We start from the raw sequence: 57671 nt of genomic DNA, 5'->3' as shown, positions 1-57671 counted from the left end.
CGATAAGATAGAGAGAGCTGCTCTTTAGTTGGGTTAGAAATAAATTTCTTCCAAGCACGTTCGACGAGTTCTCTATCATCTGGGTGAATGGCGTTATAGTGCTCTTGCAGCGTCATCGTATCGCTCTCAAAGCCAAGCGCTTCGGCCCGTTGTTGTGTGATCTGGCGTGCAGCGAGATCCGCCGACCAAACACCGCTTTTGGTTGATTTCAACGCCAGTTTTGTCTGTCTTCCTGCATGAGTTACGGCTCTAAGTGCCGTTTCAAGCTGACGTTGTTTTTGTTTGTGCTTAATAACGATGAGCAATATCAGCGCGAATGCACTTAGACTGTATAAGCTTAATGCAAAAGGCGAGCGCCAAGGAGAGTGGGCAACATTAAAGCGCAAGTTGAGTGCGTTGCTCAGGTCTTTACTGTCAAGTGAACGCGGTGCAATGATTAACTGATAATCACCAGGGAGTAATTGATTTAGAAAAACTTTATTTCGTTTTAAGCTTGAAAACGTCAGTGCACTTGGGCCATGTAAAGAAGCTTGGTATTGAATGTGATGATCGGCATTGAAGTCAAAGTCAGAAAACTGTAGCTCTATGCCCATGTCGTCAAACTTAAAATCAAGTGCTTGCAAAATTGCGTTAGGGGCTAAGTAGGTTTGATCTCTGCTTAAGATATCCATTTGGGTGATCAGAAGTGGGCGGCGCTTAACGGCACTATCTGAAAACTGTTCCGGATCGAAAGTGATAGAGCCGTTTACTGTGCCGAACATCAGCTTACCAGATTCAAGTGCTGCTGCAGCGCCGCCGTTAAACTCGAGCGTCGGCAGACCTTGATTCGTTCCGAAGGTTTCCAAGACTTTATTTATTGGGTCAAATCTAAACATGCCGCGTTGACTGCTGGCCCAAATCATTCCATTTCTATCCAACAGGAGGTTGTAGATAGCATTACTCATCAAACCTTGTTCAGTCGTTAGCTTGTATTCTTCGGCGTAAGTATCTTTATTGATCCCGACAAGACCTTCGGTTGAGGTTGCCAACCATAGCGTTCCAGCTCTATCTACTACCCAACTATTAACGGCTGAGACCAAGTGTTTATCCGATTTGTTGTAAATCGTTGTTAGGGTATCTGTTGACTCATTATATTTGACCAAACTGATATCCGTACTTATCCAATATTCATCATCGGTCGCATCCAAAGGCGGTAGGACCAAAAAGCTTTGTGCCGCTGCGAGCTGTTTTGATAATCCCTCTAATGCGCGTACCGTATTGGTAGCTGCATCATATTCGTAAAATCCATTGCTATTGATAAATGGAAACTTACTTTCTGAATACTTAGCGATACCCCAACTATATGGCTCAAGTTTGTCACCACTTTCAAGTGTAATTGGGCTTAGCTGTTTGGTGTCGATGTTAAATAGCGCGGTCTCTTGAGTTGTTTGGATTAGAAAGGTATTTTCGTCGAAATGTGAAGAATTAAAAATAGAAAATACGGCATCCGCTCCGTATAGTGCTTTTTCATCTCTATTTTGCAGGTAGCTAGATTTCAATTGCCGGGTGATTAAATCAAACTCGTTAATGCCGTTATCTGTACCAAGGAGCACCGTATTTTGGCTGGTAGGATGAATTGACCAGATATTGTTATTGGCAAATCTGTCTTGAGTACTGATGAATGTGGTAAAACGTAGCGAGCTGGAAGGCCATAAATATGCGCCATCATTATATGTACCCATCCATAGGTTGTTGTTTCTATCTGCGTAAAGCTTAGTGATACTGGGATTAGTGAGGCGATATTGTCCCTCGGTTAAGGATAGAACTTTTGAGCTGGTTTTTTTTCTTCTATCAATAAGAAACAGTCCATGCTCCGTAGCAATAAACTCGCCATAGGGAGTGATTTGGTGTCCCCAAATATTTTTCTCAGGAACAAGCTCATAGCTTTTTGAAGCAACCAGTGTTTGGTTACTGACTGGAATGACATATAAACCTTCTACAGTACCAACAAGCAGTCCCAACGATGGGTCGCGTTTGAGTAATTTAACATCATGACTGAATTCTGATTTTGAATCAGTGTAATTTATTTGCTCTACATTTCCGGTTGCAAGAGAATAAGTGAACAGGCCTTCTGTTGTACCAATAATCACAAAGTTACCAATAACGTTTATGGCGCGAATGTAACTACTTGGTTTGAAGTGAGTGAGTAATTCAGATTTTAACGTATTGCTGTCTAATGTGTAGAGGTCGCTTTCAATGGAGAAAATGATATTTTCTCGATGACCAATAGCTGTGGCGATGGGTTTTAGAACTGCGTTACTGTCTTGGCGTTTACCGTCGTAGATTTGTTGAATTGTATAGTCATCAACATTCAGTAAAAACGCGCCGCTGGCACCTGTAGAGATCAAAAGCTCATCATTCGATATATTGAATAACCCAACTATTTCTTGTTCATCAAGACCCTTAGAAGCGGCAATATTAATGAGCTGATTGCCATCATAACGGTTTAGCCCTTGCAGAGTACCTATCCAAATGAAACCATGTTTGTCTTGTGTTATAGCAGTGATTGCAGACTGGCTTAACCCTTCCTCCACAGAGAAACGAGAAGTATATTGGCCGAAGTTATGGGCGTGGCTAGGCGCGACTATGCAACACAAAGAAAATAATATAAAAAAACACAATAGCGCTTGCTTCATTAAAAGACCTTTCTCTATCCAATCTTATTTAGTCCTTTAACAACATGTTACCAAATCAAACTAAGCTGATCCGCGCTAATAAAACTGTTAGCGGTGACGCGCAGTCTAGCGGAAATACTAGATTGAAATCAACTTAAACCTTGGTTTTTATGCAATATATTTAACAATTTATACATGTTTAAGGTTTGTCATTTGTAGCAAATAAAACAATCTATTTGGATGCAAGAGCACCCTCACTCTTATGTGTAAAGTAACGCTTATCAAGTTAATTTAAGCGTAGCAGTTTTATTGGATTTTTCTTAATTTTATAGAAATAAACGTCGGCTTGAGTACGACGTTTTACGAAGCGTGAATAACTAAGTCTTTATAGCAGCTTACAAAGGAAAATAATTCGCATTTATAGCTAAGATATTTGTTGATAATTGTTATCGTTTAGATTAGACTTGTTTGCAGTTAATGAGTTTGAGATTGGTTTTCATTTATGTACGTATGCATTTGTCATGGTGTTACAGATAAAAAGATTGCAGAGACTATAGACAATGGTGCTCGTTCAATGCGTGATCTTAGCCAGACATTATCTGTTGGTAAACAGTGCGGAAAGTGCTGTAACTGTGCGAAGAAAATTTTAAATGAAAAGCTGATTGCTATTGTTGATGTCACTGATCAGGTTGCGTAACAATACATTATCACGCAACCTCAATTAAATACTTATAGTTGAGACTGTAAGTAGTTTTCTATTCCCATCACCTTAATTAGGTGCTGCTGAGTTTCAAGCCAGTCAATTTGCTCTTCTTGCTCATTTTGAATTTTGTCTAGCGCTTCACGGCTAATGTAATCTTGCTTTTCTTCACACAACTTAATTGCTGCTTGCAGGTCAACCAAAGACGCTTGCTCAAATGCCATATTGCAATCAATCATCTCAGCGCTGTTTTCACCAATCTTTAAACGACCTAAATCTTGTAAATTAGGTAGGCCTTCTAAGAACAAAATTCGCTCGATAAGGCGGTCAGCGTTTTTCATTTTTTGGATTGAAACTTTATAATCCGCTTTATCTAACTGGCTAAAACCGAAGTCTTTAAACATACGTGCGTGCAAAAAGTACTGATTGATTCCCACTAACTCATTGGCCAATACTTTATTAAGCGCTACGATTACTTCTCTATCACCTTTCATTTGTAGAGTCCTTAATTAAAGCTGAGATTGGATATAATTCGGAGCACCGATAAGATCAATCAGGCGAATTTGCTGCTCTAGCCAGTAAACATGATCTTCTTCTGTATCAAACAACAGCTTTTCAAGCGTTTCTCGAGATTGGTAATCTTGCTCTTCTTCACAGATTTTGATTGCTTCTTTAACGCATTCGACAACTTCAAGCTCTAGTTTTAAGTCGTTTTCCATCATAGACTTAACATCTTGGCCGATGAGTAAATCACGACGTTTTGTCATGTTAGGTACCCCTTCCAAGAAAAGAATGCGTTTGATCAACCAATCCGCATGCGTCGTTTCTTCTTCACGTTCATGCTCAAGGCGTTGGTAAAGTTTGCTCAAACCCCAATCTTCGTACATACGTGAATGGATGAAATATTGATCGATAGCTGCAAGCTCATTGGCTAATAGCTTATTGAATGCGTCGATGACTTTTTGTTTACCTTGCATGCTGTTACCTCAAACTGTGAATATGCGGCTAGTCTAACGGATTTATATGATGTGTCAATGAAAAATCTTTATAAAACATAGTGTTATATATTGATTATAATTCGCATTTAAGTTGATATTTTGGCCTAACAATGCAAATTATTGTTATTTCATTTTGAGTGAGATCAGTAATGACAGCAAAAAATAAGACTTAAAGCTTAGCACTGCTATTGACAGGACAAGTGCAGGTGGTAAATTGACAACGATCTTTTGTGTTAAAGAGAAATGTAGATTTGAATAAGCTAATCCTGATTTTTGTGATGCTTCTACTTGCGGTGCAATCCGTAAGTGTATTTGCGTCTGAATCTAGCTTCCATCAAATTGAAGTGTCTCACCTCCAACATACTCACGACCATGCTGAAGATGTGCAAGCAGACCCCAGCGGACATCATACAAAAGATTGCCACCACTGTGGTCATTGCAGTGGGACGCATTTGAATTTAGTGATTTTAAAATCTTTTATCCCCTTTGAAATGCGACCAAATAGCGAAATTTATCCTCAATCAGATCCCAAAGTGCGCGCTTTTGTAGAGCAAGCACATCGTCCACCGATCGCTTAAGTATCGGTTATCATTGAAGGCGCGATCTCTTTTTGACTTAACTAACCTGAGTTTAGGTTAATGAGTAAATTGATAAATCTAACTTAGCGCAAATTCGTGCTTGTGAGTAAACAACTAGGCCTGTGTTCTATGCTTATGTGTTTTGCTTTCAGTGATACTGCCCACTCCGTTTATACCAATTGTATTTAGTAAATAAGCTACTTTAACACTGATTGGTATTACTCCTTCTTAGCTGATGACGTTGATTACAGATAACCCACGTCTGCTTGAGAAGCGCATTCTTGTTCGCAAATTGGCACTGTAAAAGCAATGCTTGGTGCAATTCGCTAAACAAGCTAACGGTTTTGAACGTCAACTTACGTTCTTGAGTAAAAGAGTATCGAATGACAAACTTTAAAATTTTCTCCATCTATTTCGCGGTGAACGCGCTTTTTAGCTCGCTGGCATATGCCGGCGACGGTCATGAAGAACATGAAGAGGAAGAAAATGCTATCGTACTAACACAGCAGCAAATGCGTTTTGCTGGAATTCAGACCAAAGAAGTCAAGCTTGGAAGCCATGCGCGCTTTTATTTTGCACCAGGAGAAGTAAAAGCCAATGGCTATACCAGCTATTTAGTATCGCCAAGAGCCGATTCAATCGTGTTAAAGCGCCATACTACGCTTGGCTCTATGGTAAATATTAACGACCCACTTATCACCTTGTTCTCAGAAGCAATGGCGCAGGCCCAAGCGCAGTATTTGGTGGCTTCAACAGAGTGGGATAGAGTGAAACGCTTGAGCAAAGAAACCATTAGTGAGCGCGAGCGTGTTCAGGCAAGTGCCGATTTTAGTTCGGCTTATTCAAAGTTGTTGGCACTTGGCGTAACAGAAAAAGAGATTAAAGAAATAGCCACTAAGCCCGCCAGTGAACTTGGCCAATATACGCTCGTTGCTGAGCGCGAGGGGGTGGTGACTCAAGATGCCTTTACTCAGGGCCAGCATGTTGCTTCTGGCACAACTTTAATGGCAATCACTGATGAAAGCGAGCTATGGGTGGAAGCCCGTTTACAACCGAACTCTCAACTTTCGTTAGCGGTTAACTCTAAAGCATTGATTGGCATAGAAGATCAGCAATATGCGGCTCGAGTTATCCAAGAAGCGCATACAATCGACCCCATCACTCGAACCAGACAGATCCGCCTATTGGTTGAAAATAGTGACGACAAGCTACACGCAGGGATGTTTGTTAACGTCAATTTTATCATACCTTCAAAGGAATCAATCATTGCGCTACCTGCAGACGCGCTAAGTCGTGGGCCTGACGGTGATTGGGTGGTGTACATCGAAGAAGCACCCGGCGAGTTCCATCCCAAAGAAGTGACTTTAGGTGAAGAATTTGGCGCTCAGGTTGAAGTTATCGGTTTGGCTGTGGGTGAGCGTGTGGCCGTAACCGGAGCGTTCTTTATTGCGTCAGAGCAAGCCAAAGCAGGCTTCGATCCACATAATCATTAAAAGGAGCCTCATCATGTTTAATCGAACTATCGATTGGTCTGTAAACAATCGGCTTCTAATTATTCTTTTTTTACTCGTTATCACGGCAACTGCTAGCGTGACTATTCCAAAACTCAACTTAGATGCGTTTCCCGATGTAACGAATGTGCAGGTTGCGGTGAATACTGAAGCGCCGGGACTGGCAGCGGAAGAGGTTGAGCAGTTAATCACCTATCCAATTGAGGCTGTGATGTATGCCTTGCCTGATGTGCAGCAAGTGCGTTCAATTTCTAAAACAGGTCTATCTGGCGTTACGGTGGTATTTAAGGAAGGCACCGATATCTATTTTGCCAGACAGTTGGTATTTGAGCGCCTCCAAGCTGCAAAGGAGTTGATCCCAAGCGGTGTGGGTACGCCAGAAATGGGGCCAAATACGTCAGGGCTTGGGCAAGTATTTCAATATATGCTGATGAGCGAGACGAACTCTGAATATGATGCAATGGCCTTACGTAGTCTCAATGACTGGGTGGTCAAGCTGTTAATTATGCCAATTGACGGGGTAACCGATGTATTGGCCTTTGGCGGCGATGTGCGTCAGTATCAAGTCAATATCGACCCAAATAAGCTATTGGCTTATGCACTCACTCAGCAAGATGTGGTGAGTGCCATCGAGCGTAATAACCAAAATGTCGGCGGCTGGTATCTCGAGCGCGGTCAAGAGCAGTTGGTGATCCGCGGAACCGGTTGGTTTCAAAGTGGGGAGAAGGGGATCGAGGAGATTGCCAACGTGCCCGTCAAAACCATTGATGGCACGGTCGTGACTGTGGCTCAGGTTGCTACGGTATCGATTGGTGGAGAAATCCGCCAAGGCGCGGTGACGATGTCTAGAAAAAGCGCCTCTGATGAAGTGGAACAGCTCGGTGAAGTCGTGACAGGTATTGTGCTCAAGCGAATGGGAGCAAACACCAAAGCAACCATTGATAGCATTAACAATCGCGTGGAACTTATTAACAAAGCACTACCTGAAGGGGTAAGGTTTGAGCCTTTTTACGATCAGTCTGATTTAATCAGCAAAGCAGTTCAAACCGTCGTTGAAGCCTTGGCACTGGCATTTATTTTTATTGTTGTGGTGCTTGCGCTGTTTTTAATGAATCTGAGAGCAACTTTTCTGGTGCTCATTTCAATTCCTATTTCAATTGCTATTGCACTTGTGGTCATGGCGTGGCTGGGTGTATCTGCCAACTTGATGTCGCTAGGCGGTATCGCTGTAGCGATAGGGATGTTAGTTGACGGCTCAGTAGTGATGGTAGAAAACATCTTTAAACACCTAACAAAGCAAAAGGAAAGTGATGACTTCTCAGTGGGACTTATTGTTGAGCTTGCAGGAAAGGAAGTGGCAAGACCAATCTTTTTTGCTGCCAGTATTATCTTAGTAGTGTTCACTCCGTTATTTAGTTTTGAAGGGGTTGAAGCCAAACTATTTCAACCTATGGCAATCAGTATTATTTTGGCTGTTGTTGCAGCGATATTTGTAGCCCTTATCATTGTCCCAGCACTTGCGACCTACTTATTTAAACACGGTGTTAAAGCGCGAGAGAGCATCATTCTCGTCGCACTGGAAAAAGGCTACCGTTGGACGTTAAGTCGAGTATTGCATAGGCAAAAGCTGTTGATGGCAATGGTCATTTTACTGATTGCGGCAGCCGGTTTTACGTTCACCAAAATTGGCACCGAGTTTGTCCCAGAGCTTGAAGAAGGCACCATCAATCTTAGGGTAACACTTGCTCCCTCAGCAAGTCTCGAAACCGCGCTTAATGTTGCGCCTGAGCTGGAAAAAATGCTACTTACATTTCCGGAGGTAAACTACGCTCTCAGCAGAATTGGTCGAGCGGAGATCGGTGGTGATCCTGAACCGGTAAATAACATTGAAATCTATATTGGCCTTGCACCAGTAGCACAGTGGCAAAGTGCGAGTAACCGGTACGAACTACAAGCCTTGATGGAACAAAAGCTATCGACTTATCCAGGCTTACTGTTTAATTTTTCACAGCCTATTGCGACGCGTGTCGATGAATTACTCTCAGGCGTTAAGGCGCAATTGGCGATTAAGTTATTTGGCCCAGAATTAGCTGTGCTTGCAAAAAAAGGCAAGGAAATTGAAGTGGCCGTAACGCAGGTTGAGGGGACGGAAGGCGTACAACTTGAGCAAATAGCAGGTGAGTCACAGCTGATCATCACCCCAAAACGTCAAGCGTTATCTCGCTACGGTTTGGCAGTTGGAGATGTTATGGCACTAGTACAAGATGGGATTGGTGGCAGTAAAGCAGGGCAGGTTATCAACGGTAACGAACGCTATGATATTTATGTCCGCTTGGCACCTCAATACCGTCAAAGCAAACAGGCCATTGAAGAAATACGTTTACAATCGAGTTCAGGAGCGTGGATCCGGTTGGCTGATGTTGCGAATGTTGAATATCAATCTGGTCCACCGCAAGTAAGACGAGATGACGTTCAACGTCGAGTGGTGATCCAAGCTAATGTGCAAGGTCGGGATATGGGAAGTGTAGTGAGTGATATTCGCGCGGCTATTGATAGTAAAGTTGACTTACCAACAGGTTATGGTGTCGAAATAGGTGGTCAATTTGAAAACCAGCAACGAGCACAAAAACGCTTAGCAATCGTGGTGCCGCTATCTTTGGCGCTAATAGCACTCTTGCTTTACTTTGCATTTGGTTCAATGGCTCAGGCTGCGCTTATTTTAGTGAATGTGCCGCTTGCGGTCATTGGCGGGGTATTTTCTTTATATATCTCAGGACAATATCTATCGGTCCCAAGCTCGGTTGGGTTTATCACCCTATTCGGTGTAGCGGTACTCAATGGTGTGGTCATGGTTGAGAGCATAAACCAGCGATTAGCTGCGGGAGAATCGCTTCATTCAGGTGTCTTTGAGGGAGCAATTTCAAGGCTTAGACCCGTGCTCATGACTGCGATCACCTCTGCACTGGGACTTATTCCCATGCTGTTATCGACAGGAGTGGGTGCTGAAATTCAAAGGCCGCTTGCCAGCGTAATTGTTGGTGGATTATTAACGTCAACCTTGCTGACTTTGTTTGTATTGCCAGCACTTTATCCACTATTCTCAAAGCAAATTAAAAATTCGTAATGCCCGTGGGGGCCATTGAAAGTGGCCCCTTCTTCGGATCAATAAATAGGATTGAGTATGTCTCACGCACATCATCACCACCATGGAAACAAGCTCGGTTGGGCTGTATTTGTTAATATTCTACTGAGTGTCGCGCAGGTCGTTGGTGGCATTCTCTCTGGCAGTCTCTCTTTGGTTGCTGATGCGCTGCATAATCTAAGTGACGCCGGTGCGCTTATTATCGCGTTAGTCGCGCAAAAAGTTGCAAGAAAGCCGGCCTCACTTGAACTCACTTATGGCTATCAACGCGCTGAAATAATTGGGGCGTTAATTAATAGCGCGACACTCATTGTTGTTGGCGTTTATCTGTTATTTGAGGCGATTTCTCGATTTTTAAATCCAGAGCCAATTGATGGCTGGATAGTGGTGTGGCTCGCGGCCTTGGCGTTAGTTATCGACGTTATTACTGCGCTTATTACTTATTCTGCAGGTGCAAAAACCAGCCTAAATATTCGTGCGGCATTTATTCACAATGTTTCTGATGCTGCGGCTTCCGTTGCGGTGATCGTGGCTGGAACATTAATCATCTTATATCAATGGTACGTGGTGGATCTTATCGCCACCGTGTTGATCTCCGCATACGTGATTTACCATGGCGTTGAACTGAGTAAAAGTAGTATTAGAATTCTCATGCAGGCGACGCCAGATAATATGAATATTCAAGAGGTTAAGGAATATCTTGAGACTCAAGAGAATGTTAAGACAGTAAGCCATATTCATGTTTGGCAGCTCAATGAGCATGAATATATTTTAGAGGCGCAAGTTGTCATTACATCCTTGAGCGACCAAAGCACGCTAGCTCGGTTAAAAGAGGGGTTACAGTCGCGGTTTGGATTGTCGCATACCACACTTGAATTAACCGAAGACTCTTTGATAACACATCAGTGTGTAGAAATTAAATAAACACAAATGAAAATGGTTTGCATTAATGTTTATGTGATCGTATAGTGCCCCAATAGCTCATACTGGTTTGCTTGCACAAGTAAGCTAGTTCGGTAATAGGGTAGAATATGAAAAATCGCATGGACCTTAGTGCAAATCGCTTAGCCAGCGGAGCTTGCGCGTTATCTTCAGTGCTGTCACCTTGGCAAGCTAAAATACTCTCAGGTAATCAAGCATATCAAGCGCAAATATTTCTGCGTGCCCGTGACGAATATCAGGTTGCATTGACACTCGCGACAGGTATTTTAGATGAGTTTTTATTATGTCAAAAAGACAATGTCGTGATGAATGCCATAGCGCATAGTTTGCCAGCTGTCGTCGTATCCGCGCATAATCTAGCTGACACCTTTATTGCGCTTGATCAACCAAATGGAGCGTGCCAGCAACTTATCTCAATCCATCTGAAGATACATGCAACCTACCTTGAATATAACCACGAACTTGCACCTATCGTCTTGCATCATTTGCATAAAACTCGACAAGAGTTGATCCATTTTGCAAAACGCTATCCTCACTTACCTGAGCTTATTCATCAAATTAACGAAGCGATGCTGGTAACGCACCTGCATTCTCGCGTTTTACATTAACATTTGGAGGTCGAATGGCTTATACCTTACCTGAGTTACCGTACGCATATGATGCACTGGAACCACACATCGACGCGAAAACGATGGAGATCCATCATACTTTGCATCATCAGACATATATAAATAAAGCAAACGCCGCGTTAGAGGGGACAGAGTTCGCAGGTAAAGACACTGAAACGTTGCTGAGAAATATTAAAACGTTACCTGAAAACTTACAAAAAGCAGTGCAAGAACATGTTGGCGGGCACAATAACCATAGTTTGTTCTGGCAAATTATGACTCCAAATTATGCGCCTCTATGTGACGGGCCGTTAAAACAGGCGATAGAAAGTGAGCTCGGTGGTTTTGATAGCTTTAAAACTGAATTTACAAACGCTGCTGTCAGTCGGTTTGGCAGTGGCTGGGCATGGTTAGTTGTAGATGAAAATGACAAGTTAGCGGTGACGAGTAGTCTCAACCAAGACAGTCCCTACATGGAGCAGCACACCCCAATATTGGGTTTAGATGTGTGGGAACATGCTTATTACCTCAAATATCAGAATCGTCGACCAGAATACATCGCGGCTTTTTACAACGTCATTAATTGGTCAGAAGTCGAGCGCAGATATAATCAAGCAATAGGTTAGTACTTTTCTTATTTCCTCAGTTAGTTAAGCCCCTAGCGGGCTTTTTTCATGAATACTCCAAACATGGTTGAGTACCAAAAATGGCTAGTTTGCTATAGTGATAGCTATTAGACTGAGTGAAAACGAAGTACGAGCGAAAGTCATGTATACACCAGAGGTTTGTTCTCAAGCTAGGAATAGTCGAGATGCTAGATTTGATGGATTGTTTTTTGTTGCGGTTAAAAGCACCGGCATTTATTGTCGGCCAATATGTCCAGCACCTGCTGCAAAAGAAAAAAATGTAGAGTATTTTCAGTTTGCCCACAATGCTGCGCAAGCAGGCTTTAGACCTTGTATTCGCTGCCGTCCCGATAGTGCACCTGGTAGTTATGCATGGCTTGGCACGGAAACAACCGCAGTCAGAGCCAAAAAGTTAATCGATGAGGGAGCTTTAATACGTCATTCGACAGAAGATTTAGCCGATAGGTTAGGCATTTCGGTCCGTTACTTAAATAAAGTATTCAATCAATATTTTGGTACCAGCCCCAAACAATATGCACTTTATAAGCAATGTGACTTAGCTAAGCAGCTATTACAGCAAAGTGACCTTCCTGTCACGCAAGTCGCGTTTGCCGCCGGGTTTAACTCATTGCGACGCTTTAATGATGCATTTCAAAAGCTGTATCAGTTATCACCCAGTCAACTCAGAAAAGACGCAGGTAGTGGCTCTGCCATTGCGATTTACTTGTCCTATCGACCGCCGTACAACTGGGACAAAATGCAGCAGTTTTTGGCGATGAGAATTGTGCCAGGTATCGAGTGGTTAACAGAATATAGTTATGGGCGAACCGTGATGATACAAGGTGAAACAGGGCGTTTCACCGCGACTATCGAACCTGAAAAACATCGCTTTAAAGTGGCTATCGCGCTATCCGATTTATCCTTGTTAGTTCCGATGATTGCTCAGATCAGACGTGTGTTAGATCTAGATGCGGACACCTGTTTTATTGAGTCTCATCTTCATGAAGCCGCGCCTGATTTGCCGTTACAAGAGGGGCTTAGATTACCCGGGATCTGGAATGAGTTTGAAGCAGGAATGAGAGCTATTTTGGGTCAACAAATCAGTGTTCAAGCGGCGAAAAACTTACTTGCTTTATTAGTTGAAACACTTGGTGAGGTGGCTGAAGATAGCATGCGTTATTTCCCTAAGCCTAAGGCTGTATTTGATAGTGATCTTGCCTTTTTCAAAATGCCTGAGCGACGAAAAGCGGCTATTAAAGCTTTTGCTGAGCAATATGTTGATTTGGAACATGTTGAACTTGATAACTGGTTAAATATTAAAGGCATAGGCCCTTGGACCGTCGACTATGCAAAAATGCGCGGATTGAGTCACCCAGACATTTACTTGGGTGGTGATTTGGGTGTCAAAAAGGCAATGGAAAAATCCTTAAAAACAATAGATATCGAAAAGTGTGCTCCTTTTCGTTCTTATTTAACTTTTCAACTATGGCAACAATTATGATTGAAACTACATTAGCCTCGCCCACTGGAGAGTGGATAATACAAGCATCCAATGATGGCTTACGGTATGTCGGATTTTTTCCAAAAACGCGCTACGAGCAAGGGGAAAATCGGCATACAGAAATGGCAAAAGAACAGTTAACTGAATACTTTGCTGGCAAACGTCGGCGCTTTGATGTGGTACTTGATGTGGATGGTACGCACTTTCAAAAGCAAGTCTGGCAGGTGCTGGCACAAGTACCATTTGGTGAAACGCATAGCTATGGTTGGATAGCACAGCGCTTAGGTAACAAAAATGCTGTCCGTGCCGTTGGCGCTGCTAACGGCAAAAATCCAATTAGTATCATCGTGCCTTGTCATCGCATTATTGGTGCAAATGGCAAACTAACAGGATATGCTGGCGGACTTGAAGCGAAAGAGTGGTTGTTGCAACACGAGGGAGTGAGCTTCAAAAAATAGAGTATACTAGTGGTTAATCGTTGTTATTTCGATTGACTACATGTTTGGAGTGAATGTTGAGACTTTTATTTATCGCCTTTTGCGTTTTTACTTCGTGGGTCAGTATGGCAACAGAGGTACGCTTTTGTTATGAAGATAAACATGCTCCACCTTTTATCCATGGCGCAGGACAAACTGTTCCATCGGCAAATCCAGGTGTCACGATCCAGATAGTGCAACAGCTTGACGAGCACGTAAAAGAGGTGAGCTTCACTTACACTCGAAAGCCATGGAGCCGTTGCTTGCATGAGCTGGAAAATGGCAAAGTTGATGCTGTAGTGGCGAGCCACCGAGCGTCTAGAGAAGCGCAAATGGCGTATCCAAAGAATCCCGATGGCACTATTGCTCAACAATATGCAATTAATCGGATCAGCACTTGTTTACTCAAAAGCAAAACGAATAAAGCAACATTAAACCTGAGCAAAGAAATAGAACTCGCTGTCCCTCGTGGCTATGCTATTCGAGAAAGTATGCCGAAGCACTTTTCTATATTCGAAACCGACTCGTTGGAGCATGCTATTGCACTGGTTGAAAATGAATTACTTGATGCGACCATTGGCCTTTGCCAAATCGGTAATATGCCAATCACCTTATCACCACCTTTTAACCACTTAGAAGCCGTTTTTCCACCTTTAGAAACGTCGTTTGGTTTTATGGCATTTTCTGAACTATTTTATCAGCAGCACCCAGAGTTAAGTTGGAAAGTGTGGCGTGCAAGTCAGCTTATTAACCTCGATACCTTATATAGTGAGTACTTGCACTCACAACCTACCCAAATGGATAAGCAATAGATCTTTTAGTCGTTAGCCAGTAAACTAGCGCGAATTTTTATTTTGAAATATCTATTATGGCCCAGCTTTATTTTTACTATTCGGCAATGAATGCCGGTAAATCTACGACTTTATTGCAGTCGGCATTTAACTACCGAGAGCGGGGCATGCGTCCGTTTATTATCACCGCTGCAATTGATAACCGTGCTGGTGTAGGCAAAGTAGCCTCGCGTATCGGTTTAGAAGCTGAAGCGCAGGTTTTTGAAAGCCAAACAGATGTGAAAGCATTACTGATGTCTGCCCATACCGAGAGTAAAATTGACTGTGTATTGGTGGATGAGTGTCAGTTTCTAACAAAATCTCAAGTCGCAGAACTGACGGATATCGTCGATGAGCTGCGGATCCCGGTATTATGCTATGGTCTAAGAACCGATTTTCGTGGTGAGCTGTTCGAAGGCTCGCAATATTTGCTGGCGTGGGCAGATAAATTGATTGAGCTAAAAACCATCTGTCACTGCGGTCGCAAAGCAAACCGAGTGCTTCGCACCGATGAGCACGGCAAAGCTATTGCGGATGGCGATCAAGTTGTGATTGGTGGTAACGATAGGTACGTTTCTCTTTGCAGAAAACACTATAAAGATGCGTTAAACACATAAGCAAATTCAAATTTAGTGTACTGCAAAGAGCAGCTTCTTAGCAGTACACATTCTGTTCAATCGTTACTCAGTATTTTTTCCTACCATAGTCCCATATTAATACGATTTTTTGATTCGAATAACTTGGTAAACCTGCGGATTTGTACCATCCTTAAGAAATAGGAGTAAGGGTGTCATTTTAATGAGTCAGCAGCAGCCATTATCATTCTTAAACGTTTCAGAGTCTGATGAACAAAGCCTAGACGAGTGTGCATCTCCTTGGGTCGTGTTGATTGTCGATGATGAACCTGAAGTGCATGATGTGACTAAACTTGTGTTAACGGCTTATCGGTTTGAATTAAAACCGCTCGAGTTACTTCATGCCTATAGCAAAAAAGAAGCGATTGATATCCTTAGCAATCGAGATGATGTGGCATTAGTGTTGCTCGATGTCATCATGGAAAGCGAAGAAGCAGGTTTAGAATGTGCGCAATACATACGTGAAGAGCTTGGCTATCATAACGTAAGAATAGTACTTCGTACTGGTCAGCCCGGCAGTGTGCCGGAGCATGAAGTCATGCTGCGCTATGATATCAATGACTATAAAAATAAAACTGACCTCACCAAATCTCGTTTATTCACTATGTTAACCAGCTCACTGCGCTCTTATCGAGATTTAAATCGACTTGAGTTGTTGACCGATGAACTAACTAAGCTTAACGAAGGGTTAGAAGAAAAGGTCAAGCATCGCACCCAAGAACTTGAATCATCAAATGATGCCTTAAGAGAGGCGTATAACCGCATTGCCGAACAGCAGCAAGCCTTGATCCAATCAGAAAAGCTCGCGTCGGTAGGGCAGTTTGCTGCGGGTGTAGCCCATGAAATTAATAATCCGCTTGCGTACTTGAAAAGTAACTTAGAGTTTGTACAAAGTTCGTTGGTTAAGTTGTATCGAGCTTGGCAATTTTTGGCAAATAATTCGCAACTCTCGCCTGAATGTGCAAAATCGCTGAGTGAATTGGAAAAAGAATATCAGCTAAACTGGGCTTTGAGTGAAAGTGATGATGTGATGGCTGAAATGCACTCGGGACTCGACAGAATTCAACTGATTGTTAAAGAGCTGAGTGTGTTTTTTGAGAGCAATCAAACTCAGTTTCAGCAAGTAGAATTCTATTCTCAAATTATGGATTCTGTGATGATTAATTTGGAATTGGATGGTACAAACTTGAGCCTGATTGAATTTGAAAAAGGAGAATGGTTTGAATTGCACTGTGCCCCAGCACTCCTAGAACACAGTATTTACTGCCTCATAAAGAACGCCTTGGAAAGTACGGGTAGAATGCGCAAGGCTATTAAAATCAACACGAAAGTTGAGGAGCAAACGCTCTCTATCGATATTTTCGATTGTGGTGAAGGGATTGCTGATAAGCTGGTACATAAAGTATTTGATCCGTTTTATACCACTAAAGCATCAGAAAAACATGTAGGGCTTGGGTTAACTATCGCATCTAATATCATTAAATCTCACGGTGGTGAACTGATCATAAAATCTACTATCGGTAAAGGCACCAGAGCGACTATAAATTTGCCACTTATTTGAGTTCCATTCTGGTTAATACACTCTCCAGTTATTAAATCTGAGCTTAAACAAATCAGTTAGCTCGTTGTCTATCCAATCCTCAAGTTATCTATATTTAGATGCAAAAAGGTGACGACTAACACCTATAGCGCACTATAACTTTAAGTACAGAGTGTCCGCTGCGGACACTTTTTCTGTCCGCGGACACATCTTCCCTTCTTTTAAAATATAATAAATCAATATAATCAACGCCTTAAGTTTTGGCACAGAGTTAGCCTCTATTACTGTATACAAACTAATAAAGAAGATACGTTATGTGGTTAAGTACTGCTTTTTTAATTTCACCCTTGATGATGTTGGCTGTAGCAACGGTAGTGGCGGTATTTGACTCGTTAATTCGAGGAGAATCATTATGATCAAAGACACAAGCGGCCAAGATGAAATGATCCAGACAGGTAAATCTAAAAAGAAGCTTGGTCTTGTATTTTCGGGTGTTGTAATTATTGCAGCGCTTAGCGCACAAGTTGTGTTTAGTGGACCCAGTGCGAGTAGCTCCGTGGCCAAAGATAGAGTACAAATTGCAGCCGTGACTTTCGGTGAGTTTACCCGCGATATTGCCGCCACAGGTTTTGTCGTTGCTGCAAATGCACCACAAATTTACAGTCCGGAGCAAGGTTATGTCTCTTTACAGGTTAAAGCGGGTGATAGCGTGACTCAAGGTGAAGTACTAGCCACGGTCAAAAGCCCAACCTTAACTAACCGACTCCAACAAGAAGAAGCTGAGCTGCAAAGACTGAGTGGTGAACTTGAAGGGAAGAAGTTGGATGTCAGACGCCAAAACTTGGCGTTAAATCGCTCCTTAGATCTCGCTCGTGTCGAACTATTAGCGGCAGATAGAGAAGACCGACGTGCTCAGTTGTCAATCCAAAAAAATCTCATCAGCCAAATTGATTTAGAAGAAGCGCAAGACGACCTAGCGCGGGCAAAATTAAACTTCAATCATGCAGAGCAAGAAGTTGCGCTAGGCAAAGATACCTTGGCTTTTGAACTTAAATCTGTTGAGAATCAGCTAGAGCGGCAACGTTTAATTGTTGAAGAATTAAAACGTCAAGTTGCAAGTTTAGATGTGATTGCGCCGGTTTCAGGCATAGTCGGTAATTTATTAGTCGATCAAAATGCGCTTGTTAATGCCAATCAGGGGTTGATGAAACTCGTTGACTTAAGTGCTTATGAAGCAGAGCTGCAGGTCCCTGAAAGTTATGCGGCAGAGCTTGGACTCGGGATGGCTGTCGAGCTCAGGATTGGCAACCAAAATATTTCTGGCGTGTTATCTGCGATTTCCCCAGAAGTTAATAACCGTGAAGTCACCACTCGAGTACGCTTTTCGGACGAAAACATTGATGGCATTAGACAAAATCAACGTTTGTCTGCTCGGATTTTACTAGAGCACAAAGAAAACACCTTAATGGTTAAACGTGGTGCTTTTATGAGTGAAGGTGGGCACATCGCTTACAAGCTAAGTGGTGATATCGCTGAGCGAATTGAGATCACCACCGGTACCTCAAGCATCAGTGAAGTTGAAGTGCTTAACGGCTTAAAGCAAGGCGATCAAATCATCATCAGTAGTTACGACGCATTCGAACGTGCGCCCAGCATCTTATTAAGATAAGAAGGAAAATAATAATGTTAGTTATGAATAATATCGGCAAAGTATACCAAACTGATATGGTACAAACACACGCACTCAGAGATTTTAACCTGCAAGTAAATGAAGGAGAGTTTATCGCGGTAACTGGCCCTTCAGGCTCAGGTAAAACGACCTTCTTAAATATTGCTGGGATGCTAGAGGGGTACTCTAGTGGCCAATATATGCTAGATGGAATTGATGTTGGTAAGCTTAACGACAATCAAAGAGCTGATCTGCGAAACCAAAAAATCGGTTTTATTTTTCAAGGCTTTAACCTTATCCCAGATTTAAACTTGTACGAAAATGTTGAAGTGCCACTACGCTATCGTGGTGTCAAGGCAGCTGAGCGCAAGCGCAGAATTGAAAACTGTCTAGAGCAAGTTGGCCTTGCTGGCCGCGCAAAACATTTGCCACAACAGTTGTCCGGTGGTCAGCAACAGCGTGTAGCTATCGCAAGAGCACTTGCTGGTGAGCCTCGCTTTTTACTCGCCGATGAGCCAACGGGGAATCTAGATAGTTTAATGGCGCGTCAGGTGATGGAATTACTAGAACAAATTAACCGTGACGGCGCAACGATAGTAATGGTTACCCACGACCCGGAACTCGCAAGGCGTACACCAAGAAACATCCAAATTGTAGACGGACAGGTTGCCGATTTTACTTTATATCAAGGTAAAGATGCTGCTTCACAAGCGTTGAAATCTCAGGTAGGAGCGTAAGTTATGTTTGCCCATTACCTTGATTTGGCATGGCGTAGCCTCAAAGCCACGCCACTTGCAACTAGCCTAATGGCGCTGGCCATTGCTATTGGCATTGGCGTTACTATGGTGAGTTTGTCTGTGTATCACATGATGTCTGCCGATCCAATTCCAAGTAAAAGCAGCAAACTCTATGCTGTACAACTACAAGTGATGGACGAGGGAGAAACCTATCATTCAGCGGATGATATACCCTTTCAGCTGACATTTTTAGATGCGAAAAACCTCTATCAAACGCTAAATATCGACAAAAAAGTTGCGATGTTTAAATCCGGTTTTGCGGTTCATGTAAACAACCCCGAAGTGAGCCCTATGCTGCAAACGACACGGCTAATAACCCGAGAGTTTTTTGCCATGTTTGAGTTGAATTTTTTGTATGGTGGAGTGTGGAGCCAAAGCCAAGCCGACAACGCTGCACCTGTGGTGGTAATTGACGAAACTATCGCACAAAAGTTATTTGGCCGCAGTGATGTGGTTGGAGAAAGTATTTATTTAGCGCAGCGCAGATATCAAGTAGTTGGGGTAACTAAGGAGTGGCAGCCAAACGTCAAAATGTATGACTTAAACAATGGCGCATTTGCTGATGCCGAACGTATCTTCATTCCCTTCAGTCACGCGGCAGCTTATGAGATTGATACTTGGGGAAATACGAATGGCTGGAAGAGAGAAGAGATTAACAACTTCACGGACAAAATGAATTCAGAAATGCTTTGGACTCAGTTTTGGGTTGAATTAGAGAATGAAAAAGAACAACAAGCGTTGGAAACACAACTTGATAATTACATCCAAAGCCAACAAGATTTGGGGAGATTTAACCGTAAAACACGAGAGTTTTCACTTCGAAATGTCACTGAATGGCTTGAGTACAATAATGTGGTTAGTGAAGATAACAAAGTCATGATTGGTTTAAGTTTTATGTTCCTTGCTGTTTGCTTAGCCAATATTCTTGGATTGTTACTGGCGAAATTTCTTAAACGTGCCCCTGATGTTGGCGTAAGAAGAGCACTTGGCGCAAGTAAAAACCAGGTGTTTTACCAACACTTGGTTGAAGTGGCGTTGCTTGGTTTTATGGGGGGAGTGATAGGGATAGTTTTTGCTCAGCTTGGCTTATGGGGGATCCGTAAAACTAGCCATGTCTACGAAAGTCTTGCAACGATGGATGTCTCTATGCTGTTAGCAGCGCCGAGCATCGCTATTGTGACTTGTATTCTTGCTGGGCTTTACCCAGCTTGGATAGTGTGTAAAACATCACCTGCTACTTATTTAAAAGTGCAATAAGGCAATAAGGAGAGTCCCATGTTGGAATTAAAACCTATTATCAATGCGTTATTGCGCTCTAAAGTCGGTGCCGTACTTGCGATCCTACAACTTGCCTTGACGTTGGCAATTGTCAGCAATTCACTGTCGATTATTAGTGAGCGCGTCACCTATCTCAATAAGCCAACTGGCTATCCAGAAGAGTCGATAATCACCTTCAGTGTCATGTCGTTTGACGACAAGATAGATGCAAACCAACAGCTTATCGTTGATGAGAGAATACTAAAAAGTATCCCTGGAGTTATAGAAGCCGTGGGAGTGAGCTCGGTTCCGCTTTCAGGAGGAGGTAGCAATTCAGGATTCAGCTTAACCCCTGAAGACGATGGTAAACATACAAACTCGGGGCATTTATACGCCAATGAACAAGTGATCCGTACCTTGGGCGTTAAATTGTTAGAAGGCCGTGATTTCACATCTGGTGATGTCTTGATCTCAAGTGAATACGCTAAGCAACCTGATGTTGTTATTGCCAGTAAGGCTTTTACGGACGAGATATTTGGTGAGGGTAAAGGATTGGGCCAAACGATTTATTATGGTGGTGGCCCGTTAAAAGTCGTAGGGATTGTTGAGCGTATGACTAATGCTTGGCCGCGCTTTAAAAATGCTGATCGCTTAATTATTTTCCCCATGGTGAATGCGAACGGATTTCAAGATTTCTTAGTTCGCACTGATCCGAGTTTGCGCGACGAAGTAATGAAAAAAATAGAGTCGGCGCTGCTTCAAGAAAATCCTAGTCGTGTGATCACAGGCATTAAAGGACTTGATGAGGTGAAAGGAAAGTACAATTCGAAAGACTTATTGATGCTAAGAATGTTGCTAGTGCTAATCACAGCATTAGTCGTCGTGACGGCGCTGGGAATATTTGGTCTTACTCAGTTTAATATCAGTAAACGTACTAAACAGATTGGTACTCGCAGAGCTTTGGGTGCGCGTAAGTCTGCAATTGTTCGTTACTTTGTGGTAGAAAACCTCATTGTTTGTGCAATTGGCTTAGTGCTTGGCACTGTGGCTACGATTTTTCTAGGACAAAAGCTAATGTCTTTGTATTCAGTGCCACCGCTAGAGGTAAGCTATATTTTGATAACAGCGCTTGGGCTTATCGTGCTCTGTATCGCGTCAGTTATTTTTCCTGCTAAGAAGGCGGCGAACATTTCACCGAGTATCGCGACAAGAAGTGTATAACCTTTATACCAACTAGGTTGTGTAAGCAGCCTAGTTGGTATTACTTAACTTGCCTTGTATTAGTTGTGCTAGTATAGGTAACACGTAATAACAAGAATAAAGTCATATGGATAAAATCTTAATTGTGGATGATAATCCTGCAGTGCTTGATGCACTGTCATTGTTACTAGAGCTGCATGATTATCAAGTGGTTACCGCGTGCTCACCGTTAGAAGCAATTAAAGTGGTGTCGTTTCAGCAAATTGCACTAGTTATCCAAGATATGAACTTTAGTGCAGACACCACCTCAGGAGAGGAGGGGGCTGCGCTATTTCACCAATTGAAAGCATTAAATGCAACACTGCCTATTATCTTATTAACGGCTTGGACTGAGCTCACCACTGCGGTTGAGCTGGTAAAAGCAGGAGCGGCAGACTATTTAGCTAAGCCGTGGGACGATCAAAAGTTACTCACCACAATTGCAAATCTCGTTGCGCTTGGTGAGGCACATAAGCAAGTTGCAAACTTTGAACGTGCTGAACAAGAACGCCAACAGTTTAATCAAGGTGCGGATTTATGCGGGTTTGTGTATAAATCGGTGGCCATGCAGCGAGTCATAGATATGGCGCTGCAAGTCGCTAAATCTGATGTGTCAGTGTTAATAACCGGTCCAAATGGTAGCGGTAAAGAAAAAATCGCGGAGATCATTCAAGCGAACTCACCACTAAAAAACCAACCGTTTGTCAAAGTGAATGCAGGCGCGCTCCCAAGTGACTTAATCGAAGCTGAGTTATTTGGTGCTGAGAGTGGTGCATATACCGGTGCGAATAAGCAGCGTATTGGTCGCTTTGAAGCCGCAGATAAAGGCACGTTATTTTTGGATGAGATTGGTAATTTACCTCTCCCAGGACAAACAAAATTACTACGTGTTTTGCAAAGTGGCGAGTTTGAGAGGCTAGGGTCAGTCGAGACAAAAAAAGTTTCGGTTCGTGTCATCTCAGCAACGAACGCGGATCTGCTAGCGGATATTCGAGGGGGGAAATTCCGTGAGGATCTATATTATCGCTTAAATGTCATCGAGCTAAACTTACCCGCGTTGTCACAGCGGGTGGATGATATTTTACCTTTGGTCGCGCATTTTTTACCTGCAAGAGGACTTACTTCGGATGCCCAGCAAGCATTATGTGAACACCCTTGGCCTGGAAACGTACGGGAGCTTGAAAATGCCTGTAAACGTGCGGCGGTATTGAATCCTGATGGCGAGCTCAGTGCTAAGGATTTTGGTCTTGATGTGCAGGCAAATACACTACAAGTTAGCGCCTCGCAAACCATAAGAGAACCCAGTAAAGAAGAATTGGAGCAGGCGCTCAAGACTCACCTTGGTGTGATTGCGAAAGTAGCGCGACATTTTAACATGAGTAGACAAGCGCTTTATCGTCGCTTGCAAAAGTTTGGCATTGAATATTAAGGACAATAATGACGACCTCGCAACAACATGCATTGATCATTGCCATCAGTATTATTATTGGCCTTATTCCTTTATGGTTCTTACTCGATGACCACAGTGGCTTCATTGTAATAGTACTGGGCTCCGTCAGTGTTGCACTACTGTTGTATAAACTATTAATGCGTGAAAATAAAGCGGGGTGGGAGGCGTTAGAAGTCGGCTTGATGAACTTTAAGGATGGCGAATTTTCTACGTCCATTACCTATAACGCTAACAATGAGCTCGGTAGACTGTGTCAGTTATTCAATGAAACAGCAAAGCAGCTGAGAGATGAAAAACAATGGATTTATCAGCGTGAGCTGATGCTTGATAAAGTGCTAGAGTCGTCACCTCAGATACTTGTCCTCGTCGACTCACAGGATGTGGTGGTATTTGCTAACAATAGTGCAAAAACGTTTTTTAACTCTGAGCATCGCCTTGAAGGTGAGCGTTTTAGTAAGTTGTTATCTGAAGTTCCCGATGAACTTCAGCAAGCTGCAAACAACCAACTTGATGGCTTGTTCTCAATACAAAACAGCAGTGGTGAGTCGCAAATGTGGCATCTCGCCAACGGTGAGTTATTACTCAACAACCACTTTCACAAATTATATATTTTTAAGCAATTCACTCGAGAGTTGAGCCGCCAAGAAGTGCAAGTTTGGAAGAAAGTGATCCGCATCATTAGCCATGAGTTAAACAACTCATTAGGGCCAATTTCATCTATGTTGCACAGCGGGCAGATCTTGGCTGAACGCGTGGATGAACCTAGACTAAGCCGAGTCTTTGCGACGATAGAAGAGCGCATTGTGCACCTTAGCGAGTTTGTTCAGGGCTATGGTAAGTTCGCCAAACTTCCTTTGCCAAACACTGAATCTGTGGATTTGCAGGTTTTGTGTGAGCGGCTGCAAAGCCATTGGTCATTCCAATATCAGCTTAGTCAAACGCAATTACAGGCAGACACGACACAGTTAGAACAGTTACTTATTAATTTGATAAAGAATGCGACCGAGTCTGGCTCAGAGATAGAGGAAATCTGTGTTCAATCTGAGCAGCGCAGCGACGAGGTTTATATTTGGGTGCTTGATAGAGGTGAAGGCATGAGTGACACCGTGATGGCGAATGCCTTAATTCCATTTTACTCTACCAAAGCGTCGGGAACAGGGCTTGGTTTAGCGCTGTGCAGAGAAATTGTGGAAGCACACAACGGTAAGATCAGCCTCTATAATCGCGAAGGTAAAGGCTTGTGCGTCGAAATTCGGTTACCGAACAAATTATCCTGAGTTTAACTCAGGATAATAAACTTAAGACTGAGCTCATCAATTATTTTGGTGGATCAATCGAATGGTTAATGCTGGTGTTAACCCTAAACCACCCTGCAATTGAATAGCGCTTTTCGTTGGCAACCAGTACTTCATGAGGAAATTCATCACTTAAAAAGGTAACTAGTGTGCCGTAACTTGGCAGCACCGTAGTGAGTATTTCGTCGTGATTATCGGGATTGTAAACCACTAGTTCGCCACCATTGTCTGACGCCCAAGACTGGTTTAAGTACAATACTGTGGTCAAAATTCGGTTGGTCTTTCCCTTAAAGGCGTCCATATGCTTTTTGTAAAACGCCCCAGGAGGATAAATGGCAAAGTGGCTTTCATAGCTAAATAGTCCCATAAACAGCCGTCTGTTCAAATAGGCCTTTAGCTCGCTCATGTAGTTGAGCCAAACAGACTCCAACTCATTGCTGGTGTCTAACCAGTGAATTTTATCTCTGCGAATTTTCTTATTTTGCTCGTGAGAGGCTAAACGACCAATTCCAGCTTGCTTAAAGTCGTCACTGCTGAGCTCTGCTATTCTCAATTCTAACTTGGATAAAAAGTCGGGACTGACGAAATTTGGCAAAATACTAATGCCTGTGGTTTGTAAGTCCTGAGCTAATTTCTCGAACGGAAATTCTAAGTCTAAATCTAACAATAGCGGCGCCTCTGAAAAAGGTCTTTTTACCGCTTTGTTTGGTACCGATCCAGCGAGTTAATTTCACCTTGTCGATAAGCGAATTTTGTTAATGATGATTTCACAGGCTACTTCGATTAAATCAAGCACATGTTCAAAGCCACGTTCACCGCCATAATATGGATCAGGCACTTCATGCTCACTCATGTCACCAAACGCTAAAAACAGCTGAACTTTATGCACTAAGTCGTTAGGACAAATGGAGAGTAGGTCGCGGTAATTAGCGTTGTCTGCACACAAAACTAAGTCGTAATCTTCAAAATCACTGGGTTTTACTTGCTGCGCTGATATGCCTGAAAGGTCATACCCTCTTGCGCTGCCTGCTGCGACACTTCGTGGATCTGGAGGGTTACCTTGATGATAGCCAATGGTGCCAGCGGAATCGATACGGGTTGTTAACTCTGTTGCTGCGAGTTTATGCTTTAATACCGCCTCCATAGTTGGAGAGCGGCAGATATTACCCATGCAGACGACTAAGATACTAGAAATTGCGCTCATATTGTTGTCCTTCAAGTACGCTTTTATACCAATAGTATTCATTCTCCAAGTCTACCGATTTTTTAATTCAGAGCAAAATATAAGGCGCCGCTAATACCAATCGTATTAGGACGCCAAATTTAACTCGTTAGTTTGGAAGATTTTCGTGAGGACCAAATACCTCATAGAATATTTGCTCGGCTTGTACACCGGCATTCATCAATTGGGTTTTGATAAAGCGCATAAAGGCAACTGGGCCGCATAGGTAAAACTCTCCGTCTGTGAGCGGCAAAGTATCTTTGATTGCGTTGATATCCATCAGTCCGGAATGCGCACTGTCGGCTTCTGACTCCAACCAAGTAACCACATTAAAATCTCGGATATTGCTACCAAGTTCATTGATTTCTTGGTTGAAACCTAAGTCATGGTCGGTTTTATTCGCGTGTAAAAAGTGCGCTTCGACTTCAGGTGAATGTTGGCTATGAACGCCCAGCATGCAAAGCATCGGGGTTATTCCAACCCCAGCGCTAATGTATACCTTTGGACTGGCTGTATGTTGTCTGACAAAGTCTCCAGCGGGGGGAGTGAGCTTGAGGATGTCACCCGCCTTAAGCGAATGAAGGTATTGCGATACAGCACCGTCGTGTTTAGTCGAAATTCTAAGGTACGAACCATTAGGGGCAACAGACAAAGAGTATTGGCGGATCTGCTGAAACCCTGCCACTTCTTTTGGTACAAAGACAGAAACAAATTGCCCAGCTTGGTAATGAGGTAGGGCTTTACCGTCGACTGGTTTGAGATAAAAGCTTTTAATATTTGCAGTATTGCTTATCACCTTTTCAATCGTAAATTCACGAGTTCCTTGCCATCCACCTTGTTGCTTAAGCGCGGTTTGATAAAGGCCATGCTCTGCGGTGATAAATAAATCTGCTAAAAACTGGTAGGCACTAAGCCAAGCTTGCTCTATTTCGTCTGTGAATTGCTCGCTGAACTCGGCTTTGAGTGTTGCAATTAAATGCTGGCCAACAATAGCGTATTGCTCCGGTAAAATCCCAAGGCTAACGTGTTTATGGTTAATACGTAAAATGGCGTCACTGAGCACTTCTGGTTGATCAATGTAATTGGCATAGGCCGCTAATGCTGAAAATAGTGCCAATGGCTGTTTTCCCGAAGCCTGATGGGATTGGTTGAATACCCCTTTTAGCTCTGGGTGTTGATTGAACATCCGATGATAAAACTTGGCGGTGATTTCAGGACCGACCTGAGCCAATAGCGGTGCACTTTGTTTTACCAACTCAATCGTATTGTGTGTAAGCATTAATATCTCCAATTTGAGAGTAGAGTTAACCTATTCGCCCATCGACGCGTTTTTGTATCAGCATGGGCGCGAAGGTAATGAAAAAAAGCAAAAAACCAAAAACCCAAGCCACTGCACTTATTAGCCATGCATTGTGTGGGTTTATAAAATGAATAAGGAAGGCGCGGATAAGACCTGATATCGCGATACAGATAAATGCCAGCGTAGTTGTCGTGCCTACTTGTAATAGTCGACCTGTGTGTCCCAAGGTAACGCGAGTCATCATGGCTAAGATCATTAATCCCATGCCATTAATTGCCACTAAGTGAAGATGGCTGCGCAAATGCTCTGGTGCAAAGGTATTGTTGTATGCGCTAAGTATTAAACCCACTGCGATTGCACAATATGACAGGTACAGTGACCAAAGCAGTGGTACGTTAAATAATTTACTTTTAAACCAATAAATTGCTCTTACCGAGTGCAGTAGACCAAGGAGCAGTAGTGCAGCACTTAAATAGTGAGTATTTTGTATCGTAAACTGCAGGATATAGGTGAAAACGCAGATGATGGCGAGGTAAAAGATCGTTCTATCTAACCTTGGAGTATGTGGTTTTTGTGCTTGCTGTAGTCCTCGGGCAATAAAAAATGGAATAACGCGGCCACCCACTACACCAATCAACAGCATGTAAGCAATAAGCGTTGCTTGGCTTATAGCGCTTAGCAATAAAAAGTGCTGGTTGTGAAGTAAAATCAAAAATACGATGTTGCAGCCACACAACATGCTTACAGCAAAAATAAAAACACGATTGTTTTTGGATTTTGCATCAACAATTACGGTCGTTAAATTGACTAGTACAATGAGCCAAAAACCCAGTTGTAGTAGCAAGGTGATGATGACTGATGAATTTGCCACAAAAAAGCTCAGTCTAGCGGCACACCAAATAATACAGAGTGACAGCAGTGCGCCACCATGTAATGTCTGTCTTTGCGTCCAATTTTTTGCTGCGGTTAGCAAAAATCCGGCGACGACTGCACCGCCAAAGCCAAACAGCATCTCGTGGGCGTGCCAATAGGTCGCTGGGTAATCATTACGCCAAACAACATTACCATTGAGTAATAAAGCCCATACAGAAATACTCACGACAGCGAATAAGCCTGCGAGTAAAAATAGCGCTCTAAAGCCGAGCATCAACACGGGCCAAGTAGATGGTGTATACCAACACACGGCTTTTGGACTGGGCTCTTCTAGCTGGATTAAGCTCATTTATTTAACCTCCAAACCTAGGTGGTATAGACAAACAAGGCGGATGACGTAGGCAAGCTTAATCAAGGCGGCCAATACGATAGTACTAATATGTGCTGCAATTTGTGAGAAGAGGCTGAAGCTTTCAACGCTAAAAAAACTCACTTGCAGTGACAGCATAAACGCTGCGAGTGAAGTGAAAATGGCGATGTTGCTATATCTTAAAAGTTGGTATGCGCGGCTCATCGTTAACTCTGCGAATGTTGATATATAGACTGCACATTGCAGGTGTCACGCCAACTTTAAAATGCTTTATAAATCATTGGATTAGTATTCTCTTATTGATGTTTGAGTCAAATTGACCTATCTTAAATGGTGTTTATTTGAATAAATTGAGTCTTTTTGACATGAATTCGTTAGCGCTCTCCAAATTGCTTGAGCTTAGTATGTCGTTGTCACGACTTTCGTTGGCGCAAGAGGGTCGCGAGGTTAAGCAATACGCTAAGTCCTTGCTATCAGCATTGAGTCAATCTGTTACCGCTGATGCCATCGCCATTCTCTATGGCGATCAGCATGCATTAACTATCCTAGCTTGCAATGGGTTGAGTGCGGACGCTGTTGGGCGGCAATTTTTGCTTACAGAGCAACCTAGATTGATGTCCATTTTCGAGTCTGACGAACTAGTTAGTTTTCCTGCCAATAGCGACTTACCCGACCCTTACGATGGTCTGTTGCTCGCCGAAGAAAGTCGCTTACCAGTGCATGCCTGCATGGGATTTAAGGTCGCGCTGCAAAGTAGCACCTTATTGATGACGTTCGATTGTCTTAAACCTGATAGCTTTGAGCACTTGTCTGAGGTTTATATGAAAACCCTACAAGCAATTGTCTCAAGTAGTGCATTACGTATGTTTGAAGCTGAGTGCCTCTATGAGCAAGCACGTGCATCTACCCTTACTCAATCCCAAAAGTCCGTTAAAAAGCAAATCTTGGTAGGAGAGAGTGCGGTGATGCACTCGCTTAAATCAGAAATTGAACTGGTTGCTGGTTCTGAATTTAATGTGCTTATTCAAGGTGATACAGGAACGGGTAAAGAGTTAGTAGCAAAACACGTACACTTTAACTCCCAACGAAATGACAAACCGTTCGTACAAATTAACTGTGCGGCACTTCCTGACTCGATAGCAGAAAGTGAACTCTTTGGTCACAAAAAAGGCGCGTTTACCGGGGCCGATAAAGACCGATTAGGCAAATTTGCAGCCGCGGACGGCGGCACGCTGTTTTTGGATGAAGTTGGCGAGCTGAGTCTGACTTTACAGAGCAAACTATTACGTGTGCTGCAAAGCGGTGAGGTGCAAGCGGTAGGTGCTGATCGTATTCATATTGTCGATGTTAGAGTGGTTGCTGCGACTAATCGTGATTTAAAAGAAGAGGTGAGACGCGGAAAATTTAGGGCTGATCTTTATCATCGCTTGAGTGTGTATCCTTTATTTGTTCCTCCACTACTCGAAAGGCTAGATGACATCCCGCTGCTGGTTGGATTCTTTTTAGAGCAGCTAAGAGGCACGCTCAACGCAAAACAAGTGGTGATGGATAGGCAAGCACTCAGCCGATTAATGCATTACGACTGGCCGGGCAATGTCAGAGAGCTTGAACATTGTGTCAGTCGTGCAGCGTTAAAAGCTAAGCATCAACAGTGGCATGCTAATATCATTGAGATCCATGACATAGATATCGCGCCAAAACACCATCAACAAATTCAGCAGGCTGAGTGCCTTACCACGCAAGAGAAAACACCTCCTGTCGCCATGAAATTCGCCGTCGAGCTACTACAAAAAGACATGATCGTTAACGCGATGGAACGTCATGGGTTTAATTGGTCGGCAGCTGCGAGAGAGCTGGAAATGGATAGAGCAAATTTAGTTCGACTGGCAAAGCGTTTAGGGTTGGATGTTAAAAAGCAGATGAGTTGAGTAACCGAAGCTGCTTTTATGAGTTTCAATAACTTAGAAAATTTTTTATTCTGAGTTTTGATTGAATACAAGCGGTTCAAAAAATGAAATCCTAAATGTAATGAAAATTGTTATTAATACTCTTATAAGTTGTTTATTTTAAAAGGGTATATTAAGAAAACTGTTATTTTTATTTAATCTTGCGAAGAATAAATATTGAACTAGGGTTATAGGGCGTCACTCGACATTATTAGGGGGCCCTATGCAGGGTAATAAGCAAGTCATAACAGCGCTAAACCAAGTGCTTACGCTAGAGTTAACATCGATAAACCAGTTTTTTCTACACGCAAGAATGTACAAAAATTGGGGGCTTGAAGAGCTAAACGAGAAAGCATATAAAAAATCTATCAAGGACATGAAGCAAGCAGATGATCTTATCGAGCGCATATTATTCCTTGAAGGGTTACCAAACCTCCAGCATTTAGAAAAGTTACGAATAGGTGAGCATACCGAAGAGATGATGGCGTGCGACTTGGCGTTTCAACTCGATCAGCTTCCGACTTTGCGCGATGCAATTGCGCTGTGTGAACACGAACAGGATTATGTTAGTCGAGAGCTACTAGAAGACATTCTTGAATATGAAGAGGGCTATGTGGATTGGCTCGAAACGCAGCACTTCTTAATCAAAAATACCGGCATTGAAAACTATCTGCAATCGCAGATTGAGGGGTAAGTTATGCAAGGCAATTCTACCGTTATCGACTTACTCAACAAGCAACTTACGCTTGAGCTTTCTTCTATGGATCAATATTTGGCTCATGCCAAAATGTATGAAGATTGGGGACTGGAAAAGCTACACCATAAGTTATCTCACGAATACGAAGAAGAGCTTGATCACGCTAAGCGGATCACGGAGCGCATTTTGTTTTTGGAAGGCACGCCAGATACTGCTTCTCGTGCGCCAATTCACGTCGGTGCTGACGTGAAAGAAATGCTAGAAAATGACTTGGCTGCGGAAATTCTGGTAAAAGATCATTTGAAAAAGGTGATAGCAGTGTGTGAGCAAGCGCAAGATTATGTTACCCGTGAAATGCTCGAAACCCTGCTAGATGACACCGAAATGGATCACATTTATTGGCTTGAACAACATATCAATTTAATCAAATTAATTGGTTTACCAAACTACATTCAGAGCCAACTTGCTAATAGCCCTGAATGATCCCAACCACCGCGCCTACCTTTGGTGCGGTTTCTTTGTGCACCATGAATTGTCTTGGTGATTTATAACGAGCAAGGTATTCGCTATAAAATTAAGCAATCACAATGATTTGAACTAAAGTTTAGTTATGTGTTGAGTTATTAGTAATACGATGAAAATATTATTACTGTTTTTCTGCCTCCTGAGCTCAGTTTGTCTCGCAGCAAACTCCAAGCAAGTGTTTCGTATTTATCATGACGCTGATTATTCTAATTTAAATGAGTCAGCCGAAGCGATAAAAATGGGATTTTTAACCGCATTAGATGAAGTAGATAATCAAATCCAAGGTTATAAGATTGAATTAGTGGCCAAAGACCATCGTGGTAATAGTAATCGTAGCTTGCTTCACTTTAAGCAATTTTTAAAAGACCCGAATGCCTTACTTGTGCTTGGTGGTGTTCATTCTCCTCCTTATATTAAATTTCGTAAATTTATCAATGAGGGTGAAGCGCTGCTGTTGGTTCCTTGGGCCGCTGGTGGACCAATTACAAGATACCCGAGTAAGGGTAATTGGATTTTTAGGCTTTCTGTGGATGACACCAAAGCGGGTAAAGTACTCATCAATTATGCAAAGCAACAAGGTTGTGTTGCACCTCATTTACTCCTTGAGGATACCGCATGGGGGCGCTCTAATTACGACACATTGCTAGCAGAATATAAAACGGCCAAGCCTAACAGCGCGCTGCCCGTATCTTGGTTTAACTGGGCAACACAAGAGAATGAAGCACGGATCATGGTCCATAATATTATTGAAAGTGAGCCGCAATGTATCATTTTTGTTGGCAATGCGATTGAGGGCGCTGAGTTTGTAAAAGCCATGGCAAGTATTGACGAGGCGCAGCGTCTGCCCATTGTTAGTCATTGGGGGGTAACTGCGGGTAACTTTTTTAAAGTGGTTGGGGATAAGCTATCTGCAGATGTCTCATTGGCGGTCCTACAAAGCTGTTTTTCTTTTGAGAATAAACCATTAAGTGCGTTTTCGGCACGGGTATTTAATCGTGCAAAACAGCTTTTCCCGACCGAGTTTGCCAAGCATGGATTTGTTCAAGCAGCTCCCGGATTTATCCATGGCTATGACATTGCTAAGCTTCTTATTGCGGCAACAGAGCAAATAAAACTGACAGATTCGGTCGCGACCAACAGAGCCTTGTTAAAAAGCGCATTTGAGGATTTGCAATCGCCGGTTAACGGTCTAGTAAAAACGTATCAACGGCCTTTTAGTGTCTGGAGTGAAAAAAAAGATTCAGCCCATGAAGCGCTAACCGTGCAAGACTTGTGTATGGGACAGTACCAGTCTAATGGCAGTATTAAACTAGTTTATAGTTACCCGGGGTCGCATTGAAAACTAAATTCACCTTAACGAGTAATCGCGCTTTTTACACCTTTTTAGGGTTAACGGCTATCGTTTCACTTCTGCTCAGTGCACTTTTTGTTGGGCTGAGATCAAATGTCATAGTCGAAGATTTAGTAAGAGAAACGAATGAAACCCAAGCTCAACTCGCAGTTAACAACTTAACTCAGTATCTTGAAAGTCGTAAGCAGATCCTCTCTGACCTTTCTCTACATCCTATTATCGTAAATGGTGCGATGGGCACGGGGCTCTCCGCGGCTAAGTTACGAGACTTTATGCGCAGTTTTCAAATTATAGGTAGAGAAGAAAAGTTAATGGTGATCAATGTATTGGGCGATGTGGTTTACGCAAACTTTGATTCTCATGAAGTGTTAGGCCAAAAACCAAAGTGGCTCGATAAAGTGATCAATGCAGAGCTGGTCAGTGCGATAGATCTCACTCAGATTGGCAACTTGCACTATTTCACAATAGCAGTACCGATTTACTATAACGGCTTTGCTGAGGGAGCACTTATTGGCGAGTTTTCTACAAGTTTAGAGAGTCTGCTGAGCTCCTCATCATCCACATCTTTTCATAGCATTGGTCTAAAAGGCAGGTGGATTAACTTTTCTAACACCCAAAAAGTTGAAACTTACTTTAGTGTAAGCAGTCTCGATGTTGGCTCCACCGATTTAGTATTGGACTATCGTGTAGAGAAAAGTCAGGTCACTGACGAAGTGAAAATATTTGTGTGGGATCTTATTGGTGCTATTGCTTTTGGGCTATTCCTATCATTTGGCTTGCTCTATTTGTTTGGTAAGCAACTTTTGTTAAACCCGTTCAAAAAGCTAGAGGAATCAAGGACAACACTCAAACGCAGTGAAGAGCGATTTAAACTTGCAATATTTGGTAGCGATGATGGTCTTTGGGACTGGGATCTTGAACGGAATGCTGTGTTTTATTCAGACAGATTCAAATCTTTACTAGGCTTTTCGCAAGAGACACAAGCCTTATTCTCTGCGCATATTTCTAGTTTATTTGACCGAGTCCACCCAGAAGACCTCCCCAATTTAGAAAACTCAATTAAGTTTCATATGACAGAAGAAGAGCCTTTTGGTGTCGAGTGCCGAATAAAAACGAGGCAAAACAGCTATCGCTATTTTTGGCTAAAAGGTGCTGCGGCACTTAAAGATGGACAAGCGAAGCGGATAGTTGGTTCACTTTCGGATATTACCGATCAAAAGCTTCACCAAGAAGCGCTGAAAAAGGCCAAGGAACAAAATGACTTACTCGCTCAAGCAATAGAGTGCGCAAATGTCGGCATAACGATAGTTGACGCGACTAAGCCTGAATTACCAATCGTATTCGCGAATAAAACATTTCAACAAATCACCGAATATGGTGATGAAGTACTGGGTAAAAACTGTCGCTTTTTGCAAGGTGAAAATACCCAACAGCAAGCGTTAGTTGAAATCAGGGAAGCAATAATAGCTCACGAATTCGTCAAAGTTGAATTGATCAATTACACCAAATCTGGAAAGGCATTTTGGAATAGTTTGCAGATCTCTCCGGTGTTCAACGAACAAAATCAATTAACGGCATTCGTTGGTATCCAACAGGATATTACCGCCGCTGTTGAGGCGAAAAAGGAACTAGAACAAGCGAAGCAAGCGGCGGAGCAGGGCGCGCAAGCTAAAAGCGAGTTTTTAGCGTCAATGAGTCATGAGATCCGCACACCAATGAATGGTGTGATAGGCATGTTAAGTCTGCTAGAAGATGAGCACCTAACACAAGCTCAATTACATAAAGTGAGTCTTGCAATGGGCAGTGCCAAGTCATTATTAAATCTCATCAACGATATTTTAGATTTTTCTAAAATTGAAGCGGGTAAGCTTGAGCTTGAGTCACTAGATTTCGATATTAGGGCATTGCTTGGCGAACTGATTGAATCCGTTGCGTTGCAAGCACAGAAAAAGGGACTTGAACTTATTCTAGATGTTACCCAACTTGAAAAGCCATTGGTGCAGGGGGATCCGAGCCGGATTCGACAAATCATCACCAATCTAATTAGTAACGCAATCAAGTTTACCGAGCAAGGCGAGATCATCATCCGGGCTTGGTTCAGTGAGGTAGACAATAAACTGAGATTTCATTGCTCAGTTGAAGATACCGGCATAGGGATACCAGAAGACAAAGCGGATAGACTTTTTGCTAAATTCTCTCAAGTTGATGCCTCTACTACTAGAAAGTATGGGGGAACCGGGTTGGGGCTGGCTATTGTCAGGCAACTCTGTGAATTAATGGATGGTGATATCACCGTGAGCAGTCGGTTTGGGCATGGTAGTCAATTTGAATTTTTCGTGACTTTGATCCATGGTGACAATACTCAATTCGAAGCTGCAAAAGTTGATTTGCAAGGGATCAAAATACTCCTAGTTGACGATAATCTCTGCGCCTTGACGAGTTTGGAATCTCAATTGAGGCATTGGGGGGCGGATGTGTATAAAGCCAGCTCTGGAATACAAGCACTATCTCTGTGTGAAGCTGAATACCAACGTGATAAAAATGTGTTTGATATCGCCTTATTGGATATGACGCTTAGAGGCATGTCGGGTGAGCAACTCGGTGCTGCACTAAAAAATGATAAGCGATTCAAAGCAATAAAGCTTATCATGATGACGCAAATGGGTACCAAGGGGGATGGCCAGTTTTACGCGGAGCGTGGCTATTCAGGCTATTTTCCAAAGCCCGTGACAACCAAAGACCTTTTTGATGCGTTAACCATTTTAGCTGAAGATGGCAAGGCGTTGGCGAATGCGAAACCACTGGTTACGAGTCACTATCTGAAACTGGTAAGAAAGGCGAACGAAACCGAATTTACGTGGCCAAAACCTTGTCGTATTCTACTGGTTGAGGATAACAAGGTGAACCAAGTTGTCGCATTAAGTATGCTCAAAAAATTGGGGATAACCCATATTGAAGTTGCCGAAAACGGACTGCTTGCTATTGAGCTGCTCAAGTCACATCAAGATGAATGTCAATTTGAGCTAATTTTAATGGATTGTCAGATGCCAGAAATGGATGGCTATCGGACTACCGAGTTAATCCGAGAGGGAGCCGCAGGTGAGAGTTATCAAGGAGTAAAAATACTAGCCATGACAGCCAATGCAATGTCCGGTGATAGGGAAAAGTGTCTAAATGCAGGCATGAATGACTATCTCACAAAACCCATTTCGGAAGAGCCACTGAGCGAGAAACTACAATATTGGCTATACAAAAGCGAATACGCTTCCTCAGACGATACAGAAGAAACGACTTAAGGGGGTAACTGAAGCAAATTGGCAATATTTCCTATTTATGATAATCTGCACTGTATATAAAAACAGTTGTCAGACTTTGTGTTGAGAAAAGAATTACCCGCCAAATATTACTTAAGCCACTTTAGTGAGCTTAGCGATTATTTACTTAAAGTATGTCAACCGCTATTAAGTAGTGCTCAGCGTGAGCTGCTGGCTGAACTACACCGCTTGCCTGAAGATGAATTGTGTTTGTTGGTGCGGTTTATTTCCCGCAAAACACCTTTTCTGGATATCAATTCACTGCGCTACGAAGAGATCAATAATATTTGTGAAGTCGCGTTTTCATTAAAAGCAAAGGGATTACTTCGTCAGGTACAACAAGACGACTTTCAAGCTCTGCTGCATTGCTTAACTAAACCATGTTTAATTGAACTTGCCGAGCGAGAGAATTTAACTACACTGCCAAATAAATCGGCAAAAAAATCGCTCTGGGTAGCGCATATCAATCAATCTGTCTGCGTTGAACATCTAAATGCACAAGAATACCTATCCCAGTATCTCACGCTCTCATTTCAAGCCGATATCGACTACTTTCTATTTTTGTACTTTGGCAAGGTAGGCTTTAGCTTAGCGCAATTTTCGATGCGAGATCTTGGTGTAATGAATACCAGGAGCGCTGACGCCGCTTACCATGCACATTTTGAACAAAAAGCAGAAGCCGTGAGCGCGTTTTATTATGCAAATGCACTCAGTGAGCTCAAAAACGCCCCTGAAGATGAGTTAGTACAGCGTGCTAGGCAGGCCGCAGCGCAACAATTGCCTGAGGTCGATGGGCAATATGCAGTGATTGCACATGCAAAGTACCTGTTAACGCTTGCCAGAAAGTTAGGTCCTGAATTTTCCCATTTTAAAACCTTACTGGGTATGAGTGAGCACCCTCAAGCGTGTGAGATGTTGATACGACATAATTATAAGCAAGGTGAAGTTGAGCTGGTGCGAGAGCAATTAGAGCGCATATTACAGGGGGAAAGTGATGAAACATTGATGATCTTCGCGGAAGACTTTTATCAGCGTAAATTTAACCAAAAACGCACTTCTGTACTTACGGATATGCTAAGAAAAAGTCAACCTGCAATCCAAATTGATGAGGCTTTTAAGGGACAAACAGAGGCTGGCGTCATTGCTTATTATAAACGTCATGACATTGAGGCCTATCATGTTGAAAATGAAATTTGGCTGGCCTTATTTGGATTGACCTTTTGGCAAGAACTGTTTTATCACCCAAAAAGTATCGTAGCGAATGGGTTTTCTAGAACTCCACTGGCATTAAAAGAAAATCGCTTTTACAGCGAATTTGAGGAAGAGATTGAATGTCGCTTAGCGAATTTTACAGATACTTCTGCTTGGATGAACTGGCTTCTACGCCAGATGAGCGAACATTACGGAGAACCCAATCGGTTGTTTATTTGGCACGATAAGATGCTCGACTCAATAAAAATATTATTGTCTAACTTGTCAATTGAGGATGTCAAATCTGTTTTAAGGCTAATGTGTCGTGATTTTCATCTGATGAAATCTGGTTTTCCCGATCTGATGATAGTCGACAAAAAAGCGGGTTTAAGGTTTGAAGAAATCAAGGCACCTGGAGATAGTCTTAGCCGAAGTCAGCTAGTTAACATTTCTAAACTCTTGCAATGCAATATTCCCACGCGACTGCAAACCGTTGAATGGCATATTTGCAAAGAGCAACCTTATGTCGTTGTTGATATTGAAACCACCGGTGGCAATAAAGAGTTTGATCGCATTACCGAGGTAGCCATGGTAAAAGTCGTTAACGGCGAGGTTGTTGCTAAATGGCAATCACTTGTTAATCCGATGCGTCGTATCCCACAAAAAATCACTGAACTGACAGGGATCACTCAAGCAATGGTAAGTGATGCTCCGAGTTTTTTTGAAATTTTGGAGCAAGTTGAGCTGTTTAGCCAAGGTGCTATTTTTGTCGCGCACAATGTGAACTTTGATTATGGCTTTATTCGGCAGGAATTTGCTCGAGTCGGCCGAGAGTTTACTCGTGCGAAGTTATGTACTGTGCAGTTAGGCCGAAAGTTCGTGCCGGGCCTGCGCTCTTATGCGCTCGGAGCGTTTTGCCAAGCGATGAATGTATCCTTGGTTAATCATCACCGAGCGATGGATGATGCTTATGCTACCGCTGAAATTTTCATTAAAATCAATGCAATAAGACAGGAAAGGTAGCATGTCAGCGGTTCGTTTAATGCATCAGCAGATGGGTCTATTTTGGGGGGCTGGCGTGTGGTTAGGGACACTTTGCGTATCTAAGCTACCTTGGCAAGCGGTTATTTCTGCAGTGGTGTTGTTGGTGATCAATGTATTTATATTTGCACTTTTTTGGTGGGATAAGCGCGCTTCAACGCTTGCTCAATCGCGTATTCCTGAGCGTAATTTACTACTGTGTGGGTTACTTGGGCTCAATATTATCACACCAGTGGCAATGTATATGCTCAGGCATAAAACCATCAAACCGAGCTTTAATTTTAAGCTGTTGATGGTGCTCATAATGCAGACTATTGTATTCGGTATGCTGTTTATTTGGTTATTTATATAGGCCCTAATACGCTAATAGAATTTTTTATTGATAAATTTTCTTTGTTGACTAATTATCAGTAGGATAATTGGTATCAATGAGAGAACAATAATGAACAAACTAGAGACGTTATTAAGTCAGTATGCCATGTATCATCGCAGCAAAAGAAACATTCTGACTCACTTTTTTGGGATCCCGTTAATTGTCATTGCTGTTGTGGGTATGACTTTTATCCCGTTATTCGATGTATCAGGAGTGACCATCACGCTTGCCGCGCTGATAGGGGTAGTTTTATGTGGCTATTACCTGATGTTATCCCCCATTCTCGGGCTCATGATGAGCGCCATCATACTGGCTTTTTATTTCCTTGTTCAAACGCTGAACCCACTCATTGTTAATGCAGGAATATTGACCGTATTGTTTTGGGCTGGTGTTTTTTTTGTAGGTTGGGTGTTGCAGTTTATAGGGCATTATTTCGAAGGAAAAAAGCCTGCGTTTGTCGATGACTTGATTGGTTTAGCAATTGGACCACTGTTTGTGCTTGTGGAGCTTTTATTCGTATTAGGACTATGTAAAAAGCTCGAAAACAAAATAGTGAATAATGCTGGAGAGTATAAAGCATAGGCAAATAGTTGGGCTGAAATGTGATTTCTGCCCAACTAACAATATCGCTTAAGTTGTCATGCGTGTTTCTAATTTAGAGCCTTTTATTATCGTGATATCTTGGCAATTTAATCTTACTCGGCCACAGCGGGTTTCCAATAAAAAGGTTGCTTCCGGGTAATCTTCGCCACCGGAATCGACAAATTGCTTGCGTGCGCGGTGAACCATAATGTTCATATGGTTTGTTTGTACGCCGAGTGCTTTTGCTAAGTCATCGCGGTAAACCCAACCTTGAACATCCGATTCAAGGCCTGCATCTTTATCTTGGATCCGAGTTCTGGCAAGCAGCAACAGTAAGTAGTGATGACTTCTGACGCCTAAATCTAGGTGTTTATCGTCAACACTTAGTGTTAGCTGAGTATCTTCTTCGTCTTGACTTACATTGAACTCTAATGCCATTGGCTTGGCAGCTTTTTGGCATTCAAGGTGTTTAGTTACCGCGATTGTCGTGGCAGAAAAAAACATCCATTGGTCGTTCATCAGCGATACAATACTGCCATCTATTAAGGCTTGTCGATCTGAGGTATTTAGATCTTCTAAAAACCAATAGTTGAGCAATTTATCATAGTAAATGATGTGTTTAGGGTCATCTTCACTAGGAAGTAGAAGTTGATTCGTTACTTCTACTACTTTTTGGTTGTTTGACTGAGAAACTAAATATTGACACTCTGTTTGCAAGTTCGCCGCTACAAACGAGTTTTGACCAGGTGCTGCAAAATCAATCTTATCATTTTCGAATAGCTGATACGGCAGGTTCTTGTCGAGCTTTTTATCGTTTATCCAGATGCCGTTTGTACTTACATCTCTAATAAACCATTTGTTTTCATTGAGTTCGATAATGGCGTGATGTCGCGACACTCCCGGCTTGTCTATCAAGGTATCTACACTATATTTATAGCGGCCTACCGTATGATAGCTTTTAAGATAGACTCGTTCGAGTTTCTGTTCGTCGATTAAATAAGCCATAGTTAGTTCCGTATAACTTTGATGAAAATTACATGCTTATACAAAATAGATATCACAATTCAGCAAGGCGTAAATTTCATCTATATCAATGTATAAGTGCCGTGAAGCATACAATTTTATTTCCTTCTACTCAATGATAAAGACCCACGAGGTGGGTCTCGTTGAGGGAAGAATTCACCAGTACTTACGTACCGGCTTGGTCTAATTTGGAATTACAGTTTTTCTAGTTTGACGCAGAATCCCAAAGCTTAAACCAATTGTTTGATATTAGGGTGATAAATCCTAGCAAACATCTTCAGTCTAATTCGTTTACTTTAATTTAGCTATTACACGGCATTACACTGAGATTACAGGAGTTTTAGACTTCATTGACTTGAATATATTCACGGTATAAACCATATTTTAATTAGAGAGGTGTGAGATTAGATCTCATGTGCTCGAGCTTCGTAACCTCTCTTACTTTTCCAGTTACCAAAAATAATTTTTTACTGCCTTTACACTGGTTGTTCTTTTTATCTTTAGTTGTGGATTGTTAACCACAACATAAAAACCAGACTTTCGAAGGGCTTTATAAAAGCAGGAGTATAAAATGGGCCAATACAAAGCGTTAAAAACCGTTAAGTTGGAAGGGGTATTTCAGCTTTGTGATCACTTCGATTCAGAACCTTTAAATATGGACAGTAGCGCGGTTAAGGTAGTGACTGACTTTACTCGCAGGCAGCCTCAAGTGATAGCAAAAGACGTCGATATTGATCATGCTTTATACATGATGAAAAATGGCCATGTGCGCTCAAAGCTCGTTGTTGACGAAGATGATAATTTCTTGGGAGTGGTAAATTGTCGTGACCTCACCGGCAGAAAGGTCTTAAGTGTTGCACAAAGAAAACAGGTGTCGAGAGAAGATGTGTGCGTTGAAGATGTGATGGTGAGTAAAGAAGAGCTATATGCTGTTCCCTATGAAATGGTTGCCAAAAGTACGATAGGAGATGTGCTTGAAACATTACAGAGTTTAGGATTGCAGCACGTTTTATTGGTTGGTCCGGAAGGGCTCCGGGGTATGATCTCTGCTAGTGATATCGCAAGAGCATTGCATATTCCAGTGAGTATTTTGCAAAAGCCGACTTCATTTAAAGAAATCTTTGGGGTGGTTAGCGGTAAGGAAGACTTAGCGAATTAGGTTTTATTATAACGGGACGAGTTGTTTTCATCGGAAAAGTTTAACGCTGCACAATATGACAATTTGGTAGGCTCTTTTCATTCTCCTAGGTGTGGTTTAACAAACCACACCTTCTTAAATCTTATAGGCTCTCGCTTTGTAAGTACTTAATGGCCCCTCTAATTGCTGCCACTTGACCCGCGATACAGTTTTCTGGTGTTGCGTTTTGACCATCAGGATAAACTTCAGTTGTTGTTACAAAAGCGGCATTTGTCATACCCATACATAAACCGAGCGCAGTGCCATCATAATTAATTACACCGTGCTGCTCTAAATCAACACCGATTAACTGCCCATGGTCATCTGCATCAGCAATTTGCGTTACCGCAGCCACTTCTTCGATAATGCGTTTTTGAAATTTAGCTTCCGGTTTTTGAGTATGTCCAACTAAATAGAAACCGTCAGGAATGTTCCAATTGTGATTCTCTTTACCATCTCTTGCTGCCAATGCAGGGCGGAATTCAGAATTATCAGAATCTGTGGTTTCGTGTAAATCAACATGACACAGAATATCTGCTGCTTTCTTGTCGACAAAGTTAATTGCCAATCGAGACTCAGGCGCTGGGCTATCTGCATAAAAAGAGCGGTTAGGATCAATGGCTTGTGGATTCCAGCGGTTTATCGTTTCATAGCCCCAAGGGCTCAAGCAAGGCAAGATAATGAAATTATAAGCCTGTTCATATTGTTGCGCTTCTGATTTTGCAAAAGCGAGCGCTCCATGTACACCGCTTGTTTCATAACCATGCACGCCACCGGTAACGAGTATGGTTGGTTTGTTTTGCTGCCAGTTTTTTGTTGTTAATGCATATAGAGAATAAGTTTGATTTGGGTAGTCAAGCTGACCATACTCGGTGACGTCAAAAACGTGTTTGAGCGTTTCTATTTGAGTTATGACCTCTTCAGAGTATGAGCGTTTGATCGATTGGCTTTCTAACCACACTGTTTTTTCTTTGGAAGTCCAAGGTACGCCGGGCGTACCTATCGCATATTGTCTTTGCATAATAACCTCGTTATGAATTTAGGTTATCTTACTCAATGCCTCGTTTTGAAAGCAAATTTATAAGGTCTACTACACACCAATAAACTTGGGATTAAATATATCCCAGTAGTTTAAGGCTTTGCTGTTGCGCAAGGTTGGGTTTGAAAGACCAAATTCTTAGTACACCGCTTGTCAGATAAAGCTTGGTATAACTAAACCAAAGTAATCGTTCCACCGAGATTTTTTCCACTTCTTCTGCTGGAATATAGTGCTTTTGGCCTAACAGGCTGTGATAAACCACGCCTTGATTGCAGATGATTACTCGGCTTTGACCACTGAATATTGCCCATAACCCTGTAACAATATAAAACATGATTGCTGCAGATAGCGTTAATTGGACAAAAGAAACCATGCTAATTCTTTCTGACACGATTAAGGCATCTAGAACAAGCAAGGTAAACGCTATAATAGAAAGGGAAATGAAAAATGATAAGTTCATTCCTAGTTTTAACTCTTTCATTGTTGTTCCTATTTTTCTTTGATTGATTCTGAGAGTGTGCAAATTATTTCAACAAAATGAATCAATTGTGGAGGTAATGATCTTTTCTTACTAAATCAAACTTTATAATTGATATTTTCTCTTAGGGCTGCTTCTTTAGTCGTATGTATTAGTGGTGTTGCTTTGCAGGGATAACGCTTTTTAGCGGTAGAGGTAATAAAGTTGGCAGTATTTGGGAATTTTTTAATTGTGAAAAGTGAAATGTAATAAGTGGAGCCTTCTTATTTTTTCGACTTTTTTACGGCCTACGGGATGTGGCGTAATTGAACTTGCACTTTTTTAATATGACAAATGGAAAAAGTTAGCATATGTTTAAATCTTAGCGTTTTTTGTTCCGTCTTGAAATATCTGTGAGCTTGTCTTGCAGAAAAGGGTTAAGGAAGAATTATGAAATTTGAACAGCTACTCAATCACTTTGACACAGGTATTTGTGTCGATCAGATGCAAAAAGAAGCCCTAATTGATATCGCATTACTATTTATTGGTGTTGATGGGGTCATCAGTGAAAGTGAAAAACATGTTGTGAGAAAGTGGGCAAAAAGTCTTCAGTGGAACTCTGCAATCGCATTAGACGATTACATCGAAGATAGCCTTTCAAAATCTGTTGTTGCGATAAAAAATAATGACATTGAAGCTTATGTGCAACACCGCATGAATAACATTATCGATGAGCCGATGCGTAAACTTGCGAAAGACTTAGCCGTGCGTGTTATTGAAGCCGATGGCAATGTGAAACAGGCAGAAAAGGACGCACTCGCCATTCTTGAGGCTGAGCTATAATACTGTCTTTGGCAGCTAGGTCAGTGGACCCAAGGTATCCAATTAAATACTGAGGTCCACTGATGTCTAAGCGTCTTTTTGGCTCTGAACTACGTAAATAATAAGTTGTGGTCTATTTGGTTTTCTCATGTTTGAGAAAATTGCTGTATTAGGCGTGTTTGCTGCTCAATTTGACTTAGTAATTCTTGACTTAAAGTAAAAGATTTCTCGCCATGTTCTGTGCCTCTCTCTGCGAGCGTAGTCACGCTGTCAACGTTTATGCTTATTTGTTTTACCACACAACTTTGTTGTTCAATGGCGGCGGCAACACTGCGATTTAAATCGGCTAAATGCATGACATGACTTTGAATGGTATCAAGGCTTGAACCGTTATTCTTTGCAAGGTCAACACTTTGATTTGATAGACTATTACTTTTTTGCACTGAATCAACAGCAGAGCTGGAAATATCATTTAGTTCTTTAAGTAATTGCGTGATTTCTTCTGTGGAAGTTTGTGTGCGCTGTGCAAGCGTGCGAACTTCATCTGCTACAACTGAGAATCCCCGGCCATGATCGCCCGCTCGGGCGGCTTCAATTGCCGCATTTAGCGCAAGCAAGTTGGTTTGATCGGCAATAGAGTTGATAACACTAAGAATATTTTGAATGCGGTCATTTCCCGATACTAAGCGATTTACGGCATTGTTCACTTCCATTAAATGCTCATCAAGATAGTGAATAGAATCGATAACGTCTTTTACTGCGGCTTTACCAAGCCCAGCTTGGTGCTCTGAATTATTGGCTGCATCTGCAGCATGGTTTACGTTTTCTGAGAGCTCATCAATCGTTTGCGAAAACTCGTCCATGCAAACAACCATTTCTTTTGCCTCGCTTGTTTGCTGTTTTAGTAACTCGGCAACGAATTGACCGCTTTGTGTGGTAAGTTTTGCATTTTCACTTACTCGAACAGATACATCGTTCACTCTGCCTACTACCGCAGAAATTTTCGCCTTTTGCATTTCTAATGCCAGTGTAATATCGGCAACTCTGTCTCGAGATTGACCGTATATCACAGACATTAAATCATTATCAAAAATCGTTTTGGCTTGTGTGAGCAAAGCTTTATATTTAGAGCGAAAACGTGCGGTTAACGCAATCGTGATGCATAACAGAGTCAATGGTAGCAGGGTAAACCAATGATTGTTTAATAGAGGGGCTAGAGGCAAAGTTATCGCGACGAAAAGCAATAACATAAATGAGAGGCAAGTGCTGTCATAGCGACTCGTTTTTTGTTGGCTATCAAGAGTGCGATAAGCATTTTCTGCGCGTTTGATTACTTCGGAAGAAGGGCAAGTTCTTACAGATTGGTATTCAACTATGTTGCCTCGCTCGTCTTTAATTGGAGTGACGAAAGCGTTTACCCAATAGTAATCCCCATTTTTTGTTAAGTTTTTAACAGGTCCCATCCAAGATTGGCCGTTTTGAATGGTAGACCACATATTTCTAAATGCCGCTTTTGGCATATCCTGATTGCGCACTAAGTTGTGCGGCTGACCAAGCATTTCTTCAATGCTAAAACCCGCGATGTCACAAAATGACTGATTTGCGTATGTAATTCGACTGTCCAGATCCGTTGTTGAAAGCAATACACTGTGCTTGCCTAACTTTATTTCCCTACCCATTATTTTTGACATTTGTTTTTTATCTCGGTAGCTAAAGACAAGGCGAAATATAAATCTAAGACTTTATAGTCAGAAGGTTTTTTTAACCAAACCGTAGTTTAATAAAAGGTTTGCTGACCAAGATCAGGTTTATCCATGGTTACCTTAACCGAGATTAATTTGATTGTGATACATCAATAAATTCAACCCGTTTTCATGTTATTGAGTGTAATTAAAGGTGGTATGGAATTCGCTTCAGTTACAATCATTAAGCTGAAATTGCACTAATGTCGGCAGATTTTTCTTAGTTGATTTACTCAGTCGGTAATTTCTACTTATGTTTGTAATAAAATAGGGGGAGCCACCAGTGAAAAATGCGACACTTTTCCGAATGCATACCTCATCGCACATTTGCCCTTTTGGTCTCAGAGCTAGGGATTTGCTTTCACGAGAGGGTTTTTGTGTAGACGACAATGTGCTCAAATCAAGGGAACAGACGGATGAATTTAAAGCCACTCATAACGTTGACACTACGCCACAAATATTTATCAACGATCGACACATTGGTGGTTATGAAGCGCTACGCCGATATCTAGGCAAGCCGTCACATAAGGAAAAGAAAAATGTATACTGGCCAGTACTTTCGATATTTTTAGTCGCGCTGCTGGTCACATTCGCGACACAATTTCCTGTCGATAATCTTGTAGAATGGATAAAGCCTTTTATTGGGTTTTCTATGCTGTTACTCGCGGTACAAAAGATACGGGATGTTCATAGCTTTACAAACTCCTTTATCACTTACGACTTGTTAGCGATGCGTCATCTAAAATACGCGTATGCTTACCCTTACTTAGAGTTATATGCCGGCGTTTGTATGCTAACAACTTTGCCTGCCATTTATTATGCACCAGTGGCAATATTCATAGGGCTTATAGGTGCAATCTCGGTGTTCAAGGCCGTATACATTGATAAAAGAGCGCTCAAATGTGCATGCGTTGGTGGTGACACTGATGTGCCTTTAGGTTTTATATCACTAACTGAAAATGTGGTTATGTTTAGCGCTGGGGCACTTATGTTGTACAGCTATTTTTGATTTATCCTGAGGCTCGGATTAGATATGAGCTGGTTGATTACTTTTAAAACTTCCGTAAATTAGCAGGCAGCATAGTGCTACCTGCCAAACTTTAAGAGAAGAAACCAGTGACTAGTGGCTTATGGCTTTCAACCATTTTTTGACCGTTACACCAAACGCTATGTGGCGTTAGCGTGTTTGCGTCGAGCAAAACAAGGTCGGCGTCCCTACCGACAGAGATCTCACCTTTATTTAATCCTAAAATCCTCGCTGGATTGGACGTAATAGATTGCAGAGCTAAGTCAAGCGGCACATTAAATTGCTGCACCGCTTGCTGGAACGCCCCAAGCAGCGAAGACTCTGAACCCACTTCAAATCCAACTAAATGATTTTGTTCATTATAAATTGGCAAGCTCGCATGTCCGTCGGAGCTCATGGTTAGTTGCTGTGCGTTCACGCCTTTGTCTAAGCAATATGCCAATGCCTCGGCTGCTGCTAACTCACCATTGGCTAAGTCGTACTCGGTGGTGCTAGTGGTAAAGTCGATGGTTCCGCCAGCTTTGCAAAATGCAACCCCCGCAGTTAGCAATTCGGCATTTCGGTTCATATGAGTTGGATAAAACTGACTGAGCGGTATTTCACTAGACAGTGCTACTTCATGGAGAAGCTGTAAGTGCTCAACACCTGTTCCAACGTGAATGGAAACGGTACCACGTTTGCCACTCAATAGGCCCGCAGTTCTTGCTTCTGCTGCAATGGTCGTAAGCTCTTTTACCGAAGGCTGCGTACCTCGATGATCGGCGATTGCAACTTCCCCAACACCGATGATTTCGTCGATATACATAATGTCGTGACGGATACTGTGACCAAGTGTTTTTATTGGCAAGTGGTAAGAGCCAGTATGGCAAAAGGCGTTCAACCCCTCTTGTTTTAACCCTTTCGCTTTAGCAACTAAATCGGTATGTGTTCGGCTGACATCATCGGTGCCAAGTGCGCCAATGACAGTCGTGATCCCATATAGCGTTGCATCAGTGAGGTTCATTTGCGGGGTACGGCTCGCAAAGCCACCCCCGCCCCCCCCCCCCCCGCCACTAAAATGCACCAAAGAGTCGACAAATCCGGGGGCTAATATAAATCCCTGTCCGTCAACGATAGCGAACTCCAAGTTGCTGTTTATTTCGATATCCTCCTCGATTGCGAGGATTGTTTTCCCAGCAAAAAGGACATCACGTTTTCCGAGCTTTTTAGGCGTAAAAAGCTCAACATTTTTAATAAGTGTTAGCATAAATTTATTGGTAATTTGTTAAGTGAGCAAATATGGTGACCACACTTGCTAATGTGAAAAGAAGTAACATAAAGCGCCAAATAAACTGCACCCAATCGTTCCAAGAAAGTTTAACAACCCCTAAGCAGCCAATTAAGCTTGCTGAGGTTGGGATAATGATGTTGCTCAGTCCATCTCCTAGCTGAAAAGCCAGTACAGAAGTTTGCCGAGAAACACCAATTAAGTCTGAAAGAGGTGCCATAATGGGCATAGTAATAGCTGCTTGTCCGGAGCCCGAAGAAACAAAGAAGTTGAATAAAGATTGGAATACATACATAAACCAAGCTGCCAACGCATCAGGGACTTGGGTTATTAAGGTAGCCGCATAATAAAGCACAGTATTTAAGATTGAAGGTGTTTGGAGATCGCTCCCGCCTAGTAATAGTACAAGCCCCTTGGCGAGACCAACTAGCAAAGCTGCAGGCAGCAGATCTGCGCTTCCTGCTTTAAATGCTGCCACTGATTGGCTAATAGACTGGCGTCCTCCCAATTTAGCTATTAGGGCGATGACCAGCCCCAGCACAAAAAACTGAGTGGCAAGTTCGGGGATGTAGTATCCTTTTGCAGTCACACCGTAAATGACCCAAATAATTACCATGAAAAATGCAAGCAATAACGCCTTATCAACAAGCTGTAGCTCTGAGGGCGAAGTACTTGCAATGATATCCTCACGCTTTTTTCGTATTTTCGCAGCGTAGCGCACCGTAAAAACCAGTCCAACGAATGTGAATAGGGTGGTGAGAGCAACCCTAAACTCTGCGCCTGAGAATACCGGTAACTGAGCGATACTTTGTGCTATGGCAATGCTAAAAGGGTTCATGGGGGAAGTAGCAAACCCGATTTGCGTTGCAACATAAGTCACAAGCACGGTAACATGGGCGTTATAGCCAAGCCTCATCATGATAGGGTAAAGCACAATACAAAATGCGATAGCCTCTTCACCCATGCCGAATATGGCACCACCCAAAGCAAAGGTGATGAACAGACTAGGGATAAATAGCCAATCAATCCTTTGTGTAGAATTGATCAGCGCCATAATGCCATTGTCTATTGCTTTGGTCTGCATTAACACGCCAAATGCACCACCTGTTATTAGGATAAAAGCGATAACCCCAATAGCGGCTCCATTTCTGTCTCCACTCACGAGCCCCTCAAATAGTACGTTGAACAATCCTGCTTCACCTTGAGTGGCAAACAAAGGTAAAGGTGCAGGTGTTTGTGCTTGTGAAAACTGTGAAAGTGCAACGGTATCATTAGCACTTGTTAGCTCGAACGAGCCGGGCAAAATAAAGTGTGACACCGCATAGCACAGCCCTGCGATCACCAGCAAAATAACGAATGCGTCAGGCATTTTTATAGTTTTTCGCATATAAAAAACGAAAATGGGGTTACCCCCATTTCTCCATTAGAACTGGTAAGTTAATCCGAGAGTATAGCTAGTGCCTAACGCATTGTGATTGATTGAGTCGAAGCCTCGCGATGAGCCATAAACCACAGGAGGCTTTTTATCGAAAAGATTATCAATACTGAGCCTTACTTTTAGGTGCGCTGAGAACTCATAACCCGCACTAACATCAACCACTGTCCAGCTATCAACTTCTCGTTTCCCTTCGCTATCGAGTTGCCCAAGTTCAGCTAATTCGTCGATTTCTCGACCACGTAACCCTTCGATGTCGTCCTCATAACTGTCAGTATAGTTTGCACCCAGCGAGACATAAAAATTATCAGCGTTATAAGTCACTGAAACTCTGCCTATATTTTCAGGGTATCTAAAGGTACCAACAAGTTCTTCACTCTGATCAGAACCTGGTTTATTGCGTTCGTATTCGAGGTAATGAGTTGCATCCAGTTTCACGGTTAAGTCAGCGTTATCTAATCTAAATCTATGATTAAATTTAATGTCCAACCCAGCAATATCTTGGCTACCTGTGTTCTCTAATTGAATAACATGATCGCGATATAGCTGTAGGCTTTGAGCGCGAGGGTCAAATTCATCGATATAAGCCGCCAAAATTTCGCTTAGATCAGCGCTGCTTTGATCTATGCTCAAACCTTGCGTATCGGTTACGCTACAAACATCTTCATCATACGAAATGCCCATCTGACCATCAGGCACAAGACCACAATGACGCAACGACGGATCTGTAATTGCACGACTGAGTACAGCGGTCATATTTGTATCAATAACGTCGGTATATTCAAATTGCCAGTAATCAATCGCGATAGTGGTATCTCGAGTTGGGCTCCAAGCTAAACCTAGAGAAATAGATTCAGACTCTTCGGCATTAAGTTGGCTGTTACCAAGCTCTAAGGAGTTAACCGTAACTTGCGTGCCATCACCCTCACAATACAGATCGGCGACAGCTTGATTCGCGCCGCAATCGAAGGTTGAAGTCGTTGTTCTCAGCTTTACCCCTGCCTGCGTTAAAGACGGTGCTCTAAAAGAAGTAGACCAACCGGCTCGTAACATTAGGGCATCAGTAGGGCGATAGCTTATGCCGATTTTTGGATTAAAAGTTGAGCCAAAGTCGTCAAAGTGGTCATATCGTCCAGCCACCTGCATTTCTACTGTTTCTGTTACTGGAATGTATAGCTCTACAAATGCACCTAGCTGCGTTCTTTTTGCGTCCGCGATGCTAGAGCCATAACCAAATACATCAACTAAGTAATCGTTGGCAGCGTCTGCAACCGCATCATTTGAAGGGGTGTCCGACAGCTCTTCTTTTCGTGCTTCGACACCAAACGAGGACTGTACCGCGATATCTTGCCAAGAAAAGAGCTCACCCGATACAGTAAAATCCCAGCTGTAAATACGGCTTGTACCTTCTCGGGTTGGGCGTGCTTTGGTAAGTGCAAGTGTTGCATCGTTAGTGGCATTGCCTGCTAAGAATGGGTTATAAAAGTCGAGAAGGTTACTATTAGCACAGCTTAACTGGCCGTCGTTAATGCTGGCAATGTTCCCATCACCACATAGCTCCCCGGCCAAAGCGGCATGAAACTTATAACGATTGTATACCCCATCGGTGGCCACCTGATCTGATTTAGATTCAGAGAACATAATCCCAGATACCCAATCCCATTCGCCTAGCAGCCCTTCTAGGCTCGAAACCAATCGCATATTTTGGCTTTCGACTTCAATGGTGCGGGGTGAGGTAAAGCGAGCATCAAACTGAAACCCCCATTGCTCCTGTCCAAGTTGTGTGTCGAATGGGTCGATGTAAAGTGAATCAAGTAGCGAGTTGTTACCGCTTGCGTCGCTATAAATGAAGAGGGCATCCTCTCTCACCCATGGACCTTCACTGTCATCAATCTGATTGATTGCGGCTGGGGCTGAATAAGCGGTTGATTTTGTTTTACTGATAAAAAATTCAGTTTTCCAAGTTAACTCGCCAACCTGCTGATTGAACATTGCACCACCAGACATACTCTCAAATGGTGTGCTTAGGACATCATCTTGATTACCATAGTAAGCACAGATCTGCTCCCCATACTCAGTGGTGACCAGCTGGCTCATACAGCCAGGTGCTGGAAGTTCATTACCGTCGCGACTGCTGTAATAATAAATATTAGGCGTATTGTTGAGTTTAGGAAGATAAGAATATCCGTTAACTAAGTTGGGTGTTGCTAAGAAGTCTCTATCTGTTGCGTTAAATTGGTTTCGGTCGTAAAAATCTGCAAACAACATCAGGCTGCCATTACCAACTTCAGTTCCCCAAATTAGATTGACTTGTGTTTTGCCCTCATCAGAGCTTTCAAGACTGTTACCATAGCTAACCTCAAGTTCTGCACCATCGTAATTGTCTTTAAGAATATAGTTAATCACACCCGCAACGGCGTCGGCTCCATAGATTGCGGATGCCCCAGTCGCTAGGATCTCAACTCGTTCGATAGCCGCCAAAGGGATGGCGTTTACATCTACAAAGTTTTGTGTGCCCGCCGCAAAAGAGCTTGGCGCGACACGACGACCATTGATCAAGGTTAACGTCGCTGAAGGACCCATACCTCGTAAACTGGCTGCTGCTTGCCCCGCGGGTGTTGAGGTTGACGTACTGCCACTTTCGCTTGTTGAGAATGTGCCAGAGCCACCTTTTAATTGAGGAAGGTCTTGAAGTAACTCGAAAATTGAGGAAGCACCTGAGCGGTCTATATCTTCTGAGCTCAAGATAGTAATGGGCTGTGTACCCTCTAAATCAACGCCTTTTATGCGAGAGCCCGTGACCTCAATTCTTTCAACGGCTTTTACGTTTTGATCTGTTTGTTCTTCTGCATGAGTATTAAAACTTGAAGCAGCCAAGGCTGCTGAAATTGCTACGAATAGTTTGTTGTACATTACTTCACCTACTTTCTGTTGATGAGCGGCTTGGTACAGGCGAATGGCGTTGCTGTAGAATTTATTTGTTGTGTTTATTGCTCTACCGCATTGAAACTTCGCAATCGTCTGTGCTTAAAAAGCGTTAAAAACAATAGGTCAGTTTCAATTGGACAGATAAAAACCACGCCACTACGAAAAATAATCGCGATAGTACGCCTTAAGTCAGCCGTTTAATTTTTATAGAAATCAAGAGGTGGGGTTGCAATTAATAGACAACGCCACGGCTTTACACCGTGTGTCTACTCGTCGAACCACTCAGAAAGGTAGTGAGGTGAGTAGAAGTAGCAAACAAATTTGAACGCATTCTTCAACATATTTTCATCTCGTGTTTTTTGACAATGCAAACCAGCGTGTGCTAGCTTGCGCTTCGCAATGTTCATTAAAATTTATAGCACAAGCGTTTTTGTGCTGACAAGTCGTTTTTAACAAATTTGTTTGGAATTTATCATGAATGTTGTGTTTTTTATAACCACAGTGTTAACTGTGGGTACGCTTTTCTTCAGCTTAACCTCTTCTGCACAAACACTTTATTTGATTGGCGGGGCACTCAAAACCTGTTCTAGTATGGCCACAAAAAACTGTGCAGAAAATGTCGAATTTTCAGCGGCTGTGAAAACACATTTGTTGTTTTCTGTTGATGAAATGACAATAAATAAATTCACTAAAGGTTGGCCAACTAACAATCGCGCGCACCTAAGGCGCACCCTTAAACTGCTTAAGAAATTACCATCGAACAAAGTCTTATCTAAACTACAGCTTGCGCAGTTTGCGAAGCAATTTGATGAAGGCTTATATCGCAGTTGGAGTGATAAAGAATATAACTTCTTCTTCGATATGCTTGAACTGCCCTTGTTGTATCAGCATAAACGTATACCTGAAATAGTTAATACTAACGGAAATAATGAGCCAGCGAGCACCGAAATCATAGAAGATATTGCTAAACGCATTGGCAAGACAAAAACCAAAAGACTGCTGCTTGTCACTGCATCATCTCGTGATCCTTATGAGTCTGCTGATTTCTATGAAGGATTATTTCAAAGCTATAATGTTAATGCCCAGTGGTTCCCCCTTACTCCGGCATTAGCCGGGGCGCTTAGTAGCGGTGACTGTGAAAATCTAGATAGGTATCGTAACCAGCTCAATGGGGTTTATAATCGTGAAGTCATTTATCCAGATAGAACACTAACCGAATATAATCTTTGCCAGCAAGGAATTGAGAAGGTGAAACAGCAGTTGGTAAATGCGGATGCGATCATGTTTAACGGCGGTGATCAATCACTCACTAAGCTAGTAATGTATGCTACCGATAAGCAAACGCCTTATCCTTGGACTGAAGTGCTAAAGGAGATACCAATAATTATCGGTACAAGTGCCGGAACTGCGGTGCAGGCCGGTGGAAAAAATGCCTTCGGTTATGTTCCCATGATCACCAATGGTAGCAGCATCGAAGCTATATTAAATGGCGCGATAAATGCTTCTGCTCCAGTACAACACTGCGAAAAGCATGGTGGATGTGGCAAGCTAAATGCCGATGCATTAACTTATGATGCTACAGGTGGCTTAGGAGTCTTTTCCTTTGGCGTTTTAGATACGCATTTTAGTGAAAGAGGCAGAAGTTTTAGGCTAGCGGTGTTAGCACTTAAAAGCGGCCAAAAATTTGGTTTTGGTGTGGATGAAACCACAGCACTAAAATTTGAAAGTACTGAAGAGGAGTTCTCGGTACTTGGTAAGCAGGGCGTAGTTGTGATTGAAACCCATAAGCCACAGCATTTCTACTATTCGTTTTATCCAGCAGGCAGTACGTTTTCAATGCCCAAGTTACATTCAAAGAATAAAAGCGACAGTAATGTGATGAACAAGGCAAAAGGCAAACGTCTAGTTGAAAATCTAGTCGAAGATAATGTGCTCCGTGAAGTGACCCAACTTATGTGTTTAGAGCAACTTAGTGAAGTGGAAGCCTCGCAGGTAGACCTGCCAAACATTCATATTGAACGTACCAATCAGAGCCGCTGTGACAGGCAGGCCAATGGGAAATTCCGAATCAAAAACATAGCCGTAAAATGGCATGAAAAGTAATGTAATCAAACCTTAAATGAGGCGGGTATTCATCGAGTAAATGCCTTGGTGCAAATTACAAAGTAAATTAAAGGGCTACCAACTGATAGCCCTCATAACTAGCAACCTAGTTGTGAGCTAAGACCACCGACTCGACCCTCAATGTCGGTGGCTTTATAGCTTGGCAGGCTAGGTAGGATATTCAGGCCTGCTCTTTGCTCTACTTCGTCAATGGTTACTTCTGTTTTGCAGTAATCAAGATATCTACCAGAAGTTTGCTCCATGATAAAAGCAGAAGCCTTCACATTTGAGCCTGCTATTGTGACAACGACTTTAAAATAGCCTGACGGAATAGTGTGAGATTCATCAGCACCAGGCAAGGTAGCAAAGTAATATTCATACAAGGGACCCGTGAACACATAAGCATTTTCGCCCGTTCGCACTAAACTTCTCACTGCATTTTCTAATTTAACCCATGGGCCTTGATTAAGGTTTGATGATTGCGGGGTAATGTTCGAGAGGTAGTTAGTATCGCTCCAATTGGATGTATTGGAAAACGATGCCAAAGGCACTTGATGACCTCTATCTGTATGAATAGTTGCCCATGCATCGCTGTAGTCACTTGGCTCTAGCGTGTATCTACTTGCAATTTTAGGGTCAGATTTCCAAGTCCTTGAACGGCTTGGGCCATCAATTGTGCTTGGTGTGACTTTGTATGCTACCCAGTCCGCAAACTTTGTTGCGCGATTATTGCTAAGCACATATATAGGTCGCTCAACGATATCATTACTTGATGGTGTGCCTGTTGGGCAACCGTAGTTGCTACATATGTTGGTGTTTGCATTTGCAGTCGCACTGACTGCAAGCATAAGTATTGCGAATTTCATTTTAATCTCTGTGCTTAATTGAAAGTCACGCAATACTAGGTAGGTTATTTGTCATTATTATTACTGTAATGTAAATATATTGTGTTTTTTGGTTGCTGCTGTTAGTTGAGAACTACTATGGAAGAGCTGATTTATAAGGTGTTATAGCTGTAAAGTATGTTAATAGTCCATCATGTTCATTTTACTAATTAACTGGAAAATAGAGGCTAGGGGCAGAGCCGACATATTTGAACTGGCACAAATAATCCAAACCTGAGTAATGCATGCGTTTTGGCCTGGTCACGTAGAGTACTGGAAATAGAAATTACACTGTTTGAAGTGTAAAGTGAGAGGTTGTGTCGGGAGAAAGCATTTAGCAGCTCATATCAGCAATCTATTTTTAGTGTTCTTATTTCGGCAAATCTATTCAAGCTGAATTAGCCATCAGAGTTATTCGTTTTTGAAGCCTTTGCCTCTGACGAGGAATGGTTCTTACATTGTTTTAAGGCGCTGACATTGAAAGGAGTCGCTAGCGATGCTCATTGAGGTGAGCTTCTAATACATCAAAGAAAACAAAGTTCATAAGTCTAAACTGGAATAACGAGCGAAAATCAGAAAGTTCAATACTACCGTACTAATAGCGGGTATTTACGAAAGGAAATGAATGAAGTTAACTTATTGAACAGGGTAAGGAAAAGCTGGTCGGCATAGCAGGATTTGAACCTGCGACCCCTGACACCCCATGACAGTGCGCTACCAAGCTGCGCTATATGCCGACTTGTGCTTTACTATACGGATTTTTTTTTGAAAGGCAATAAGTGGTTGGTTTGTTTGGACATTAAATGAACTCAAGGGCATGTTTTTGTGTCCTTCTTCATTAAAATTGGGTTTTATAAGAAGAAAGCGCACTAAATATAAGCATTAGTGCGCTGTATTGGTCTATTTAGTCCAAATGCCTTTTGGTAGTGTTTTTTCTACTTCAGGGTTAGTACTAGGGTCAAACTCTGGGGTTACGCCAGCTTTAAGCTGCTTTTTATAATCGTTGGCAAGCCATAGCACGACTTTGCGAAGCATAAAGAGTGCAATCACGTTAACTACAGCCATTAAACCCATTGAAATATCAGCGAGTGTCCAAACCAGTCCAAGTTCGCTTACCGCACCAAACATTACCATACCTAATACACAAACTCTGAATACCATCATGCCTTTCTTTGAATGGTGATCTAAGAACAGTAGGTTGGTTTCTGCATAACTATAGTTGGCAACAATGGAGGTAAAAGCGAAAAATAGAATAGCGACCGCAACGAAAATTGCGCCCCATTCCCCTACATGATGAACCAATGCAGATTGCGTTAATTCAATGCCAGTTAAACCTGAGTTTGGCTCGAGCTGACCAGATAAAAGAATAAGCGACGCGGTCGCGGTACAGATCACTATGGTATCTACAAATACACCTAGCATTTGTACATAACCTTGTGATGCTGGATGATTTGGATTTGGTGTTGCACTTGCAGCAGCGTTTGCAGCGCTACCCATACCGGCTTCATTTGAGAATAAGCCGCGCTTGATCCCTTGAAGCATCGCTTGCATTACCGCGTAGCCAATAGCACCAGCACCCGCTTGCTCGATACCCATTGCACTTTTTACTATTAACATGAATATGTCTGGTAGCTGCGCAAAGTTCACAGCACAGACGTAAAGTGCAAGTATAAGATAAGCAACGGCCATAAAAGGCACGACGAGTTCGGCAAAGCGTGCAATAGTTTTTAAACCACCGAAGATGATAATCCCAGAAGCTGCTACTAACGCAATACCCATCACGTATTTAGGCACATCAAAGGCAACGTTAAATGCTGCAGCAATGGAGTTGGCTTGTACTGCATTAAAGACGAAACCAAATGCAAGGATAAGGCAAAGTGAGAACAACACCCCCATCCACTTACGTTTTAAACCTAGCTCCATATAATAAGCAGGGCCCCCACGGAAGTTTCCGTCATCATCTTTCGTCTTATATAGCTGTGCTAAGCAACTTTCAGCAAAACTAGTCGCCATACCAATCAAGGCAATGAGCCACATCCATAATATCGCACCAGGACCGCCTAAATAGAGCGCAACGCCAACACCTGCCATATTACCGGTACCAACCCGTGCGGCGAGTGAAGTACAGAATGCTTGAAAAGAGGAGATACCATCTTCAGCACCTTCGCGACTTTGCATCATTACCTTCACCATATATGGGAATTGGGTGAATTGAATAAAGCCAAGCCTAATTGTGAAGAATACACCTGCAGCTATTAAGAGGTAGATAAGTAGATGGCCCCATAAAAGACCACTTATCGAGTTTAAGATATCAGCCATGTATTTAGCCTTTTTCTAAGAACGAGTAAATAATGGGGCGGTAATCTACCACAAAGAAAAGCAAAAGCCGAAATTCCTGTGGGTTATCCACAGAAAATGTGGATAAGTTGTTAGGATTCGGTGGGCTAAAAAGCAATTGAAAAATAAATAGAAAAAACCGAAAAAAAGGGTTGCACTAAAATCGGATCGCCCTATAATGCGACCCCACTGACACG

The 57671-nt window shown here is 42.4% G+C and carries 47 protein-coding genes and 1 tRNA gene (1 of these 48 running past the window's edge); 30 read left to right on the top strand and 18 right to left on the bottom strand.

Annotated features, from left to right (window positions below; genetic code table 11):
• On the bottom strand, positions 1–2675 hold the 5' portion of the coding sequence (locus tag A587_RS0114535; RefSeq protein WP_017218167.1) for an EAL domain-containing protein. It extends 1813 nt beyond the left edge of the window; the window shows 2675 of its 4488 coding nt (coding positions 1–2675); it begins with the start codon at positions 2673–2675; its stop codon lies beyond the left edge, outside the window.
• Between the two features lie 481 nt (positions 2676–3156).
• On the opposite strand from A587_RS0114535, the gene A587_RS0114530 reads away from it, so the two are divergent.
• Positions 3157–3351 (top strand): (2Fe-2S)-binding protein, encoded by a 195-nt coding sequence (locus tag A587_RS0114530; RefSeq protein ID WP_010375238.1) that lies wholly within the window; start codon positions 3157–3159, stop codon positions 3349–3351.
• A 32-nt stretch (positions 3352–3383) separates the two neighbouring features.
• On the opposite strand, the gene bfr (A587_RS0114525) is transcribed toward A587_RS0114530, so the two are convergent.
• Together bfr (A587_RS0114525) and bfr (A587_RS0114520) are read right to left on the bottom strand one after the other, a co-directional pair.
• Complete coding sequence (bfr, locus tag A587_RS0114525) at positions 3384–3848, bottom strand: bacterioferritin (RefSeq protein WP_010375235.1); 465 nt, start codon at positions 3846–3848, stop codon at positions 3384–3386.
• A gap of 15 nt (positions 3849–3863) precedes the next feature.
• A complete protein-coding gene (gene bfr / locus A587_RS0114520) occupies positions 3864–4331 on the bottom strand; it encodes a bacterioferritin (RefSeq protein WP_010607507.1) in 468 nt (155 codons plus the stop codon).
• A 272-nt stretch (positions 4332–4603) separates the two neighbouring features.
• Here bfr (A587_RS0114520) and A587_RS0114515 point away from each other — a divergent pair, with 272 nt between their 5' ends.
• From A587_RS0114515 to A587_RS0114430, 17 genes are all read left to right on the top strand, one after another.
• Positions 4604–4930 carry a DUF2946 family protein gene (locus A587_RS0114515; protein WP_010375229.1) on the top strand — a complete coding sequence of 109 codons (327 nt, stop codon included), beginning with the start codon at positions 4604–4606 and terminating at the stop codon, positions 4928–4930.
• A 383-nt stretch (positions 4931–5313) separates the two neighbouring features.
• A complete protein-coding gene (locus A587_RS0114510) occupies positions 5314–6423 on the top strand; it encodes an efflux RND transporter periplasmic adaptor subunit (protein WP_017218166.1) in 1110 nt (369 codons plus the stop codon).
• A gap of 13 nt (positions 6424–6436) precedes the next feature.
• Positions 6437–9565 (top strand): efflux RND transporter permease subunit, encoded by a 3129-nt coding sequence (locus A587_RS0114505; RefSeq protein ID WP_017218165.1) that lies wholly within the window; start codon positions 6437–6439, stop codon positions 9563–9565.
• Positions 9566–9622: 57 nt separating this feature from the next.
• Positions 9623–10507, top strand: coding sequence for a cation diffusion facilitator family transporter (locus A587_RS0114500; protein ID WP_017218164.1), 885 nt, complete (start codon positions 9623–9625; stop codon positions 10505–10507).
• A gap of 107 nt (positions 10508–10614) precedes the next feature.
• Entirely contained in the window at positions 10615–11133 is a 519-nt protein-coding gene (locus tag A587_RS0114495; protein ID WP_017218163.1) for a hypothetical protein, read from the top strand.
• 14 nt (positions 11134–11147) lie between these two features.
• A complete protein-coding gene (locus A587_RS0114490) occupies positions 11148–11759 on the top strand; it encodes a superoxide dismutase (protein WP_017218162.1) in 612 nt (203 codons plus the stop codon).
• Between the two features lie 142 nt (positions 11760–11901).
• Positions 11902–13260: an AlkA N-terminal domain-containing protein gene (locus A587_RS0114485; RefSeq protein WP_026001000.1), complete on the top strand. Its 1359-nt coding sequence runs from the start codon at positions 11902–11904 to the stop codon at positions 13258–13260.
• Positions 13257–13718 carry a methylated-DNA--[protein]-cysteine S-methyltransferase gene (locus tag A587_RS0114480; protein WP_017218160.1) on the top strand — a complete coding sequence of 154 codons (462 nt, stop codon included), beginning with the start codon at positions 13257–13259 and terminating at the stop codon, positions 13716–13718. Before A587_RS0114485 ends, A587_RS0114480 begins: the two co-directional genes overlap by 4 nt.
• 104 nt (positions 13719–13822) lie before the next feature.
• Entirely contained in the window at positions 13823–14548 is a 726-nt protein-coding gene (locus A587_RS0114475; protein WP_232288075.1) for an amino acid ABC transporter substrate-binding protein, read from the top strand.
• A 56-nt stretch (positions 14549–14604) separates the two neighbouring features.
• A complete protein-coding gene (locus A587_RS0114470; protein ID WP_017218158.1) occupies positions 14605–15183 on the top strand; it encodes a thymidine kinase in 579 nt (192 codons plus the stop codon).
• Positions 15184–15364: 181 nt separating this feature from the next.
• A complete protein-coding gene (locus A587_RS0114465; RefSeq protein ID WP_017218157.1) occupies positions 15365–16762 on the top strand; it encodes an ATP-binding protein in 1398 nt (465 codons plus the stop codon).
• A 391-nt stretch (positions 16763–17153) separates the two neighbouring features.
• A complete protein-coding gene (locus tag A587_RS0114455; RefSeq protein WP_017218155.1) occupies positions 17154–18410 on the top strand; it encodes an efflux RND transporter periplasmic adaptor subunit in 1257 nt (418 codons plus the stop codon).
• A 14-nt stretch (positions 18411–18424) separates the two neighbouring features.
• Entirely contained in the window at positions 18425–19147 is a 723-nt protein-coding gene (locus A587_RS0114450; protein WP_017218154.1) for an ABC transporter ATP-binding protein, read from the top strand.
• Positions 19148–19150: 3 nt separating this feature from the next.
• Entirely contained in the window at positions 19151–20464 is a 1314-nt protein-coding gene (locus tag A587_RS0114445; protein WP_017218153.1) for an ABC transporter permease, read from the top strand.
• Between the two features lie 18 nt (positions 20465–20482).
• Entirely contained in the window at positions 20483–21685 is a 1203-nt protein-coding gene (locus A587_RS0114440) for an ABC transporter permease (protein WP_017218152.1), read from the top strand.
• A 106-nt stretch (positions 21686–21791) separates the two neighbouring features.
• Positions 21792–23132, top strand: a complete 1341-nt coding sequence (locus tag A587_RS0114435; protein WP_017218151.1) for a sigma-54-dependent transcriptional regulator — start codon at positions 21792–21794, stop codon at positions 23130–23132.
• An 8-nt stretch (positions 23133–23140) separates the two neighbouring features.
• Positions 23141–24430 (top strand): sensor histidine kinase, encoded by a 1290-nt coding sequence (locus A587_RS0114430; protein WP_017218150.1) that lies wholly within the window; start codon positions 23141–23143, stop codon positions 24428–24430.
• 40 nt (positions 24431–24470) lie between these two features.
• On the opposite strand, the gene A587_RS0114425 is transcribed toward A587_RS0114430, so the two are convergent.
• From A587_RS0114425 to A587_RS0114405, 5 genes are all read right to left on the bottom strand, one after another.
• Positions 24471–25115 carry a 2OG-Fe(II) oxygenase gene (locus tag A587_RS0114425; protein WP_017218149.1) on the bottom strand — a complete coding sequence of 215 codons (645 nt, stop codon included), beginning with the start codon at positions 25113–25115 and terminating at the stop codon, positions 24471–24473.
• A gap of 63 nt (positions 25116–25178) precedes the next feature.
• A complete protein-coding gene (locus A587_RS0114420; RefSeq protein ID WP_017218148.1) occupies positions 25179–25652 on the bottom strand; it encodes a low molecular weight protein-tyrosine-phosphatase in 474 nt (157 codons plus the stop codon).
• A 127-nt stretch (positions 25653–25779) separates the two neighbouring features.
• Entirely contained in the window at positions 25780–26949 is a 1170-nt protein-coding gene (hmpA, locus tag A587_RS0114415; RefSeq protein WP_017218147.1) for an NO-inducible flavohemoprotein, read from the bottom strand.
• Between the two features lie 25 nt (positions 26950–26974).
• Positions 26975–28192: an NnrS family protein gene (locus tag A587_RS0114410; RefSeq protein ID WP_017218146.1), complete on the bottom strand. Its 1218-nt coding sequence runs from the start codon at positions 28190–28192 to the stop codon at positions 26975–26977.
• Complete coding sequence (locus tag A587_RS0114405; protein WP_010374807.1) at positions 28193–28417, bottom strand: hypothetical protein; 225 nt, start codon at positions 28415–28417, stop codon at positions 28193–28195.
• Between the two features lie 161 nt (positions 28418–28578).
• Between A587_RS0114405 and norR the strand changes: the two genes are divergently transcribed.
• The 8 genes from norR to A587_RS0114365 all read left to right on the top strand — a co-directional run bounded on the left by norR (position 28579) and on the right by A587_RS0114365 (position 39233).
• Positions 28579–30141, top strand: coding sequence for a nitric oxide reductase transcriptional regulator NorR (norR, locus tag A587_RS0114400; RefSeq protein WP_017218145.1), 1563 nt, complete (start codon positions 28579–28581; stop codon positions 30139–30141).
• A gap of 241 nt (positions 30142–30382) precedes the next feature.
• Positions 30383–30853 (top strand): bacterioferritin, encoded by a 471-nt coding sequence (bfr, locus tag A587_RS0114395; protein ID WP_010374801.1) that lies wholly within the window; start codon positions 30383–30385, stop codon positions 30851–30853.
• Between the two features lie 3 nt (positions 30854–30856).
• On the top strand, positions 30857–31339 hold the full coding sequence (bfr, locus tag A587_RS0114390; RefSeq protein WP_010374799.1) for a bacterioferritin: 483 nt from the start codon (positions 30857–30859) through the stop codon (positions 31337–31339).
• 151 nt (positions 31340–31490) lie between these two features.
• Positions 31491–32720 (top strand): ABC transporter substrate-binding protein, encoded by a 1230-nt coding sequence (locus A587_RS0114385; protein ID WP_017218144.1) that lies wholly within the window; start codon positions 31491–31493, stop codon positions 32718–32720.
• Entirely contained in the window at positions 32717–36028 is a 3312-nt protein-coding gene (locus tag A587_RS0114380) for a response regulator (RefSeq protein WP_017218143.1), read from the top strand. The genes A587_RS0114385 and A587_RS0114380 overlap by 4 nt, the downstream gene beginning before the upstream one ends.
• A 78-nt stretch (positions 36029–36106) precedes the next feature.
• Positions 36107–38260: an exonuclease domain-containing protein gene (locus A587_RS0114375; protein WP_017218142.1), complete on the top strand. Its 2154-nt coding sequence runs from the start codon at positions 36107–36109 to the stop codon at positions 38258–38260.
• A 1-nt stretch (position 38261) separates the two neighbouring features.
• Positions 38262–38630 carry a DUF1294 domain-containing protein gene (locus A587_RS0114370; RefSeq protein ID WP_017218141.1) on the top strand — a complete coding sequence of 123 codons (369 nt, stop codon included), beginning with the start codon at positions 38262–38264 and terminating at the stop codon, positions 38628–38630.
• Positions 38631–38720: 90 nt separating this feature from the next.
• Positions 38721–39233 carry an Mpo1 family 2-hydroxy fatty acid dioxygenase gene (locus A587_RS0114365; protein WP_017218140.1) on the top strand — a complete coding sequence of 171 codons (513 nt, stop codon included), beginning with the start codon at positions 38721–38723 and terminating at the stop codon, positions 39231–39233.
• Between the two features lie 48 nt (positions 39234–39281).
• On the opposite strand, the gene A587_RS0114360 is transcribed toward A587_RS0114365, so the two are convergent.
• Entirely contained in the window at positions 39282–40238 is a 957-nt protein-coding gene (locus A587_RS0114360) for an FHA domain-containing protein (RefSeq protein ID WP_010374789.1), read from the bottom strand.
• 589 nt (positions 40239–40827) lie between these two features.
• Between A587_RS0114360 and A587_RS0114355 the strand changes: the two genes are divergently transcribed.
• Positions 40828–41415, top strand: coding sequence for a CBS domain-containing protein (locus A587_RS0114355; RefSeq protein ID WP_017218139.1), 588 nt, complete (start codon positions 40828–40830; stop codon positions 41413–41415).
• Between the two features lie 121 nt (positions 41416–41536).
• Here A587_RS0114355 and A587_RS0114350 read toward each other — a convergent pair whose 3' ends face one another.
• The gene (locus tag A587_RS0114350) at positions 41537–42454 is read right to left on the bottom strand and encodes a M14 family metallopeptidase (protein ID WP_017218138.1); all 918 of its coding nucleotides are present in this window, start codon (positions 42452–42454) and stop codon (positions 41537–41539) included.
• 91 nt (positions 42455–42545) lie between these two features.
• A complete protein-coding gene (locus tag A587_RS0114345; protein WP_010374784.1) occupies positions 42546–42953 on the bottom strand; it encodes a hypothetical protein in 408 nt (135 codons plus the stop codon).
• A gap of 426 nt (positions 42954–43379) precedes the next feature.
• Here A587_RS0114345 and A587_RS0114340 point away from each other — a divergent pair, with 426 nt between their 5' ends.
• Positions 43380–43772: a hypothetical protein gene (locus A587_RS0114340; RefSeq protein ID WP_017218137.1), complete on the top strand. Its 393-nt coding sequence runs from the start codon at positions 43380–43382 to the stop codon at positions 43770–43772.
• Positions 43773–43897: 125 nt separating this feature from the next.
• On the opposite strand, the gene A587_RS0114335 is transcribed toward A587_RS0114340, so the two are convergent.
• Positions 43898–45430: a PAS domain-containing methyl-accepting chemotaxis protein gene (locus A587_RS0114335; protein WP_017218136.1), complete on the bottom strand. Its 1533-nt coding sequence runs from the start codon at positions 45428–45430 to the stop codon at positions 43898–43900.
• A 370-nt stretch (positions 45431–45800) separates the two neighbouring features.
• On the opposite strand from A587_RS0114335, the gene A587_RS0114330 reads away from it, so the two are divergent.
• Positions 45801–46502, top strand: a complete 702-nt coding sequence (locus A587_RS0114330) for a MauE/DoxX family redox-associated membrane protein (protein ID WP_017218135.1) — start codon at positions 45801–45803, stop codon at positions 46500–46502.
• A gap of 91 nt (positions 46503–46593) precedes the next feature.
• Here A587_RS0114330 and iadA read toward each other — a convergent pair whose 3' ends face one another.
• Genes iadA through A587_RS0114315 form a run of 3 tightly spaced genes read right to left on the bottom strand, consistent with a single transcriptional unit; the run spans position 46594 to position 52135 of the window.
• The gene (gene iadA, locus A587_RS0114325; RefSeq protein ID WP_017218134.1) at positions 46594–47766 is read right to left on the bottom strand and encodes a beta-aspartyl-peptidase; all 1173 of its coding nucleotides are present in this window, start codon (positions 47764–47766) and stop codon (positions 46594–46596) included.
• A gap of 4 nt (positions 47767–47770) precedes the next feature.
• Positions 47771–49174, bottom strand: a complete 1404-nt coding sequence (yfcC, locus tag A587_RS0114320) for a putative basic amino acid antiporter YfcC (protein WP_017218133.1) — start codon at positions 49172–49174, stop codon at positions 47771–47773.
• 36 nt (positions 49175–49210) lie between these two features.
• On the bottom strand, positions 49211–52135 hold the full coding sequence (locus tag A587_RS0114315; RefSeq protein WP_017218132.1) for a TonB-dependent receptor domain-containing protein: 2925 nt from the start codon (positions 52133–52135) through the stop codon (positions 49211–49213).
• A gap of 489 nt (positions 52136–52624) precedes the next feature.
• Between A587_RS0114315 and A587_RS0114310 the strand changes: the two genes are divergently transcribed.
• Entirely contained in the window at positions 52625–54253 is a 1629-nt protein-coding gene (locus A587_RS0114310; RefSeq protein WP_017218131.1) for a cyanophycinase, read from the top strand.
• Positions 54254–54351: 98 nt separating this feature from the next.
• Here A587_RS0114310 and A587_RS0114305 read toward each other — a convergent pair whose 3' ends face one another.
• The 3 genes from A587_RS0114305 to A587_RS0114295 form a co-directional block, all read right to left on the bottom strand.
• The gene (locus A587_RS0114305) at positions 54352–55119 is read right to left on the bottom strand and encodes a DNA/RNA non-specific endonuclease (protein WP_010374770.1); all 768 of its coding nucleotides are present in this window, start codon (positions 55117–55119) and stop codon (positions 54352–54354) included.
• A gap of 678 nt (positions 55120–55797) precedes the next feature.
• Positions 55798–55874: transfer RNA gene (locus tag A587_RS0114300), tRNA-Pro, on the bottom strand.
• 163 nt (positions 55875–56037) lie between these two features.
• Entirely contained in the window at positions 56038–57456 is a 1419-nt protein-coding gene (locus A587_RS0114295) for an alanine/glycine:cation symporter family protein (protein WP_010374768.1), read from the bottom strand.
• Between the last annotated feature and the right edge of the window lie 215 nt (positions 57457–57671).

Source organism: Pseudoalteromonas sp. NJ631, assembly GCF_000276645.1.
Lineage (GTDB): Bacteria > Pseudomonadota > Gammaproteobacteria > Enterobacterales > Alteromonadaceae > Pseudoalteromonas > Pseudoalteromonas piscicida.
This window is presented reverse-complemented; position numbering and strand designations above follow the sequence as displayed.

Coding starts and splice junctions, on each gene's coding strand:
- bfr (WP_010374799.1), top strand. CDS start 30,857: ATGCAAGGCAATTCTACCGTTATCGACTTACTCAACAAGCAACTTACG.
- A587_RS0114330 (WP_017218135.1), top strand. CDS start 45,801: ATGCATACCTCATCGCACATTTGCCCTTTTGGTCTCAGAGCTAGGGAT.
- A587_RS0114445 (WP_017218153.1), top strand. CDS start 19,151: ATGTTTGCCCATTACCTTGATTTGGCATGGCGTAGCCTCAAAGCCACG.
- yfcC (WP_017218133.1), bottom strand. CDS start 49,174: ATGCGAAAAACTATAAAAATGCCTGACGCATTCGTTATTTTGCTGGTG.
- A587_RS0114470 (WP_017218158.1), top strand. CDS start 14,605: ATGGCCCAGCTTTATTTTTACTATTCGGCAATGAATGCCGGTAAATCT.
- A587_RS0114475 (WP_232288075.1), top strand. CDS start 13,823: ATGGCAACAGAGGTACGCTTTTGTTATGAAGATAAACATGCTCCACCT.
- A587_RS0114305 (WP_010374770.1), bottom strand. CDS start 55,119: ATGAAATTCGCAATACTTATGCTTGCAGTCAGTGCGACTGCAAATGCA.
- A587_RS0114345 (WP_010374784.1), bottom strand. CDS start 42,953: ATGAAAGAGTTAAAACTAGGAATGAACTTATCATTTTTCATTTCCCTT.
- A587_RS0114485 (WP_026001000.1), top strand. CDS start 11,902: ATGTATACACCAGAGGTTTGTTCTCAAGCTAGGAATAGTCGAGATGCT.
- bfr (WP_010375235.1), bottom strand. CDS start 3,848: ATGAAAGGTGATAGAGAAGTAATCGTAGCGCTTAATAAAGTATTGGCC.
- A587_RS0114315 (WP_017218132.1), bottom strand. CDS start 52,135: ATGTACAACAAACTATTCGTAGCAATTTCAGCAGCCTTGGCTGCTTCA.
- A587_RS0114410 (WP_017218146.1), bottom strand. CDS start 28,192: ATGAGCTTAATCCAGCTAGAAGAGCCCAGTCCAAAAGCCGTGTGTTGG.
- A587_RS0114430 (WP_017218150.1), top strand. CDS start 23,141: ATGACGACCTCGCAACAACATGCATTGATCATTGCCATCAGTATTATT.
- A587_RS0114335 (WP_017218136.1), bottom strand. CDS start 45,430: ATGGGTAGGGAAATAAAGTTAGGCAAGCACAGTGTATTGCTTTCAACA.
- A587_RS0114385 (WP_017218144.1), top strand. CDS start 31,491: ATGAAAATATTATTACTGTTTTTCTGCCTCCTGAGCTCAGTTTGTCTC.
- A587_RS0114435 (WP_017218151.1), top strand. CDS start 21,792: ATGGATAAAATCTTAATTGTGGATGATAATCCTGCAGTGCTTGATGCA.
- A587_RS0114365 (WP_017218140.1), top strand. CDS start 38,721: ATGAACAAACTAGAGACGTTATTAAGTCAGTATGCCATGTATCATCGC.
- A587_RS0114450 (WP_017218154.1), top strand. CDS start 18,425: ATGTTAGTTATGAATAATATCGGCAAAGTATACCAAACTGATATGGTA.
- norR (WP_017218145.1), top strand. CDS start 28,579: ATGAATTCGTTAGCGCTCTCCAAATTGCTTGAGCTTAGTATGTCGTTG.
- A587_RS0114310 (WP_017218131.1), top strand. CDS start 52,625: ATGAATGTTGTGTTTTTTATAACCACAGTGTTAACTGTGGGTACGCTT.
- A587_RS0114355 (WP_017218139.1), top strand. CDS start 40,828: ATGGGCCAATACAAAGCGTTAAAAACCGTTAAGTTGGAAGGGGTATTT.
- A587_RS0114370 (WP_017218141.1), top strand. CDS start 38,262: ATGTCAGCGGTTCGTTTAATGCATCAGCAGATGGGTCTATTTTGGGGG.
- bfr (WP_010374801.1), top strand. CDS start 30,383: ATGCAGGGTAATAAGCAAGTCATAACAGCGCTAAACCAAGTGCTTACG.
- A587_RS0114500 (WP_017218164.1), top strand. CDS start 9,623: ATGTCTCACGCACATCATCACCACCATGGAAACAAGCTCGGTTGGGCT.
- A587_RS0114455 (WP_017218155.1), top strand. CDS start 17,154: ATGATCAAAGACACAAGCGGCCAAGATGAAATGATCCAGACAGGTAAA.
- A587_RS0114350 (WP_017218138.1), bottom strand. CDS start 42,454: ATGCAAAGACAATATGCGATAGGTACGCCCGGCGTACCTTGGACTTCC.
- hmpA (WP_017218147.1), bottom strand. CDS start 26,949: ATGCTTACACACAATACGATTGAGTTGGTAAAACAAAGTGCACCGCTA.
- A587_RS0114340 (WP_017218137.1), top strand. CDS start 43,380: ATGAAATTTGAACAGCTACTCAATCACTTTGACACAGGTATTTGTGTC.
- A587_RS0114495 (WP_017218163.1), top strand. CDS start 10,615: ATGAAAAATCGCATGGACCTTAGTGCAAATCGCTTAGCCAGCGGAGCT.
- A587_RS0114480 (WP_017218160.1), top strand. CDS start 13,257: ATGATTGAAACTACATTAGCCTCGCCCACTGGAGAGTGGATAATACAA.
- bfr (WP_010607507.1), bottom strand. CDS start 4,331: ATGCAAGGTAAACAAAAAGTCATCGACGCATTCAATAAGCTATTAGCC.
- A587_RS0114360 (WP_010374789.1), bottom strand. CDS start 40,238: ATGGCTTATTTAATCGACGAACAGAAACTCGAACGAGTCTATCTTAAA.
- A587_RS0114440 (WP_017218152.1), top strand. CDS start 20,483: ATGTTGGAATTAAAACCTATTATCAATGCGTTATTGCGCTCTAAAGTC.
- A587_RS0114530 (WP_010375238.1), top strand. CDS start 3,157: ATGTACGTATGCATTTGTCATGGTGTTACAGATAAAAAGATTGCAGAG.
- iadA (WP_017218134.1), bottom strand. CDS start 47,766: ATGCTAACACTTATTAAAAATGTTGAGCTTTTTACGCCTAAAAAGCTC.
- A587_RS0114490 (WP_017218162.1), top strand. CDS start 11,148: ATGGCTTATACCTTACCTGAGTTACCGTACGCATATGATGCACTGGAA.
- A587_RS0114295 (WP_010374768.1), bottom strand. CDS start 57,456: ATGGCTGATATCTTAAACTCGATAAGTGGTCTTTTATGGGGCCATCTA.
- A587_RS0114465 (WP_017218157.1), top strand. CDS start 15,365: ATGAGTCAGCAGCAGCCATTATCATTCTTAAACGTTTCAGAGTCTGAT.
- A587_RS0114405 (WP_010374807.1), bottom strand. CDS start 28,417: ATGAGCCGCGCATACCAACTTTTAAGATATAGCAACATCGCCATTTTC.
- A587_RS0114505 (WP_017218165.1), top strand. CDS start 6,437: ATGTTTAATCGAACTATCGATTGGTCTGTAAACAATCGGCTTCTAATT.
- A587_RS0114510 (WP_017218166.1), top strand. CDS start 5,314: ATGACAAACTTTAAAATTTTCTCCATCTATTTCGCGGTGAACGCGCTT.
- A587_RS0114420 (WP_017218148.1), bottom strand. CDS start 25,652: ATGAGCGCAATTTCTAGTATCTTAGTCGTCTGCATGGGTAATATCTGC.